This window comes from Corynebacterium sp. ED61, assembly GCF_015233855.1.
Classification (GTDB): domain Bacteria; phylum Actinomycetota; class Actinomycetes; order Mycobacteriales; family Mycobacteriaceae; genus Corynebacterium; species Corynebacterium dentalis.
The window spans coordinates 1-56,784 of record NZ_JADGIT010000010.1; the positions used below are offsets into that span (position 1 = coordinate 1).

Below are 56,784 nucleotides of genomic sequence, written 5' to 3' on the forward strand. Positions count from 1 at the left end.
CAGGTGAGCAGGACTTGCGCGCAGCGGAGCGCACGTACAATTGCCGAAGGCTTCTCGGGTCGAAAAACGAGAACCACACCCCACACAGTGGGGTGTGCATCAGCATCAGCACGCGGCGGAACGCCGCGGGATGATTCCCTCTCGAGCCCGCATTCAGAGCCCGGCCGACAGGTCGGGCTGCGGGCGCACACCACAGCGAGTGCGCAGCACTCACCCTAGATACCGCTCGCGGTATCCCGGTAGCGCGGTACACACCGCGATACCACTTCACCGGCGAGGGATCTCGCCGAACAACTCTCGAGCAGGCTGGTGGGGTTGGGAGCTGCAAGCCCAGTGCTATTCCCAGCACTGGGGCGCCGCAGAACACACACCCCACCAGCCTTCCATCCCCCCCCCGGTTGGTGTGGCTGGCCCCAGGCCAAGCCAGACACACCAACCCACCGCCGAAAAATCGGGACATAGAAGAAGCGGGATCGCGCCTTGCTTGGGCGCAACCCCGCTTGCTTATCTGGAATGTGGTGTTATTTGCGTTGGAGTTTATCAGTGGCTTTGCGAGGAACTTCAGCTCCTGCGAGCTCGTAGATCCGTCGCGGGAGAATGTCGCCGGTTTTCTTGCTGGCTTTGACGATCACGCGGGCGCGGTCTTGGCGCTGCTGCTTAGTGAGTTGGAGGTGCGTCATGATTGTTCTCCTGTTTCATTGTCTCCCTGTTCATTATCTCTCATCTCCTGCTTGTAGAGAAGGTCTTGGACAATTTGAGCTTCTGTTTTGGTTGCTAGGGAACTTTCGGCGAGTACACCGAGATGGAAAAGCGCATCGTCGACATCGTCGTCTAAACGTTCGATAGCCCATGTGTAGCGTTTCCACCATTCTGCGCGACCATCACTGTTTGTTTTCTGGCGAAGGGACATCAGCACTGCAATGAAGCCACCAAGAGTGATGACTATTTGTATCCCTTTAAACCAGTGGTCAATATCTCCCATCGTCATACCCTGTCTAGCGCGCACCGTCTCGTAGTTCTTCAATCGTAAACTCAATGATTGACTGGGTGATGGCCTCATCGAGTCGCAGATCATCCCAGCGTTGGGCACGGATGTCGTAGGCAGCCAAGATGAAGTCTGCTGTGACCTCGGGATCATGGCGCATATCTACGGCTGTGGTGATGTATTGGTTGATACCGATTGTCAGTGCTTCACGGTCGAGCGCGTAGGTGTTTCCCTCTGCGTCCATTGCGATGAGAGATCCGTTGGGGGCTACCGAGAGAACGAACTCGGCAAGTTCGAGGTCTGCTCCGACTTGCCAGATGCTGTGGTAGACCCGCTCTGGAATCTGATCACGGTGAAGTTCATCGAGTTCAATGAGTCCACAAACAATGAACTGGTCGATGACCTCGTTGCTTCCATTGCCCACCTCGTCGGCGTGATCGAGGATGTCGTGTGCTCGCTGGATGAGGCTTCTCTGATCCATGGTGTGGTGTCCTCCTTGGACTTAGTGAATCGGTGACCCGTCTGCCACCCTTGCTCTCCTCCTCGTTATTCGCCCGAGAAGGCACGAAGTGCCGATTAGTGCGCGACGCGCAGTGCAACGTCCTGGAACCGGAGAAAGGAGAACAAGTTTTCCCACGAAATAAGCGCAGGCCGCCAGGCCGGAGCGCGTGGGACAAAGTTTTCGGGATGAATCCGGCTCACCACAGGTGAGCAGGACTTGCGCGCAGCGGAGCGCACGTACAATTGCCGAAGGCTTCTCGGGTCGAAAAACGAGAACCACACCCCACACAGTGGGGTGTGCATCAGCATCAGCACGCGGCGGAACGCCGCGGGATGATTCCTTCTCGAGCCCGCTTCCACAGACCGGCCCCTTGGGGTCGGGCTGCGGGCGCACAACACAGAGAGTGCGAAGCACTCACCCTAGATACCGGGATACCGGTGAGGGATCTCGCCGAACAACTCTCGAGCAGGCTGGTGGGGTTGGGGGCTGCAAGTGCCAGTGCTATTCCAAGCAATGGTGCGCCGCAGAACACACACCCCACCCGCCTTCCGTTCCCCCCGGTTGGTGTGGCTGGCCCCTGGCCAAGCCAGACACACCAACCCGCCGCCGAAAAACAGCAGGCGGGCTTGCGCAGGTTTTAGGCGTTGGCCGTGGCCATCTCTGCATCTTCGAGAGCGTGGGCGATGGTGGTGAAAATCTCGGTGCGAACCATGTCGTAATGGTTGGCGCACTCGCCTTTGTTGGAGAGGAAGGCTAGGAAGTTAAGGATGCTTCCGGTGGTGTCCAGTCCGCCGGTGGTGAGGATGTCTGAGCCGTGTGTGCGTAGGCTGCTGAGGAAGTTTTCCATGACGTAGGCGCATGTGTCGTCGGGATCGACGTCAACGAACCTGCATACGGTGTCCCATAGGTGGCGGGCTTGCTGGTGGGCGTGGTCTACGAGGTTGCGGTAGGACTCGACGGGGGTCATGCCGTGGGCGAGGTTGGCGCGATGGATGTGTCCGAGGAAGTCAGGGGTTTCGGGGTTGGCGTGCAGGGCGTGATCGATAGCGCGGGCGTGGTGGTCGTCAGGCGTGGTGGTGATGTACTTGGTCATGCTGGAGGTGACTGCTGCGGTGATGCGTCCTTCGGAGAAGTCGGCGGTGTGGCGGTAGTTCATTGTGTGAATCCTTTGAGTGAATCGGTGGCTTGTCGGTGCGCGTGATTGGGGAATGCGCGCCCCTCCCCTGCTTGGGCTATCCCTCGTTGAAGAAGTCGCGCAGCATGTTTTCAAACTCCTCACTGTCTGCCGGTGGTGCCCACGGGTCGGACTTTTGGTGTGCCTGGGACTCGGTAGGGTCGATTTGCGTCATGGCCACGGCGTGGCCATGAACAGAACCGGTGATGGGTGCGCCTGCTTCGATCGTGGGAACGCGCAGGTTTGCGATGATTTCCATTCCCATGAGACCGGCGATGAACTCTGCCAGCTCTGCGATGGGTTGCAGCTCGTTGTTGTCAGAGATGGTGACCACTGCGAGCTTCTTGGTCGAGGTGTGGGCAATCTCGTTGAGGATTCCCAGCAGGTTTTCTCCTGCGGTGTTGAGGTTCTCCTCGGCTTGTTCAACCCACGAGAATCCAGCGAGAACTGGAATCTGAATCGCGGAGTCGGTGAGGTCGTTGAGCCCCACTAGCGCGAAGTAGTCCTGTGGGTTTTTCTTCAAAAGCGCAGTAATGCCTGCCACGATCTCCTGCGGAAAAGACTCGTTGTCAAAAACACTCATGGTGTGGTGTCCTCCTTGGACTGATAGTGAATCGGTGACCCGTCTGCCACCTGCCTTACCTCCTCGTTTTTCGCCCGAGAAGGCACGAAGTGCCGATTAGTAAGCGACGCGCAGTGCAAGTCCTGGAACCGGAGAAAGGAGAACAAGTTTTCCCACGAAATAAGCCCCACCACAGGTGGGGCGCGTGGGACAAAGTTTTCGGGATGAATCCGGCTCACCGCAGGTGAGCAGGACTTGCGCGCAGCGGAGCGCACGTACAATTGCCGAAGGCTTCTCGGGTCGAAAAACGAGAAAACGCACCCCCCTTGGGGTGCGCATCAGCATCAGCACGCGGCGGAACGCCGCGGGATGATCCCTCCTCGAGCCCGCTTCCAGAGCCCGGCCGACAGGTCGGGCTGCGGGCGCACACCACAGAGAGTGCGCAGCACTCACGGTAGATACCGCTCGCGGTATCCCGGTAGCGCGGTGAATACCGCGATACCGTTTCACCGGCGAGGGACCTCGCCGAACAACTCTCGAGCAGGCTGGTGGGGTTGGGAGCTGCAAGTGCCAGTGCTATTCCAAGCACTGGTGCGCCGCAGAACACACACCCCACCAGCCTCCCCTTCCCCCGGTTGGTGTGGCTGGCCCCAGGCCAAGCCAGACACACCAACCCGCCGCGGCCGGGGTCTGGCGGACGGAACTATCGCTGACGGATGTGGATAAGAATCTGGTCAAGCGCGCTGCGATCTGTGGGCAGCGCTTCCCGTTCGTCGGCATCGAGATGATAGTGCAGGAGTGCAGTAGGGGTTAGCTTTCCTTCGGCTGCGAGCTGGCTGGCACTGATACCTAGTTCGATGAGTGCGATGTCGCGGGAGTCTTCGGAGCGGTCGAGTGTTTTGAGGAAATCGGCGGTTGTCATGGGCGTGTTGTCATTGCTGATTGCCATGTGTTATTGTGTCCTTAGTGAATCGGTGAGACCCCAAGTGCCCTCGGGCGGTTGGGGTCTTTCCCTTACGGTGGAGCGAGTTATGTTGGTGCGCGTGATTGGGGAATGCGCGCCCCTCCCGAACATCCTTAGCGGCTGAGTGCCTTACGGTTGTTCATGCGCTGTTGACCAAGATCAACGTTGCGACCTGCATTAGAACCGTGGGAAAAGCCTTGGGGGTCTAGGCGGTTATTGCTCTTTCTGCTGTATAGGCGTCCGTGCATGTCTTTCTTCGCCTGACGTGCTGCCTCTGCGTCGCTGAGCAGAACAAGCTCGCCCTTGTCACTATCGGTATCGAATTGGTGGCTCTGTCCGTCTTCGATCTCCACAAGCCGTCGAGCGATCGTCTGCGCGAACCCTGCCATCCATGAGCGGCGTTGGACGACGGTGGATACCCCGATGAAGTCATCCAGGTTGGCGCGCTTTGCTTGGGTGAGCATGTGAGGGTTGAGGTAGCTGAACATCATCATCACGCGCTTGACGTGCTTGCTCCGTCCGAAAATTTCCACCCTGGTGATCTTGTTGGAGTTTCGCGTTGCCCATAGCACCGGCTCGCAATGCAATGCTTTGGCAATGCGCCAAAGCAACCCGCTCTGGCAATCAGTGTAGGCACCGCTGAGGGTGAGCTCTTCATGAATCATTTCGTCGGCCGTGTCTTGAGCCAGGTCGTGTTCGTTGATTCCGTACTTGGCCATCATTTCCAGTGCTCGGCTGCGGAAAGCCTCTGCATCTGGTTGGCCTTCACGGCTGCGCGCCATCTCGAGTAGCGCTTTGATTTTGCGTTCAATGCCCTCTGAATGTGACATGGTGTGGTGTCCTCCTTGGACTGTTAGTGAATCGGTGACCGTCTGCCACCCTTGCTCTCCTCCTCGTTTTTCGCCCGAGAAGGCACGAAGTGCCGATTAGTAAGCGACGCGCAGTGCAAGTCCTGGAACCGGAGAAAGGAGACAAAGTTTTCCCACGAAATAAGCCCCACCACAGGTGGGGCGCGTGGGACAAAGTTTTCGGGATGAATCCGGCTCACCGCAGGTGAGCAGGACTTGCGCGCAGCGGAGCGCACGTACAATTGCCGAAGGCTTCTCGGGTCGAAAAACGAGAAAACGCACCCCCCTTGGGGTGCGCATCAGCATCAGCACGCGGCGGAACGCCGCGGGATGATCCCTCCTCGAGCCCGCTTCCAGAGCCCGGCCGACAGGTCGGGCTGCGGGCGCACACCACAGAGAGTGCGCAGCACTCACCCTAGATACCGCTCGCGGTATCCCGGTAGCGCGGTGAATACCGCGATACCGGTCAGATGCTAGAAGTGCAGGTTGAGGCCGTTGATTTCTCGGATGACCACATGACCGTTGGCATCTTCATACTCACCGTGACGGATTAAAGCAGTTTCAACAGCTGCTTGAGCTACGGCACGTTCGTAGATCTCGTGGGCGTCAAGGTCATCGACGTTGGTAGCTCGCGGGCCGTAGCCCTGGATCTGTGCGGACATATGGATGCGCCACGTGGCGTCTTCTAGTCCGGTATCGAGAATCTGATCAAGTTGTGCAGCAATATCTGTGGTCTTCATTAGTTAGTCCTCGTTTTCGTCTAGCGTGCCCACATTTTGCGAAGCAGCTCTTGTGTCTGCTGGAGTTGAGCAATCTGCTCTTCGGTGAGTTCGACAGCCCCATTAGATTCTTCAGGCTGGAGAGTCAGCGCCTCCCCCTTACTATATGCCCCAAAAAATCGCGGATCGTTCCCACTCAAAGGATGTGCATGTCAATGCAGTTTTTGCCGATGTTTAATCGTCTCCAGTTCGCCCTGATCGATACAGAGACCACAGGTCTGAGTCCAAAGAAGGATCGGATTGTCGAGATCGCGGTCGTCACGCTGGACTCGGGGTTCAGCGAGGTTAACCGATGGCACACACTCGTTAATCCAGGTCGTCCTATCCCCAACTCGTCCATCCACGGCATCTCTGATGCCATGGTGAGCGACGCTCCGACGTTTGCGCAGATCTATGCAGAGCTATTGGCTGAACTTCGCGGCAAGGTTTTGCTGGCTCATAACGCGACGTTTGATGCCGACATGCTCGTGGCCGAATCTGACCGCCTGGACGATGAGGACATCTTCTTCCCTTTCGTGGACTCAATGAGACTTGCACGACAAGTTGTCCCTAAAGGAACGTCATGCAGCCTCGAGTCGCTTGCGCAGCACACAAGGGTGAGAAATCAGGAAGCGCACAGCGCATTAGGCGACGCTCTTACAACGGGAGAGGTGCTCAGGAAGCTGTTCGGGCTGCGTCGATATTCCATCGGGCGCACCGTGATCAAACAAGCGACGCCGTTCAAGGCAAGCGCAGCATTTATAGATGGTCACGGCCTGACTTCGGCATCCATACTGCCCCGAGCGGAATAAATACCGTGCGCGGTAAATGCCGACATACCGAAGTAGTTAAATCGGGACGTACGGTTGTAATGCGGACGGTACCACGGTAAGATCGTAAGAAGGTAAGACGGTATCTACCGAATTGCCGCCGTAGGGAGACGCCAATTCACTGGAGGAAAAGTTATGAAGATCGTGATTGCCAACACGAAGGGGGGGTGCGGCAAAACTGTGTCTGCGATGTTTCTGTCACTGGCCGCAGCCAAGCGGGGTCACTCGGTTGAACTGTGGGATGCAGACAGCCAGGGCTCGGCCACAGAATGGGCTGAGATGGCCGCTGAAGATGGCGAGCCGTTGCCCTTTGACGTTCTTCCTGTCAATGCCATCACGGTAGGTAAAGCCGGGCGCGCAGAGATCACGATCGTGGATACGCCTCCTGGTGATGCGCAGGTAATTCAGAAGGCAATTGATTCTGCTGATCTGGTGATCATCCCCGCGGCTCCATCGTCGCTGGATCTACAGCGAGCATGGCAGACGGTAGCGGCTGCGTCGCACCGACCAGCTGCGGTGCTGATCACGTCAGCCGAGAAGAATACGGTGCTCCTGCGCGACACCTTGGCGGTCTTTGACGACAACGACGACGCCGATCGATTCTCCACTGTCATCACCAAGCAGCAGGAGATCCGAAAGTCTCAGGGTCGTTGCCCTGAGCGTTTGTATGGATACGACGAATTGTTCTCCGAGATCACGGAAAGAATGGAATAAACGATGACTGACTCAAACAAGTCCAAGCTGGGGCCGCGTAAGAGCGCGCCGACAAAGTCTGTTCAGGAAACATTCCGCACCACTGAGACGGCGTCACCAACAACGAAGACGTCCCTGACGCTCAATGCGGATCTATACAAGCAGTTGAAGGTCTATGCAGTGACCAATGATCTGGCTGTAAACAAGCTGGTAGATGAGGCCATTGCTGACTTACTAAAAAAACGGCAGTGACGTCCTTATAACCCGAAAACGGTAAATACGGTCATACCGATCGCTGAGCGTCGATATGTAACAGCCGCCACCTGGCGCTCCGCCTCGGGTAAAGCTCCGAGAATGCCCTAATGCCCCCATTTGGAGGTGATTGTATTTTGCCCCTTCGCGCGCAGATGAGTACCGTTGCCTTTTGTAAGCCCCAGTAGCTACCGGCATCTTTTCGGAGATGTGTCTAGGTCCTCTGGGGCGCTTGCTATTGTGAGGCAATGTTGTTTGATCCTGTGGCGTTCCGCATAGAAGAATTCGTCTCCACCCCACGGCTGACTCGTTACCACGATGACGGCAGAACAGCCGAACAAGCTGTTCGGCTGTATTTTTGGAATCACGAGCTGGCGTCGGCCTTCCTAGGGCCGTTGGCCATCCTTGAAGTGACTCTGCGCAACGCAATGCATGAAGCACTCTCATCTAAGTATGGTTCAGAGTGGATTTTGGACAACGATCTGCTACCTCTACTGGATGATGATCGAGCGAATTTCGACAAGACTATTACCCGCCTTAGGCCCATCCTGAAAATCAAGAATAAAGAACTAACTCCTGACGCTGTTGTTGGTTCATCCAGTCTGGGGGACTGGGTACGTCTTCTAGAAAAAGGTAAGCCACGATCTTCTACCTACAACTATGAAAAAACGCTCTGGGAAGCTGCCCTAATCAACGCATTCTCCAATAACTCAGACGGTTGGGGTAGAGCGCAGATCCATGGCGAGTTTAATCGCATCCGTTCGTTCAGGAATCGGATTGCTCATCATGAACCTATCTTTTATCGAGATTTAACGGGGATGATGGATGACATCATCAATGCCGCGTCACTGATCCATCATGATGCCGGTGAAGTTATCAAGCACGGACATTGCCTTAACACTGCTTTAAATAGTCGTCAGACTGCTCTCGAACAAGGTGAATGCTGTCTATGAGTCATAGGCGTACATAGTGACCTGAAATGGGGCCTGACCCCCGGAAAGTGGACACGTCGGGGGTTATCTATGCTGCTTGGGTCAGTGTAGCTGATGTGAGTGCTTCGAAGTCATCGGGGGCTAGAAGGTTGCACCAGGAGTGTCGTCTGCGCGTGTTGTAGCGCATGCTCATAGGCATCGATGATGGCCGCATCGGTGAGGCGTTGTCCAGCAGCACGGAGCCGGTGTCCGGTCTTTAAAGCATGGCGGAACGCCGTTTCATCACGGGCCGCGCACCCTTGACTAATCCAAAGGACACGGACGCCGTCGATCAGTTCTGGGTCATATTGATCAAGTCCTGCGCCTATTTCGTTTTCAACATCTTCTGCAAGAGCTTTGAAGGCTTGGGCTTCTTCTCGACGAGCCTTCACTGCATTGATGAGTTCACGACCAGAGCTAAATTGCTGACGCATGTTTTTACCGTACTGAGGGTGTCCAGCCATCTCACGCACCTGCCTTAGAAAGTCCTGGAGGCGAATGACGCGATCGTGTTGGTGATACCAGCGATATGCCTCTACTGACTTACCAGTATAAAAAGGACTACGACTAAAACGGTGCGCAAAGTGCGGGTCATGTGCGAGAAGAGCGCCTAACTCCTGGCTCGTAGCTTTTAGCAGCTCCATATTGCTGGAATGCTTATTTTTGCCGGTATACACCGGGTCAATCAGCCAAATAAACTGAGCTTTACCACTTAGCGGATTAATCCCGGCCCATGCTGGCCCAATGCCTCGCTGGACAAGGGCGAAGATAACGCTTTTAACATAAGCATTGAGATGAACTGGATGGCCTCCAGATTCTCCGGGCTGGTCAACATCAATAACCATAACCGCAGAATATTGCTTATTCGTCAGCATGACGTATTCACATCGACCGAGTTTCTCCGAATCAGTGCGATAAAGTCTCGGAACGCTGCGCTTCTTACCGGTTTCTTCATCTACCACGACACGGTAAGCACTTTGAAAGTCACGGCTGATAGAACCGTGTAGCGCATCACGCCCAAGATGCTGGAGAAGTTTTTCCCGGTCAAGCTGACTTGCCGGAGTATCATCTAGACCTGCGCAATCCTGGCGCACTCTAGATGGCGTACCAACACGCGCACCGGTCAAAGTGCCCGGAGAGGAATCATTAGATAGAATCATGCACATGCTTTCCCCCAGCTACTACTGGGTGATAAGCGAAGGTCACTTGGTTGCCGCCGAGTGGCCTTCTTTCGTCTTTAGTATCTCTCAACTGTAAAACACATGACTGTCATTTTGTGCGAGACACACATAAAGATATGTTTTACCTGCAGTAACAGTGTTTGAAATATATTGCAACAAATGCTAAAACCGCAGAGTATCCTGCATAGATACAAGACATCGACTATGGATCATAGGGGTTAGCGGTACTCATGTGTACTGCCGTCCAAATCAAAGGCTTGGTTGTCACCGAGGCAACCAGGACTACTCCAAGCACCACAGCCTCCAGGACTACAGATAACCAAAGAGCCTTTAAAGAGAAACCACATAGATAAACCCCAGTACTTTCTTCCTCACTGCCAATGCTCACTGGAGTGAACAATCCCTTGTGACTTTTGTCGAAGCTCCGCACAATGGTTATAGGTTGCTTCCCCCCGAACGGCCACTATGTATAAGTTCTAGCCCTGCCTCTCGCCCCTCAGGCAGGGCTAGAACTCGTTAATGATTTCTGAGTCAATCGAATACGAACACTTCAGAGTACTAAGAGTGCAACTCCTACGGTAATCATCCGTTCTCGCCACGTAACTACTAGATGAGGGCACCCCTACCGGTAATCACTAATACAGGGTGCCTATCGTGATGATTACTTTGACTGCTGCTCGTCCTTGGCGGCGACAATCATGTGCGCTAGCACCTCCAGGAACTTATTGAGGTTGCCTGGATCTGCCGTGATGGTTTCGAAGACTTCCTGAGACTCCCGGGCCGCCTGCACGAGTGCGCCGAACCCTTTGTTTTTAAAAGCGTCAGTGCCAGCAACCTGTGAGGGGTTATTTTTCCTGACTAATGCCTGCACAGGGGCTGCTAACTGTCTCCGGCGTAACTGAGCACTCCAGCTGGGATTCGTCTGTTCCACTCACCAATCTCGAACGCCTGCGAATCCAGTTGACATGGCCGGCTTCGTACCATGAGCACCAGCGACTGATCGGTGTTTGGTGGTGTCCGGCCCGTACCGGTCGTCACTGCCTTCGCCGACGTGGCAAGGAAGTCCACGGTTCTCATTAGACCGGGACCACTACTCTCCGACGCGCAGCGACACCGTCCAGCGGGTCGCCCCGCAGCATCGTTTCGCCACGAGGCGCATGTCGGACGCTCCAGCCATCGTCTGCAGCACGCGTGCGATGTGGCTCATACGACCACCCCCTTCTTGCGGAATACCTGCCAGGGGTATACTGTTGACTTGTACAGGTACCCGGTAGGGGTACTACAGAGACACAAGGAGGATACATAATGGCTTCGAACAATTACCAGGTGACGGGCATGACCTGCGGGCACTGCGAGATGTCGGTCCGCGAGGAAGTCGGTGAGATCCCCGGCGTCCAGGACATCCAGGTCAGCGCGCAGACCGGCAAGCTTAACGTCACCGCCGAGGGCGAGATTGACGATGCCAAGGTCCTCGCGGCGGTCGAGGAGGCCGGCTACTCGGCGGTGCGTGTCTGATGAAGGCCGGAGGACGGCTTGCGCTCTACGGGGCCGGGCTGGTGGTGGCGTTCGGCGGGGCCTTCGGCCTTGCCGGCGCCGTCATTCCTGACAGCTTCGTAGCAGCATGGGCAGAAGGAAGTGACGTGAACACACACGGTGAAGGACACGGCGGCGCTGCGCAAGAAACTGCGGAGCCCACTCTGAACGGGGTCTCCGCAAGCGCGGACGGCTTCGTACTTTCCCCAGTCCAGGCTCCCACGGCTGCAGGCGAGGATGGAGACCTGAGTTTCCAGATCCTCGACGAGTCCGGCGAAGCGGTGACCGAGTACACTACCGCGCACGAGAAGGACCTGCATCTGATCGCCGTTCGCACCGATGGTACTGGTTTCCAGCACGTGCACCCCGAGCTTGACACGAGCACAGGCACTTGGTCGGTGCCGTGGACCTGGGACGAGGCGGGCACCTACCGCGTGTACGCCGACTTCACACCCGAGGGCGAGGGAGCCGAAGGGATCACCCTGACTCGCGCCGTCGAGGTGGCGGGCGACTTCGCCCCTGTTGAGACCGAGTCACAGACCACCGACGAGGTCGACGGATACACCGTCTCCCTGAATGGCGACCTTACCGCCGGCACCTCAAGCGAGCTCACCATCTCGGTCGAGCGCGACGGTCAGCCGGTGACCACGCTGGAGCCCTACCTGGGCGCGTTTGGCCACCTGGTGGCGCTGCGCGAAGGCGACCTCGCCTACTTGCACGTCCACGCCGAGGGCGACGAGCCCCAGGCCAGGGACACGGCCGGACCCGAGATCGGATTCGCAGCGGAGGCCCCGACCGCCGACCGTTACCTGCTCTACCTGGACTTCCAGGTCGATGGGCAGGTGCACACCGCCGAGTTCGTGATCGACGCCGAGCATGGTGACGGCTCGCAGACAGACGATTCGCATACCGGCGGCCACTGACCCGCAGGGCCTGGCGTCGCACGAGAGATGAAGAGAGAAGGAAGAGGATGAGTACATTAGCGCCCCCCATCGGTGGGCCGGACATCGAGCTGGAGATCGGCGGGATGACCTGCGCCTCCTGTGCGAACCGGATCGAGAAGAAGCTGAACAAGCTCGAGGGCGTCGCGGCCACGGTCAACTACGCCACCGAGAAGGCCAAGGTCACCGTGCCTGCCGGCTACGATCCGGGCCTGCTGGTCGCCGAGGTCGAGAAGACCGGCTACACGGCTGCGCTGCCCAAGCCCAAGGGCACCACGGCGAACACGTCGGAGACCGAGGCCGGGGAGGAGGAAGACACTGAGCTCACCTCGCTGCGCCATCGGCTAGTCGGCGCCATTGTGCTCACGGTTCCCGTGATCGCCATGGCCATGATCCCCGCACTGCAGTTCGTATATTGGCAGTGGGCCTCACTCGCGCTTGCCGCCCCGGTGATCATCTGGGCAGCCTGGCCGTTCCATAAGGCCGCATGGACGAACCTCAAGCACGGTACCGCGACGATGGACACACTCATCTCGATGGGCACCTCGGTCGCACTGCTGTGGTCCGTCTACGCACTATTCTTCGGAACCGCTGGCACACCCGGGATGACGCACCCGTTCGAGTTCACGATCGCTCCCTCGGATGGCGCGGCGAACATCTATCTCGAAGTTGGCGCGGGCGTGACGATGTTCATCCTCGCCGGCCGCTACTTCGAGAAGCGCTCCAAACGCCAGGCCGGGGCCGCGCTGCGCGCCCTCCTGGAGCTCGGCGCGAAGGAAGTCGCCGTGCTCCGCGACGGCGTTGAGGTGAAGATCCCCACCTCTGACCTCCAGGTCGGCGACGAGTTCATCGTTCGTCCGGGTGAGAAGATCGCCACCGACGGCATCGTGGTCTCCGGCTCCTCCGCGGTGGACGCCTCCATGCTCACCGGCGAGTCCGTACCGGTCGAGGTCCGCGAGGGCGACTCGGTCACCGGTGCCACCGTCAACGCGGGCGGCCGCCTTGTCGTGCGGGCGACCCGTGTCGGTTCGGACACGCAGCTTGCGCAGATGGCGAAGCTCGTCGAGGATGCGCAGACTGGCAAGGCCGAGGTGCAGCGTCTGGCTGACACGATCTCCGGCGTGTTCGTGCCGATCGTCATCGTCGTCGCGTTCATCACCCTCGGCGCCTGGCTGGGAGCCGGATTCCCCGTCGCCGCCGCGTTCACCGCAGCGGTCGCCGTGCTCGTTATCGCCTGCCCCTGCGCGCTGGGACTCGCGACTCCGACCGCGCTGCTGGTCGGCACCGGCCGCGGGGCGCAGATGGGCATCCTCATCAAGGGCCCAGAGGTGCTGGAGTCCACCCGCAAGGTCGATACCGTCGTGCTCGACAAGACCGGTACCGTCACCAGCGGCAAGATGACCCTGACAGATGTGATCACCGAATCCGGTGTGGACCGTGCCGAGCTGCTGCGCTTCGCGGGTGCGTTGGAGGACTCCTCGGAGCACCCGATCGCGCAGGCGATCGCCAAGGGCGCCACCCAGGAAGTCGGCCAGTTGCCCACGCCCGAGGACTTCGCCAATGTTGAAGGCAAGGGCGTGCAGGGCATCGTCGAGGGCACCCCGGTCGTCGTCGGACGCGAGTCGCTGCTGGCCGACTGGTCACAGAAGCTCTCTCCGGAGGTCGCACGGGCGAAGGCTCAAGCTGAGGGTGAAGGCAAGACGGTCGTCGCGATCGGCTGGGACGGTGCTGCGCGCGGCATCCTCGTCGTCGCCGACACCGTCAAGCCCACGAGCGCGGAGGCGATCCGCGGGCTCAAGGAGATCGGCCTGACCCCGGTGCTGCTCACCGGTGACAATGAGGCCGTGGCCCGCCAGATCGCCGCCGAGGTCGGCATCGAGGAGGTCATCGCCGAGGTGCTGCCCAAGGACAAGGTCGACGTCGTCACCCGTCTCCAGGGCGAGGGCAAGATCGTCGCGATGGTCGGCGACGGCGTCAACGACGCCCCCGCGCTCGCGCAGGCCGATCTGGGCCTGGCGATGGGCACCGGCACGGACGTCGCGATCGAGGCCTCCGACATCACCCTGGTCCGCGGCGACCTGCGGGCCGCGGTCGACGCGATCCGTCTGTCTCGGAAGACACTTTCGACGATCAAGACCAACCTGTTCTGGGCATTCGCCTATAACACCGCCGCGATCCCAGTCGCAGCGCTGGGCATGCTCAACCCCATGCTCGCAGGCGCGGCGATGGCGTTCTCCAGCGTCTTCGTCGTCGGCAACAGCCTCCGCCTGCGCGGGTTCAAGAGCGTCGCCACGAAGTGACGAACGAGAACCCACCCATCCATACCAATCCGATACAGAACCCACCCATCCATACGAATCCGATACAGAAGGAACACCAGAAAATGAGCAACTGCTGTAGCACGAACGAGACTAACCCCGCCGCCGAGAACGGTGGACGCGAGAACCTGCTCGGCGGGGGCGCCGATGACATGACCACCTGCCCGGTCATGGTCGGCACCCCGGTCAGCAAGAAGACCGCCGAGGCCGCCGGCCTCTACCGCGACTTCAAGGGCGAGCGCTACTACTTCTGCTGCGCCGGCTGCGGCCCCGCATTTGATTCGGACCCCGCCAAATACGCCGCCAACATGGCGTAATCCACCAGCGTGCCGGGGTGCCGCGGCACCGCTGCGGCACCCCGGCACCTGATCGGAGCGAACCGACATGACCACCCCGACCTCAATGACCGAACCTCACATCGACACCTGCCCGGCGGGAGGCGACGGCGATCCGTCCGTCCACGGATACATCAGCGACAAGGCGACGTACCGCAATCGCCTGCGGCGCCTCGAAGGCCAAATCCGCGGCATCGATCGGATGATCGATGAGGACCGCTACTGCATCGACATCTTCACCCAGATCTCCGCAGCCACCAGGGCACTCGAAAACGTCGCCCTCGGACTGCTCGACGATCACCTCAAGCATTGCGTCCTCGACGCCGCCCTCGCCGGTGGACCAGTCAGCGAGCAGAGGCTCGGCGAGGCATCCGAGGCCATCGCCCGTCTCGTTCGCTCCTGACGCCCGCACACCAAATCGATCACGACCTGCAGCCCAGGAGTTTCCCTATGACCACACAACACGTCCTCATCCTCGGTTCAGGAGCAGCCGGAGCCGCAGCCGCCCGCACTCTCGCCACACGTGACGACGTCCGGGTGACGATGGTGACCCGCACCGGGGAGACGCCTTACACGCGAATGCTCATCAAAGGAATCGCGTTCGGCCCGACCCCGCCGGAGATGATCAAGCTCCCGCTACCTCAGATTGAGGTCATCGCCGACACCGTGCTCGATGTCGATACTACGGCGAAGCGGGTCCAACTGACCTCCGGCGCGCAGGTCTCCTACGACGCGCTCATTGTCGCGACAGGGAGCGTGCCCCGCTCTCTGCCCGCGGGTGTACTCGAAGGCGACGACGTCGGACAAGGCCGGGTCACTGCTCTGCACTCCTTGGAAGATGCCATGGGTATCCGCGATCTGCTGACCAGCCTGGCACGGCCGGCGCGAGTGACGATCTATGGCGGCGGAATCATCGCAGCCGAGACCGCTTCGTCGCTGCAAGCCGACGGACACATGGTCATGCTGGTCTCTCGCAGTTCTGTTCCCGGCATCGGAGCGTTTGGGGCGCCGGTGGCTGAGCGCCTCGCCGCTGACCATGCCGCCAAGGTGCAGACTCGATTCGGTCGCACTCTCCAGCATGTCGACGAAACAGAATCCGGTGTTGCCATCACCCTCGACGACGATCAACGCATCGTGGCCGACTTACTCCTCGTTGCGCTCGGCACGACGCCCGCAGCCCCGTCGCCGTGGACGAACGGCATCGACGTCGATGATCGCCTCCGTGCCGCAGCAGACCACGTCTACGCCGCCGGAGGTGTAGCTACGCATCACGACGAAGCACTGGGCGTCTGGCGCATCGACCATTGGGAAGACGCCGCCGCGCAGGGCACGCACGCCGCACAGGCCGCACTGCACGACCTCGACATCAGCGACGATCCGGGCACCTACCTGCCGCGCAGCCCCTACATGGCGCTGGTCTACGGTCAGATGATCTCCGGAGTCGGGTACACCGCTGGTGCAGACGCCCAGGTGGAAGCCGGCGAGGAGTTCATCGTGCGCCACGAGACCGACGGCACCGTCGTCGGCGTCACCGGCATCGACGCGGTCGGCACCGTCTACCAGTGGGGTCAGCAGCTCCACGGCCTGCAGGCATAGACGATGGCGGGCGACTATACGAGGCAGATCCCGCGGCGGGGTTTCGCGCTCGCGATGGCAGCGACCATTCTCATGATGGCGGCTGCCAGCGCGCCGTCGTTGTTCTACCCCCAGATCGCAGAACAGCTCGGACTCGTCCCCGTCGCCACCACACTCGTATTCGCGGTCTACACCTTCACCCTCCTGGCCGCGCTGCTCTACCTCGGACCGCTCTCCGATCACATCGGCCGACGTCCGGTCGTAACCGCCGGTTCCCTGGCGCTGGCACTCAGCCTGGCCATGTTCTGGTTCGCCGACAGCCTCGCGACACTCCTGGTCGCCCGCGCTCTGCAAGGACTCGCAGCGGGTCTGCTCATCCCGGCCCTGTCGGCGATGATGATCGACTTCGAGCCGCCGTCGCATCCGAACATCGCAGCCCTGTGGAACACGATCGGGCCGATGATCGGTCTCGGGACCGGGGCACTCGGTGCTGCGCTGCTCCTCGATCTCACCCCCGAACCGACAACTGCGGTCTTCGGCCCGCTCGTGCTCGCCTTCCTCACCGTGGCAGCGACGGTGTGGAGCACACCGGAACTGGTCCCCAAGACCCGGATACGACGTGGCGACCTCCGCCCGCGGTTTATGGTGCCACTGCACCTGCGCCGCATGTTCACCGCCGGTGTGCCCGCGATTATCGCCGGGTGGGCGACCAACGGACTCTTCCTCGCGCTCGGAGCCGGCCTCGTCGGCAGTGAGCTCGGGGGCTCCACGCACACCCACGCGGGCATCGTCATCTTCGCACTGGCGATCTCCGGAATCACCGCCTCGTCCGTCCTGCAGCGGCGTTCCGCCCGCACCATCAGCCTGTATGCGACCAGCGCCCTGGCATTCGGCACCGCAGCGAGCATCGTCGCCCTCGCACTCGGTTCCTACCCGGCCTACGTCGTGTCGGTCGCGATCGTCGGTTCCGGGTTCGGCACAGCGTTCCTCGGGGTGCTGCGCACACTCATGCCCCACACGGCATCGTCGGAACGCGCCGCCGTGATGGCTGTGATCTACACGGTCGCCTACCTGGCATTCGGCGTGCCCACCATCGTCGCCGGGTTGCTCGTGCCGGTACTCACCCTGTCAGGAACGATGACAGTCCTCGGTGCGATCATCATCGCCCTCAGCCTTGCAGCCACCGTCCTACGCCTGCGCATTCCTTAGCCGGCCGCAGATCCGGCAGAGACTGACGACTTCTCCGAACTCCCCACCGACTCTCGCCGCCGAACCGCACCCGACCAAGAAGAGCAGCCATGACCTATGCGATCGCGCTTCCCTGCGCGGACGTCAAGGACCGCGCCTGCATCGACGAATGTCCTGTCGACTGCATCTACGAGGGCGAACGCTCGCTCTACATCCATCCCGACGAATGCGTTGACTGCGGAGCCTGCGAACCGGTTTGTCCCGTCGAGGCCATCTACTACGAAGACGACCTGCCCGACGAATGGTCTGACTACTACAAGGCCAACGTCGAGTTCTTCGACGAATTTGGTTCTCCCGGTGGAGCCGCGAAGATCGGACCGGCGGGCTTCGACCATCCCCTCATCGCCGCATTGCCCATCCAACATGAGCAGTCCCTCTGAGAAGGACAATTCGATCGATTCACGCCGGTACAACGCGCAATCCTTGACTAGTACCCCTGGGGGGTATAGGGTAGGTGTCATGATGAAAGGAGCTGACATGCAGAGGAGACTGCGAGCAGGGCTGGCAGCAGGAGTGCTCGGAGTGACACTCGTGCTCGCCGGTTGCAGCAGCGGAGCAGACGAAGACCAGCAGACCGACCCTTCGGCTACTGAGGAGCAGGGCCACGGCGGCGACAATGCAGAAAGCGGAGATGAGGAAATGGATCACTCGATGGAGCACCCGATGGACGGCGGACCGGCACCCGAGGGTATCGCCGAAGCCAGTGACCCCACATACCCGGTCGGCACAGAGGTACAGCTCACGGCCGACCACATGGAAGGCATGGACGGTGCGACAGCGACGATCTCCGGCGCATTCGACACGTACACGTACTCCGTGAACTACACTAACGCAGGTGGCGGCGACCCCGTCACGGACCACAAGTGGGTCGTGCAGGAAGAAATCGAGGATGCCGGCGACGAGCGCCTGACCGATGGCACAGCGGTGACGCTGCTCGCCAAGCACATGGAGGGCATGGAGGGCGCGAGGGCCACCATCGCTTCGTCCACCGATGAGACGGTCTACATGGTCGACTACGAGACGGACGGCATGAAGATGACGAACCACAAGTGGGTCGTCGAGAGCGAGATCCAACCAGCGCCCTGAGCCGACGTTCGCTTGCCCGGCGACCGGGTGAGCGGCATGGCTCGATGACGAAGGAGAAGAACGATGACGGACCCGAACTCACACCAGCACCACGGTCACGGAACCGATGCACCCGCTCACGGCGAGCATCACCACGGGTCTGTGTCCGCGCACGCCTCGGCGGAGGCGCACGGCACGCACGAGGGCCAGCACACTGGACACCAGGGCCACGCCATGAACCACGGGCAGCACTCAGACCACACGGGCCTCGATGAGAACGGTGTCCACGGAGATCACAGCGGCCATGGCGGCCACGGAGATCACAGCGGCCATGGCGGCCACGGGGACCACGTTGGCCAGTTCCGCCGGCTGTTTTGGATCAACCTCGTCATCGCCATCCCCGCGGTCACCCTCTCGCCGATGTTCTCCATGCTGCTGGGCTACGAGGTCCCCGGCTGGGCGGGCTGGGTCGCCGCGGTACTGGGCACCGTCATGTACGTCTGGGGCGGCAGGCCCTTCCTCACCGGCGCCGTCAGCGAGTTGAAGTCCCGCAAGCCCGGGATGATGCTGCTCATCGCTCTGGCGATCACGGTGGCCTTCTTCGCCTCCTGGGCCGCGACCCTCGGGCTTGTCCATCACGAGCTGGAGTTCTGGTGGGAGCTGGCGCTGCTGATCGTGATCATGCTGCTGGGCCACTGGATCGAGATGCGCTCCCTGGCCCAGACCACCTCGGCGCTCGACTCGTTGGCTGCACTGCTGCCCGACGAGGCCGAGCGCGTCGAGGGCGAGAACGTCGTTAAGGTGGCCCCAGCCGACCTCGTTGTGGGTGACGTCGTGATCGTGCGCCCCGGCGGCAGCGTTCCGGCCGACGGCACCATCGTCGACGGCCGCGCCGACATGGACGAGTCCATGATCACCGGCGAGTCCCGCCCGGTCTCTCGGGGCGAGGGCGAGACAGCTACCGCCGGCACCGTCGCCACCGACTCCGGCCTGCGGGTGAAAATCACCGCCACCGGCGACGACACCGCCCTGGCCGGGATCAACCGGCTCGTCACCGAGGCCCAGAACTCCTCCTCCCGCGCCCAGCGGATCGCCGACAAGGCCGCGGCCTGGCTGTTCTGGTTCGCTCTCGGCGCGGCGCTGGTCACCGCTGTCGTCTGGACGCTCATCGGCATGCCCGACGAGGCCGTGGTCCGTACCATCACCGTACTCGTCATCGCCTGCCCCCACGCCCTCGGCCTGGCGATCCCGCTCGTGGTCTCCATCGCCACCGAGCGCGCCGCCCGCGGCGGCGTGCTGGTCAAGGACCGCCTCGCCCTGGAGTCGATGCGGCAGGTCGACGCAGTGCTCTTCGACAAGACCGGCACACTGACCAAGGGCGAGCCCACCGTCACCGGCGTCGAACCGACCGGCGACCTCGACGCCGACCAGGTCCTCGCCCTCGCGGCCTCGGCCGAGGCCGACAGCGAGCACCCGCTCGCCAAGGCCATCGTCGCCGCCGCCAAGGACAAGGGCCTCGCCCTTCAGCAGGCCAGCGGCTTCTCATCCTCGCCCGCCGTCGGAGTCACCGCGACTGTCGCCGGCCAGGAGGTCCGCGTCGGCGGCCCCCGGCTGCTTGAGGAGACCGGCCAGCACGAGGTCGGCACAGCCGAGGAATGGCGTTCTGAGGGCGCGATCATCCTGCACGTCCTCCGCGACGGCCAGGTGGTCGGCGGCCTCAAGCTCGCCGACGAGATCCGCCCCGAATCCCGCAACGCCGTCGACGCCCTCCACGCCCTGAGCGTCGAGGTCGTCATGATCACCGGCGACGCCGAGGCCGTGGCGAACGAGGTCGGACGGGAGCTCGGCATCGACCGCGTCTTCGCCGGCGTCCGCCCCGAGGACAAGTCCGCCAAGGTCGCCCAACTGCAGCACGAGGGCAAGAAGGTCGCCATGGTCGGCGACGGCGTCAACGACGCCCCGGCACTGGCCCAGGCCGACGTCGGCATCGCGATCGGCGCCGGCACCGATGTCGCCATCGCCTCGGCCGGGGTGATCCTGGCCAGCTCCGACCCCCGGTCGGTGCTCTCCATCATCCAGCTCTCACGACGCGCATACGGTAAGATGAAGCAGAACCTGTGGTGGGCCGCCGGATACAACCTCATCTCCGTGCCGCTTGCGGCCGGCATCCTGGCACCGGTGGGATTCGTCCTGCCAATGTCGATCGGCGCGATCCTGATGTCGGCCTCCACCGTGGTCGTCGCGCTCAACGCCCAACTCCTGCGGCGCATCGACCTCACACCCGAAGCCAGCACGCGTTCCGTCCTGGAACGCCAGAAGTAAGGACATGCCCATGTCTGTCGACACCGATTCTCATCAGCACGGATACATCAACGACAAGGAGCGCTACCTCGGCCGTATGAAGCGCATTGAGGGTCAAGCCCGAGGGATCGCGAAGATGATCGATGAAGAGAAATACTGCATCGACATCCTCACCCAGGTATCCGCCCTGACCCGCGCCCTCCAGGGGGTCGCGACCGGTCTACTCGACGATCATCTCAAGCACTGTGTGCTCGACGCAGCGAAGCTCAGCGACGAGGCGGCCGTCGAGAAGATACAGGAAGCCACCGACGCCATCAACCGACTCGTCCGCTCCTAATCCCGGACCCCGAGGCCGCGTTCCAGGACACGGCGGGAAGCCCTCACGACGCCCTCCACGCCTGATCCTCACCGACACGCCGTCCGCCCGCGATGCGCCCACTTTCGCTCAACGGGCCAGGCGAGCCGGCGCCCACGGCGTGCGCTTGCAGGCCGCGGCCGGGCTGCTGCGCATGAGTGCGGTGTACCAACGCCCCGTGGTCCGCTCGACCGCACCCCTACGATCCTCGTCCTTCGCACGCTCCATTCCGACCCCGAGCTGCAGTGCGACGTCACCGTCGAAACCCTGACCGCGACCGTCGACCCCCTGTCCCTCGAACTGCCGGAGACCTCGCTGGCACCCGCTTGGACCAGCGTCGAACCCCCACAACACGGGTGGAGATACATTGCGGACGTGTCCAGTCTGACGCTGATGCGTAGCGTCCGTGCCGGCATCGAGGCCGTGGCCCAAGCACTTCCCGACAAACCCGGCGACGATGTCGCCCGCAAGATCCGGGGCATGGTCTGGGGCACCCCGGACACAGCCCTCGCGTCGCTGCCACAAGGCGTCGCGTTCGCCGCCTACGTCTTCGGGTTCCTCAGCTCCGAAGGAGAGGCCGCGATCTCCACCGCCGGCCGCTGGACGCGGTTGACCCTTCCGACTGGACACGTACTCCTGCGCGGACCCGTCGTCTCTGGCCTCACCTCAATCCGCCGCACCCGGCCACGCGTCTCCGAGTCCTTCAAACCAATCGGATAATACTTGATACCCCATAGGGGTAAAGGGTAGGATTGGTGACTATGAGAGAGGCTGAACACGCGCACGCCACGTATGACACACCGCACCTGGATGCGGCCGGGATCGTGAGTCGGCAGCAACGCGAGTCCGGCGACTTCTACCTATTGACCGGTGTACATGCCGGGCATCAGCAGCAGGAACGCATCCCTGCGGGTTCAACCTCGAACTCGCGACCAAACTGACTAAGGAGGCATTATGCCCCGTTTTTCCCGATTGACCCCTGAGACCGCAGTGGGGAGCTCACGAGACTTGCTCGGCGATCTCGTCGAGCGGCACGGCGAGGTCGGAGACATGGTCTCGACGATGGCGCATTCCCCGGCGGTGCTCGGCGGTTATCTCCAGCTGAGCAAAGCCATGCGTCGCGCCAAGCTCGACCGCAAGGTCAGCGAGCTCGTTTCGATCGCCGTGCAGTCGCAGCAAGGATGCGGAATGTGCCTGGCCTCGCACATCAGCGCGGCACGATCACTCGGGGTCAGCGATAACGAGATCGCACTCGCCCAGCAGGGTACGGCGATGACCGGCCCGGTCGCGGCGATGATCGCGCTCGGCCTCCAGGTCTACCGTGAGCCTGCGTCGATCACCGACGAGCAGATCGACGAGCTTCGGGGGTTCGGGTACAGCGACCGTGAGATCTCTGATGTCGTCGGGGTCGTGTCGCTGAACATTCTCACCGGCGCCTTCAACCTGGTTGCCGGCCTCACGCCGGGCGACTGATCTTGCCGGCGACTTGGCGCCTTGGCCGAGAGGATAGGCAGCGGTCTGCAAAACCTTGTACACGGGTTCGAGTCCCGTAGGCACCTCCACTTTCCGCCGAATCCAATAAGGCACGCGTCGCAGGAAGCGGGCAGTCCACCCTCGGGCGCGCCGGAACCTCTGAGCTTCATTTCGCATCGAGCGACAGATCACACTCGACAATATCGTCATAGAGCGATATAATCGCTATATGACTATGAATCAACAAGAGGGGGCAACCCTCGACGAGGTGGCGACAGCAGCGTACGCCCACCTGTTCCAGGCATTTGCAGAACCGACGAGGTTGGCGATCGTGCAGCACCTCGCCTCGGGCGAGCACCGGGTCCGCGATCTGGTCGAGCACATGGGCCTGGCCCAGTCCACGGTAAGCAAACATGTCGGCTTTCTCGTTGAGTGCGGCCTGGCGACGATGCGCCCGGAAGGGCGCTCCACCTGGTACTCGCTGACACAGCCCGAACTCCTGCGTACCCTCGTCGCCGCTGCCGAATGCCTCCTCGATGCCACCGGCACGCAGGCCCTGCTCTGCACGCACCTGCGACTCCCACATACCCACCACGCGACAGATACGGAGAAGAAGTAGACATGGGCGCAGGACACAATCACGGCCCCGCAGCCAGCGAGACCGGGCACCCTGGAGATTTCCGCAAGAAACTCTGGATCGCATTCTCGATCACCGCGACGATCGTCGTCGCCCAGGCCATCGGCTCGGTCATCACCGGCAGCCTCGCACTGCTAACCGACACCGCCCATGCCATCACCGATGCCGTCGGCCTACTGGTCGCACTGATCGCCGGGACGCTGATGCTCAAGCCCGCCAACTCCAAGCGCACCTGGGGGTTCCGACGTATCGAGGTGATCGCAGCCCTCGGACAGTCGGCACTGCTGCTGGTGGTGGGCACGTACGCCGCCATCGAAGGAATCCGGCGACTGTTCGAGCCGCCGGAGGTGCCCGCAAGCGAACTGCTGATCTTCGGCATCATCGGCCTGGTCGCGAACATCATCGCCATCACCATCCTCGCCTCCAGCCGCGGTTCGAACTTCAACATGCGTGCCGCGTTCCTCGAAGTCCTCAACGACGCCCTCGGCTCACTCGGAGTGATCATCGCGGCGATCGTGATCTCCACGACCGGGTTCATGCAGGCCGACGCCATCGCCGGACTGTTCATCGCCACCCTGATCGTGCCTCGCGCGTTCAAGCTGATGCGCGAGACCACCGGCGTCCTCATGGAGTTCACTCCTAAGGGCCTCGACCTCGACAAAGTCCGCTCACACATCCTCGAACTCGACCACGTCCAGGATGTTCATGATCTGCACGCCTCCACTGTGGCGACCGGCCTACCGACCCTGACCGCCCACGTCGTCGTCGACGACGAATGCTTCACCGACGGTCATGCCGCCCAGATGCTCCAAGAGATCAAAGACTGCGTCGCAGGACACTTCGAGGTCTCCGTCCATCACGCAACCTTCCAGATCGAGACCGAGCACATTGCCGAACATGAACCGGAAGTCAGCAAGCACGACTGAACGCAGCGCCCCCTCCCGGGCTCGTACCGGGCGGGGCGCTTCCGCATCACACAGGTAGGCACTACCCCTATGGGGTACTATGGCCAATTGGCACCACGGGCAGGCACGAGAAGGAATCCCATGAAAAACCTCAGGTCATTGCCGAAGTACGGCGGGAAGAAAACCGCTGCAACCACCGTCGTGATCGGCGCTTTCCTGCTCACCGGATGCGCGGCCGCCAACGACTCACCCTCAGCCACCTCGGCCAGCGGAGCCGAGATTCTTGTCGAGAATGGTCTCGAAGGCCTCGACGTGCGGGAGCTGGTCGAAACGCTCGATGCGATCCCGCTGGACGATCGCACGGAGACCTTGACCACGTCGATCACTGCGGAGATGGTCACGCTCACTGATCAGCACGAGCACGCGACAGAGGTGCGGTTGCCCAGTGACGAGATCTACGTATCCGTTGCCCCGTATCGGTCGCAGACCCATGATTGCTACTACCACAGCCCGACCGGATGCCTGGGCGAGCTGCGCAACGCAGACGTGGCCGTAACGGTGACGGATGCGACGACCGGCGAGACGATCGTCGACGAGGAGTTGAGAACCCTCGACAACGGCTTCGTCGGGATCTGGCTGCCCCGAGGCATCGAGACATCGATCTCGATCACCCACGACGGCCAGACCGTCACCTCCGAACTTTCGACCGTCGGCGACGATGCGCAAACCTGCCTGACCACGATGCGACTGGTCTAAAACTAGCACCACGGGAATACCCCCACCGGGTAGGGTGTTGTGATGTGCGCGCGGTCTATCGCACGCGACGTGTAATAGGAAGGAAAGCAGTCCCATGAGCGAAGTCACCACCGTCGACACCCAGGCCTTCGAAGAGGTTGTGCTCCAGAGCGAGGTCCCCGTTCTCGTGGACTTCTGGGCAGCCTGGTGCGGCCCGTGCCGTGCGATCGCGCCGGTCCTGGACCAGATTGCAGCTGAGCAGGATGGAAAGCTCCTCATCGCCAAGCTCAATGTCGACGAGAACCCCGACATCGCCTCACGCTACAACATCAGTTCGATCCCTGTGATGAAGGTCTTCGACAAGGGTGAAATCGTGCGCGAGATCATTGGGGCGATGCCGAAGCCGCAGATCGAGCAACGCCTCGAAGGCATTATCTGAGGCTCGGCCGTCGAACCGTTCCCGAACTCCGCCGACCGTTGCGCGGCAGTTGATGGTCGCCCGACTCAGCGTGATTGCATACGTAATGCAAGACTGCGCAGTGCAACGAGCGCTTGAAGTGGCAGGACCCCGTTACCGAAGGCGGTCTTCTGCTGATTTGCAGTCAGTCCGCCCATCGTGTCGGTAATCCATCTGACTGGCAGATCCATAAGCCATTCCACGAACTCCGGCGACGGGCGTGGCCCTCTGTCCTCGTTCATATACACCAAATACACGGTTTGCAAGAAGTTAAGCAGTGTCACCAGAAAAGGGGTCAGGTCCATGCACCGATTGCGCGAGTAGATACCGGAAGCGGTAAAGCAGTAAATACTGGGATACTAGGAGCGGTAGCGCGGTATTTCTGTCGTTCTTGGTCTATTCCTCGTCGTGGTTGTCTGGGTGCGTGGCGACTACGTAGGAACTGGTGATGAAGTGGAGTGCTACACAGCGTAAATCGTCGTATGACTTCGACGAGAGATCTGACAGCAGCACGATGTTGCCGGATGCTAGAACTATTGGGCTAGGGGCAAGTAAATCTTTGATTCACGCGGCAGCTCAACAGAGCGGAGCGAAGGCGGGATTGTTCTTTGTCGAATGTGGGGTGCCTTGTCGTCGCTAGGTGAAATAGCTCTTCAGTGCGTTTTCAATGATGGTCCCCAACGTTAGATTGTTACTATGTGCGTACTCTTTGGCCTGTGACAAGGTGTCGGGGTCGAGGGTTAGTTCAACAGTGCTGTGATCAGGGTCTGTTGAGGCGCGGGAAGCTAGGACATTCTCAATGGCCTGTGGCGTGGTGCTGGGGGAGAGAGGGTTGAGGTTGAGACACTGGATGAAGATCAAGCTGGTGAGGTGGGTGATCTCATGATCAGCAGTGTCTGCCTTCTGGTGAAGATAGTCGGTGTTGCCTGCCTGGAGCATTTGGAGATTGTTCAACGCAGCATGCATTGCGGTGTCTTTAACGTCGGTGGTGGTTAGCCACTCATCGTATTCATCGTTGTCCTGTTCTTGGGCGTGATAGACGGCTGACTGCATGGCGATAACAATGTCGTGGAGGGACGCAACGTGTGCGGCTTGTTGTACTCGTGCAGTGAGCGCATCGCGCTGTGCAATGGTCAGGCGGACAGTCGATGTGATCAATCCATAGTAATCTTCCACTTCCACAGTTTGCAGAGCCTTGGCGGCCTCGGTCGCCACGATGTGGGGGAGAAGCCAGCGCAGTTCGTTGACTTCTTCGTCTGCCAATAGCCCCTGTGTGAGGTCTGATAAAAGCGTCGTATATACGCGCTCTTTTTCTGTTCCCGATCCCTGGTGCCCCAGGTCAAGAGAGGAGAAGTGTTCGAGCCCTGTGAGGTTTGCTGGGTCGTCTTTGTCCCATGTGAAGTGTGAGGTCTGTGGACGAGAGCTGATAGTGAGCAGCCCTTCTTCCCATGCGCGATTGACCAGCGAAAACTCTAGTCGTGAGGTTTCTATGTTGAGTCCCAAGTGCCGCTGGAGCCAGAGTAAGGTGCCGATTTTCGTGAGAATAGAGGCCTGTTCTAAGGCTTGTTCAAAAGTTCCGTCGCTTAGGCGCTGAGCACGTTGTTTGAGTACCGCTTGGCGTCGTTGTTCGAGTTGCGCGGCGCGAAGGCGTCGTTCTTCTCGCGCTTCGCGCTCTCGTCGTTCTCGATTGATCATGTCGACGCGTTGAGCATGGTAGTCGGGATCAAGAACGTGGTTGACCTGTGTGGTGAAGTGGTTAATGCAGTGACGGCATTTCGTCTCTTTTCCTCTAAGGGTTTCTCCCACCTTGCTTCGCCCGGAAAGTTCCATCGGGCCATTGCACGTCGAACATGAATATCCAGTGAGAGTTGCAGTGACTCCTGCGCCAGCAGCGAATCGAGCATTTGTTGCCCACGAAGAATAGTCGATTTCGTGAGCAGAAGATACCCATTCCAACGCCTTGAGGTCGCCTGTGTACTGCCAGTATTGCAGGCCGATATGTTGGAGTTCTTCTGGTGCGGCAGGGTTGACGGTGATCTGCAATTGGGGTGCTGTGGCGGGGTTTGTCATCGGCTTTTCTCCGTAGGATCTATGCTGCGGTAGTGGCGGGGGCTTGGCCGTTTTTGTTGAGTTGGGCGGATAGTTGGTTGATGACGCCGGGGATGGCGATGCCGAAGATGCCGTGGCCGCTAGTGAGTAGCTCTGCGATGTCGTCTGGTTGTGTACAGAGGTGGACGGTCGTGCCGTCAGAGAGCACGGTGGTTTCGGCGATGTCGTCCAGGTCGTAGGTGTGCAGGTGACTAAGTGTGGTGCGCATTTTTTTAAAGGAGATGCCAGTGGCTAGCAGGTTGACGATGATTTGGACGTTGACGAGGTCGCGGTAGGAGTAGGCGCGGGCGGTGCCTGATCCGGTGCCGGGGTTAATGGATGCGGTAATGATCTCGGTGGTTGTCCAGTAGTCGAGCTGGCGGTAGGTGCAGCCTGTCAGTGTGCAGACGTCGGGGGCGCGGTATCCGGCGTCGTCGGGGCGGGGGAACAGTGTGTCTTGGGTCAGATCCTGTGCCATGGGTATGTCTTTCTGTGGTCTTTAGCCTGGTGGCTGCTGGTTTTAGTGTAAATCAGGAAAGAGGGGTTAGCGGGGAGGATGGTCGGGGTGTGACGTGTGTTTGTGCTGCATGACGGGTTTCCAGTCGTGCCAGGTGCCGCACCAGTGGACGCTGTAGCGCTCGGCGACGGTGTGCCAGGCTGGTGCAGCTTGGAGTGCGGTGTCGCTGAAGTCGCAGCGGCTGAGCACGGTGGTAAACCAGGCATGTGGGCTGGTGGGAACGGTTTTTAGTCCCAGGGCGTAGAGACCATGGTCTGGCTGGTATTGGCTGGCTGCGATGGCGCGCAGCAGTTGAGGGGTGTCGATGTGCTCGGGGACATAAGCGTCGATCAACCGTGCCAGAGCTGTTTGGGACATCCGTCCCTTGTCCTGGCCAAGAAGGTGGCGGTAGGGGCCATTGGCTGACGGGCGGTACGGATCAGTCCGTGTGAGATCGTCGGCAATCATCCTGGCTCGTTGCGAACATTGAATTGGTTTCCGTTGAGCTTCGGTTTTTCCGCGCGCCTGCGCGCTGTGAGTTTCCCTCTGTAAAGAAGAAGAGAAGAGTAAACCGTAACCTACGGTGTAGGGGGTCTGGAGAAAATTTTTGACGCTGGCGATGGCGTGAGAAATCCGGGATCGGATGCCGTTGAAATAGCGTGTGTCGCGGGCTGCCAGGCGCTCGGTGAGTCCGTGTTTCCAGGCGGGGCCGTCCGGGTTGTGGCGGGGGATAGCCCAGTCGGGGATGTTCAGATCGCAAGTGTTGCCGACTCGTTTTTGCCAGGTGCCGTGGTGGACGAACGCGGCGTAGGTTTCGATGGCGCGCAGTTTGCCTCCATCGCGGAGGTGACAGAGGAAGCCTTCTTTGTTGAGGATGCTTCGGATGTGTTGGACGCGCTTAGCGGCGGATTCTTCGCTGGTCAGTGTGCAGCCGTGCTCCGCGACGGCGATACGCCAGATCGTGGCGTTGGAGGCGGTCAGGAAGTGGCCGTTGGGTTGGGCCAGGGAAGCCATCGCGGCGATGAGGGCGCGGATATTGTTCTCTGAGCAGGTCAGCGAGTTCCGGGAGCGTTGATCGAGTACCCAGTGGGTGGCGGCACCGATCCAGTGCTTTTTGCCATAGATCCGGCCCCGTTCGGCGTCGGCCTTGGGCAGTCGGCACCAGCTGCCCTCGCCGGGTTGGCCGTTGTTGAGGGCGTAGACCGTGCCGGAGAGCATGATCTGGGTGGCTTCCATCAGTGTGCAGAAGCGCTCTTCGTTGGCGGCTAGCCAGGTGAGGTTGGTGACGTAGTCGTCGCTCGGCAAGGTGAAGTAGGTGCCCCAGGCGGCGACTTTGCCACGCTTGGTGCGCGCTTTTTGCACCGTGCGGTGGGCGTTGCGCAGCTTGGCCAGTTCCTTGGCGCAGTCGTTGGCATCCCACCAGTCCACGCGGGGCATATCGTCGGCTGACCAGGCATAGTTCTGATCTTTGATGGCCTTGGAGAGTGCCGGGAGCTCCGGGTCGGCGTCGAATACGGATGGTGGGTCGGTGGGTGTGTGTGAAAAAAAATCCAGGTTGTTGTCGCGCCCGCTTGCATCTGCGGCAAGGGTACGGCTAACCTGGGGATCATCAATTGGCATTGATTTCCCTTGGTTGGGGCGACAAATTTTTGTTCGAGAAGAAGTTGGTACCTTCTTCTCACCGACTCTCTTAAATCCTCCTCGTTGGTCGCGGGGGGGATTTTTTCATGTCGTGTGAGCACGTTGTCTTGACGGAGTGCGGGTGAGGCAGGCCTCAAGAGTTCGTGGCGCTGATGATCGCTCAGCGCTGGCGACACGACTCAAAAATCGTCACCGTATGAAATTTGTACTGAGCACCTAACAGGTGAGGTGCGAAAACGTCTTTGTCTCTGCCGGTGAATGCCCTCCAGATAATTACACAAGTGTCATCTACGCATTTTCGCATAGGTTTACCCGGAGTGGGAGAGCGACGCGGGGGAGGGGGTTGCTACATAGCAGGAGTCCTTTCCTGCGAACCGTCCGAAAAGCTACGATGTGTACCGTTCCTGTAGTACACTGGCAACCAACGGCGAAGTTCGCCTTTGCAGACCCTCCGCTAGAGCGCCAACTCTATGATGCGGGGGGTTTTCCCTATGCTCTATAGGGATTGTGCGTGCCCCTGACTCGAACGAGGGGTGTAGTCCATCCACGCGGTGTAGATCTTATTACAACAGGTTCGTTGGGTGTTGTTTATTTGCAACGCGCCCTAATCAAAATCTACCAGAAAATATCATATCTTATGGCATGTATGATCATAACTATACGCTCGTTCTGAAGAGTGGTTGAGATTGTGAGACGTTATGAAGATGACTGATGGACGAACTGCAACAATAGTTGACACCGATGGGGGAGTGGATGACGTGCTTGCGATCCGCGTTGCCGAATCTTTGGCTCAAGTCCCTTTGACGGTAACAACGGTGGGAGGCAATGTCAGTGCCGATCAGGCCGCTCAGACGGTCAGTTTCATGACGGGGCTACCAGTGCACACTGGGCTGAATCCACATGGCTGGCAGCCAGAGCGGCGTCATGGAATCGACGGGGTACACGGTGCTTGGGACGGGGTTCATCGCCCTGTAGAGGCCGTAGGTGCAATTGATCTAATTGCTCAGGCCTTAACATCTTCCTCGTCCACGATCATGTGCCTCGGCCCGTTAACTAACTTGGCTGCTGCACTGAGCCGTGTGGGTGGTGCGCGTTATGTTCAATCCCCGCGGGTATTTGCCTTAGGAGGAGTTGAGGGTGCACCTGCTGGATTAAGAGACACTAATCGAAATGCAGATCCTGCTGCGAGTTTGGCGTGTGCAAACATTGTGTCGTGGGTGTCAATGCGTCATGCCGCAGAGCTCTCCGCCGTCAAGATGGCTGAGATCAGAGATAGCCCTGACTATGCCTGGATTGAACCTTTTGCTGAACGCACTTCCCAGTCTTGGGGATGGGCAGACCGTTTCCCCGTCTACGACGTGGCTGTGGTGACAGAAGCGTTGAACCCAGCATCCGCTATTGATGAGCTGATTTATCGTGCAGTGGCATAGAAAGCTCTATCTCGTACGCCTCGCCAGAATCGTTTCGCCGCAGCGGCGTGAGGAATGGAGCATCGATGCGCTTGTTCGCAATGTGCAACGTGTAGTCAAAGAGGATATTGATGTGGTCTTTGTCGAAGCGTCTGCGGTCTCGGGAGTATGTGGCTCGCGTGTTCGCATCGGGAACTACAACCGCTTGTGCGTCCCTGCGGTGCATCAGGCCGCGTCGTATGGCCTGTCTCAGGAGCTTGTACTTGTCCACGAGTTGGCTCATGTCTTGTGTCGCCATCGGGCATTGAGCTCTCGTAATGCCCGCGATCTTTCATCTCAGGTCGAGACGCTTTGGCCGGGACTTGATACCTCTTTCGTGCAGAAGTTTGTGGATGACAAGCAGGCGTTGAGTGACGAAGAAGAAGCTGAGTTCTTGTCTGCGATGATCCTTCGTACTGCGCGTCAGCACAGCGCAGTGGGGGCGCTACTCATCGAGCGAAGGTCACATCGTGGTCGCCGCCTTTCAGGACTATTTGGAGGAACCGGTTATGCCGACAAGCATCGCTGAGCCGTTGCACTTGAGTGTTTTGGTGGTGTGCGGCTTGATCGCTGCGGGAATTTGGTCGCGTGCTCATGTCCGCTATCAACAGTTTCTGACGCTGTCGCTGGTCTCAATCTTGATTGCCGAGACAATGAAAAGTACGGCGGTGACTGATTGGATGGCCTCGATGCAGATGCACCTGGTGTGGCGTGGTGTAACGCAGACGGTGTGTCTTTTAGGTCTGGCGTTTTTGACCGAAGCGATCCGTGCGAGCGTGTGGGGCGCACTATGGCAGTCGCGCAGGCTGTATCTCAGAGTGACGTTGGTCTGCTGCGTTGGAGTCCTGCTGGTGCTGATTTCTGCGTCAGTAGATCCTTCTGTTTCGAGGATCGAAAACGCGGGCGGAATCTTACCCGCTCTGTTTTTGCTTCTCTTTAGCAGTGCCACGGTTGTGCTGTGCGCTCAGGGATTGCTTCATATCTTGATTAACCGCCGAGAGTCGTCGTTCGGACTGTGGCTGAGCCAGGCGATTATTATGCTCTTTTCGTTGGACTCACTGTCTCTTGTCGTGGCGTTTTGGCTGCACGGGGGAGCTGATGGACGTGATGATGGTGGCGTGTTGTGGTTCTCATGTATTGCTGCGACTGGCACTGTGGCCCTGGCTGCTCTTGGATGGAAGGACGGTTCCCCGGAGCGCGATAGTGAGCATAAGGTGTTGCAGCTGTGGCGAATGCTTTATGAACGCCGTGGCCAGGGCGACCCTGTAGACGTGCTCGAGCAGCGAAAATGGGGAGGGGTTGACTTCACATGGATTGTGGTCGTGCGAGAGACTGCGGACTTCCTTGCATCGGAGTCAAGGAAGGTAAGTCACACAGAGCAGGATTCATCTTCGCTGGCGCGGGCGATCTATGACTTGGATGCGGGTGCGCAGCCTGTGAGTGAACCGCGGATCATCGACGGGTGGGATGAACTTGTGATGATCGCTAATGGTCTCGTGGATGAGAATTAGCAATGGTTTGTTGCATGATCTGCTCTGATCCTTCCCCTCGGAAGGTAAAGACTGCTGAACCGTCTTTCATCTGCTGACACATAAGGATGACCTGCCACATCCGAGAATCTGGCTTGACTAGTTCGTTCGGATCAATGTTCATCTGACCACAAGCGCGATTGCAATCCTCAAGTGTGCAGATGTCGGGCAGGGTGCCTGTAGGAAAATAGACGCTTGCCGCAGTACGGGTACGTTCGATCAGAAGGGCATTAGCATTCATCAGAACCTCCGAGTTGGTTGAAGATTTCTTTGCCGGTAACGCGCGATAGTGTCATCGCCGAGCTGATCATCAGGGATGAGCCCAAGTCTCCACCTGCGGTAGAGCTGGCCGTCGTAATCGGGGGATTCAGGGGCAACCAGCGGTTGATTCGAGACGATATTCGTCAAAAGCCTCAGTGCAACAGGGTCATTGGATTCGATTGTGGTGTCTATCCAACGACCCAACAAAGTGTTGGTAATCGCGGTGATCTTGTCTGTGAAGGTGGAGGCGGTGAAGTCTCCTGTGTGTTGATGGTGCTGAGCAAGCAGGGAGTTCCAGGTCATCAGTTCGGCGATTTCATCCTCGTGGATAAGTAACGCAGGCCTAGATGAGCTGGAGTGTTCGTCTCGCGCTTGAGAATCGCGGAAAAGTCTCTGTGTTGTTCCTTCATCCCACTGGAGGATTCTGTCAAGAGCCTGCATCGTCTTGCGGTGCGGGTTGATCACTTTGTCGTTCTCAAGGCGATTAAGAGAAGACGGGCTCGGGCCGTCAAGTTCGGCGACGTCTTCTATAGACAGTCCAAGTTCGTGTCGTCGGTCGCGGAGGGCACGACCGAACGAGGGGCGAGAAGACTGAGGAGACATGACTACCAGCCTAGACAACCGTGCAAATAAACCGCGAATGGCCCACCAGTTCAAAATGAAGTGGGGAATAACGACACTTGATGCCGTAAAAAACCATACATAAGCTAACTAAAATGATATTTAAATGATATGTGCACAGTAGACAAGAGGGATACGATGGGCATATAATGACATCGTTGTTAGTTCACTACGACCTAAGAAGGTTTGAAGATGACCCGTAAAAAGACCCCCTTGCTGATTGCTGCCTCAGTGGCCAGCCTGTTGTCGAGCGCGATTGCTTTCGCTGCGCCTGCAATGGCCGATGAAGAAGTTGTGGTGCAGCCGGGCACCGAAACTCCAGCCCCAGAGACTCCCTCGACTGACACGGGAGCTGCGCAGCCGGGAACCGAAACCCCGTCCGAGCCTGTCGAGGGCACCCAGCCAGGTACTGAAACTCCAGTCGAGGAAGCACCTGCACCTATCGAGGAGACCCCTCAGCCGGGCACCGAAACCCCGGTTGAGGAAGCACCCGCTCCTGTTGAAGAGACCACGCCGCCAGTGATCGAAGCGCCGGTCGAAGAGATTCCAGAGCCAGTGGATACAACTGCACCGGTCGAAGAAGTCCCTGTGGTCGAGCAGCCAGCGGTTGACGCAGCTCCAGCACCTGTAGCTTCCGATCCGGTCGCTGAATCCCCAGCAGTTCCTGCGGCTGAGGAACCAGTTGCTGAAACGACTCCAGCTCCTGTGGCTGAGGAACCAGTTGCTGAAACCACTCCAACCCCAGTTGCCCCAGCACCTGTTGTGCCAGCCAAGCCAGTGGTTCTCTCCGAGGGTGCCGCAGAGCTCACCGGCCCAGGCGTTGAGGCCACCGCCGGATATGTCACCGTGCCGTTTAAGACAACGGTCAATGCCGACGTCAACACCCAGTTCGGTGAGTTCTCCGCACCCGAGATCACTGTCGGTACCTACGACCTGGAGACCGGCACCGCCGATTTCTCTGTTGCGGGCAACGAAGAGACACTGGCTCTGGCCAAGCCAGTTGCAGACGGCGTGCGCGCTGCATCCGAGGCTGTACCAGCAGAGGTCACCGAGAACGCTCGCCAGACCACGGCATCCGGTGACTACCACGGCACCGTCGGCCCATGGGACGGCTCGGCCGTCTGGGGTTCCGAGTCACTACAGAAGTAGAGATCACGACGCGGTAAGGGGAAGAAACAATGGCAGATCCTAAAGAGGATGACATCCCAGAGTTGATCTCATGGGTCAACGGCTTTGGCGATGAACCTTCATCACCGAAGCCCAGTGACAAGCCTGTCGAAAAGCAGGTCGCGCCAGAGCAACCTGCTCCGCAGCGGCTGAGCATCGTCGAAGATCCTGAACCAGGGCCCGTAGAGGATTCCGCGGACGACCCTCGTGAAGACAACGATGACACCGATGAGGTGGATGCCCCTGAGATCAATAGCTGGGATGATCTCTTTGCCGCACCTGCTCCTGCCGCTCGGAACCAACAAGAGACTCCGGCCCCACCCCGGCGCAGGAAGAGCTCGGCACGCAAAGCTGAGGCCGGTACACCGCCGCCGAAGCGAGAGCGGCCAGCAAAAACTCGCCGCGAGGCATCCACGTGGGTAAAGCCCGCGGTCATCACTACTGGTGTGCTGACCACCGTTGGTCTGCTGGTCGGGGCGATTGTTGTCGGTCAGTCTTTCGGCACAGACTATTCCGCTGATCACACTGCGCCTGCGCAACCGTCTCTGGACAGCAGTGCGGGCCAGGCAGCGGCCACCACCACGCGTGACCGGTTGGCCACGGATATGCCCAAGGATTCCGTCACGGTCGTCAGCGATGGCTGTGACGTGGAACCAGGTCAAGAACGGATGCCGCCATCTCAGCGGAATCTGCGCAGTGCCTACATCACTTTTCAAAAAGAGTATGAGGCGCGCAATGCAGAAGGAATCACGGCATTGATCCTGCCGTCCAACAAAGAGTGGCGCGGACAGGACTGGGAGAAAATCTTGAACTCGGTGCCTGAAGATTACTCGTACTGCATGACCATGCCCCCAGCCGTAGGCACGACTGCTACGGCCACGATCCGTATGCACATGAATGGGAAAGACGTGATCTCTAACCAGAAAATCACCGGCCGAGCCGACAAGGACGGCCGCTGGGTCATTGAAAAAATCGAAGCGAAGAAGGATTAATCATGACGGCACGAACAGCGGTCACAGGGGTTGTTGCAACCATCGCGGCTTTTTTCCTGATTGTGGCAGGCGTGGCTCCGGCCGCCAGTGCCCAGTCAGAAGAATCCACGACAAGTAGCACCACTAGCGCCACCGCAGAAAGTCAGACGGAGCCTTCCTCGCTGGAGGAGACCACTGAATCAGCAGAGACGAGCTCGTCGGTTGCCGGTGATCCGGTTTCTCCTAAGACTGACTCCGGCAGTTGCGTCGATGTGTTCGCCCTGGGTGTGCAGGGAACCGGGCAAAGTAGTTTGACCACCCCGCGTGACATGGACGGGGGCTTCCTCGGAGAGATCCTGGGCCGGATGTTCACGTTCAAAGACGGTGACGACGCCCAGGCTGTGAAAGGCCAGTTCGCGCGGGAATATATTCCGTATGACGCGGGCTGGGGTGGATTCGCCAACGTGGGCACGATGACCTATCGCGACTCTGTTGCCGGTGGCATCAAGGCGCTCGAGACTCGAGCAACGGAAATTCTGGATGAATGCCCCAGCACCTACATCGTGCCGATTGGCTATTCGCAGGGCGCAGATGTCACAGATCATTTTCTGGAAAACGTCGGTAACGGATCATCCTCGGTGCCTGCTGAGTCAATCTTGGCGGGATTCAACATGGGTGCTCCCGCACGGCGGGAGGCTCAGCCCATTGCTGAAGGTGGTCGCGTCAGCGTCGACATCGGAGCTGACACTCCAGCGATCGACGCGTTGGAGGAGATCACGGCTCCTGTCCCTGACGGGGCCGGCTTGACCGCCACCGGCGATCATGTCCAGTCCTACGGTGCACTCGATGGCCGAGTGGTGAGCTTTTGCGAACATGGCGATCTGGTGTGTGACATGCCAGCGGATGCTCCCGCTGCGCGAGCGCTGGCGAAGCTGGCGACCTCGGTGACGATAAAGGGTGATCCTTTCCGGGCAATGGATCAGCTCAGCGACGCGCTGATCATGTCTCCACTGGAGGCGGCCAGCTCGGCAGTCAACGAAGATGTCCAGGGAGAAACGCTGGACTCGGTGAGCTTTACTCCATCGAAGACGATCTCGGAGCGTCTCGAGGATGCCGCCGCCCGTGATCCAGAAGAACTTGCAGGAAACGGTACGGAGTCCGCGACCGCCTCCGAGTCTGCAACACCAGAGGCAACCGAAACGGCTGTGCAGCCTGGTCTAGACATTGAAGACACCTCCAGTGCCACGGCGACGACATCTGCCTTGGGAAACTCTGCACTGTCTGTGGCTGGAACGGGTAGTGCATCTGACTCTCAAACGTTGTCCAGTGCCGGTCAGGCTCTTGGCAAGCTCGGTTTGCTGGGCGTGAATGCGTTGATTGCTGTGGCGCGTGAGACGTTTACACCAGACACGATCGCCCAGGTGGCAGGCGTTGGCTTGGTCAATCCCGCAGCTGCGCTGCCGGTGTTGGGTGCCAAGGTCGCTGCATCGGCCACAAAGGTGATGGCCCCGGTGGGCGTGCGTGGCGCGTCTGCTGCATTCGAGGTCGCTCAGGCTGAGGTGGATTCCAACGAGGGTCTGCTGCGCCTGGCCACCGATGTGAATTACTGGGCGCACTGGAAGAAGCACTCCAGCTACAACCACGTGCCCGTGGATGCCTCTGGCGATTCTGCGATGGAATACATCCGCAAGTTCTTGATGGCGGCGACTCAAGATACCGCACAGAAACCAGACGACTCTGAATCCGCGTCCGCATCTGAGACGTCCGAGAGTGAGACCACTGAATCCGCCACGGAGACCTCCACTGAGCAGGACACCCCGCGCGCATCGCAGACCGTGACCGCTGGTTAAACCGCTGACCGTTTTCCGACCTCGAAGGACAATCATGACCGCAGTACCGCAGTTGAGCAGCCGACAGGCACGAAGCAATGATTCCGTGCGCTGGGTGGGGCCTGCTGGTGGGTATCCGCCACCGCCAGAGCACCGCCGTTTCCCTGTGGCTTCCGAAGCACTGGAAACCTCGGGCACAAAACCACGTGTGTGGGCTGTGTCTGCTCACGGTGGGGCCGGGGCAACTGCTTTGGTGAGCCAGGTGCCATTTCTTGGCGATGCTGGTCAGATTTTCCCCTCCGGGGAGGTCGACGGTGAGTCTGACCTGATCATCATCTGTGCCGCAGAAACCGTCACTGGCCTCTCCGCTGCCCATGACTTGGTGCTGCAACATCGCAACGAGCTTGCAGGAAACACCGAGCTGCTGGCCGTGGTCACCCGCCCCGCCCAGCCGGGGTGGACAGGCAAGCGCACACCCAAGGTGATCGCGGAGCGGCTAGCAGTCCTGGGCGATGAAAATTTGCCGGGCGAGGTCATCCGCGTGGAGTGGAATGAGCAGTTGGCCCTGACCACTCCCGAACGTCGAGAGACAGTTCAGCCCCAAGACATTGCCGAGTGGCTGGCCATGGACGACAAAAGCCAGGCCAGAGCTCGCCGTGTGAAAAATTCCCCCGCTGCGCTGGGCATTCTGCCCGCCGCAGCCGACATTCTTGACTTGGCGCGGGAAGCCTCTCGTGCCTCTCACTCCGGCGCGTAAACCCGCGCCACCAGTATTTGAAAAGGAAGTAAGAATAATGTTCTACACGCTCTCTGCCCACGCGATGGTGCTCGCACAAGAAATCGACGTGAATCCGACACCTCCTCCTGGAGGAGATCGCATCCTGGAATTGGTCAACATCCTTGGATGGATCGCCATGGTGGCCGGTGTTGCTGCCTTGCTTTGGGGTGGTGCAATGTTCGGCTGGGAAAAGTGGTCGAGCCACGGTGAAGCCCAAGCACCACGAAGGGTAATTGCGGCCATCGTTGGTGGCGTGATCGGCTCTGTAGCAGGCCCACTGATGGCCTTTGCGGTGGGTAACTAAGTCCAATGACCAACGTCCTGATGAACATGGCTGCCGACTATAAGACTCCGCCTGCTGAGGTCACCGGCAATGTCTCGACATACCTGGGCTGGTTTCTGTGGCTGCTGATGGTCTTGGCCGTTGGACGTTTGATCTGGATCGGCGCCCTCTTCGGCTGGCATCGATGGCAAGGAAACCCCGACGAGAATGCACCCGTGGTGCAGATCATCGGGCTGATCATCGGCGGAATCATCGCCGGAACCGCCGGTACTTGGGCCGTATTCATGGTCGGCCGGTAGACGCAAGCAATTCGTAAAGGAGAACACACGTGGGTAGTCGAACATCTCACCGCCGCGTCACAGCAGGTGCAGTCCTGATGGCTAGTGCGCTGCTGATGACGTCGTGTGGTAGCGACGAGGAGGCCACTGGGTCTCAAGGTCCTGATCTGTCGGCTCCGCCGCAGAAACTGTCCTGGAGCAAGGTCAAGGGTGTGAGCTTGCCCGTCTCGTCGGTGCATGGCCCACGTGATGTTGGTACCTACAGTGACGCCTCTGGATGGGAACATTCCCCGCAGGGCGCGGCATTAGCGGCAGTCAACGGGTCGATCCGACCGATCCTGGCTGATGACAAGCACTGGGAGGAAGCGGCCGCAGCGGCATTTGCTCCCACGGAGGGTCGTGACCTGTTCACGCAGGCCCGTGTGTCGATTATCGGCCAGGGCATGGATAAGTCCCTGCTGCCGACGGCGTTCAACGGGTACAAGTTCAGCGACTACTCCGATGGGCACGCTGAGGTGACGGTTTTCACCTCGTACACCGATGGATCAAAAGCATCGAACGAATACGTAATGGACTTCACAGGTGGGGATTGGAAGATCCATTTGCCTGATGATGGCAATGCCGGTGGATCTGTGAGGGCTGTTGACAATTTTCCTGACGACATGGTGCCTCTGGAGGCTAAGTGATGAATAAGACAATGCGTCGTGTCGGTGGTGTTGTGCTGTCCGCGGTGTTTGCGGGCAGTGTGCTCACCGCGTGCGGTAACGATGAGGAAGAAAACGCGGCCTCGGATCAGGTGGTGTCCTCGGAGGATGACCGCCCGGTGGAGGAGCGGTTCGAGTGGCAGGCGCGGGCGGCTGACCCGAACGGCATCCTGATTTTCCAGCCGAAAGGTAGTGAGTCGAAGGGGCAGATCCTATCGACGGAAACCCGCTCGTATGAACCCGGCTCGGAGGAAGCAAAGACCTCTGAGCCGGAAGGCGTGGTATTCCAACTCGTTGATTTTTCGCCGGTTGAGCCTGTTCCGTTCTCTGAATCTGACGGGCCAACGGGATTCGACGGCATGGTGCCTACTGGATACACGCAGTCAGCCGCTGGTGCGGCTTTGGCTGCTGCTGCTTACGCGGCTGCTGCATTTTCACCCAATTATCCTGAATTTATTGAGAAGGCAAGTGTGGGGGCGACAGAGGAGACCCGTAAGCGAGTTGAATCTGTGGCGGCTCAGATTGCGCAGGATAAAGAGACGCTGCGCTCAGTGCACACGGTAGGCCGTGCTCCGGCGTCCGAGGGTGTGAGAGTCGAACTGATTCGTCCTGATTATGCGCGGGTCACAATCTATAGCCGTGGAGAGAAAGAAAACGGAATGCAGGGTCTGATCGCACTGACTCGTGACCTTGAATGGGTTGACGGTCAGTGGAAAATGAACATTTCGTCTAATCCGTCCGTCTCTGAGTCTGATCAGTTACCAGAGGAGGCGTGGACATGGAATCAAAGTTAATACGGCTTTTGCAGCGTCTCGTCTGGATGATCTTTGCTGGACTGTTGGTTGTGGGCTTAGCTGCACCTGTTCAGGCGCAAGATGAAACGTCAGCACCTGCATCCGAAACAGCTGCGGCGGACTCGCAGCCAGCCGATGAGAAGGAAGATCCAAATATCTTGGATCGACTGAAAGATAATGCTGGTGCTCTAGGTGGGGCTAGCTTAGATTGTTTAAAAAATCTCGATGTGACGTCAGATAAGTGTCGTGGTGTTGGCGCGATGACAGCAAACCCAGGTACTGCTGCTGGCTTGGTGGCGGGTAAGTCGACCGTGGAGGAAGCCAAGCAAGAAACGTCGGACTTGGTTGAAGGCCAGTTCGGCAAGATTGTGGCGGCGATCGGTGAATCTGCCCTGAAGATGACGCAGTGGATGCTGGGCCTGTTCATCACCACCCCAAGTTCGATCGTACTGAGCCTGGGAGATGGTAACGCAGGAGACCAGGATCAAGGCCTGATCGGTGAGCTTAACGGCTACCTCGGTTATATACAGCTCGTGGTAGCAGTGATGTCGATCCTTGCGATTGCTGCTCGTTTTATGCTGTCCAAGGGAAAAGAGCTTGGCGACATTACTGAAGATGCAGGCATGACACTGGGGCGCAGCTTGTTTGCTGTCACGGTCTGGGCCGCGTTGATTATTGGCGTCACTCGCGTGATCGACGGCCTGTCGTTGTGGATCTTTGATGAAACCTCAAAGCAGGCATCCGATTCGGTGAGAGGACTGTTGGAACAGTCGAGTCCCGATGACTGGACGATGAAAGAAGCGTTCGCGTCCCCGGCGGTTCTGAGCAGTGGTGGAACGCTGGGCATTGTCCTTATCTTCGGCATCATCGTGATCATCACCTCGGCAATCCAAATGCTGTTGCTGTTTGTGCGCCAAGGATTGCTGATCTTCATGACTCTCTTCGCGCCGATGGTGGCCGCCGGTGGCGGGCTGCCCATGGGCAAAGAGATGTGGGAAAAGCTCAAGAGCATGACCATCGCCCTGCTGCTCTACAAACTGGCGGCCGCGATCTTGTACGCGATCCCGTTCCTGGCGATTAAAGAAATTAAGAAGGACGACACTCTCTCGGTGATCGTTGCCTTGCTGCTGTTCATGTTGCCGATCCTGGTGCTGCCGATGCTGATTAATCTGCTGAGCCCGCCAGGAACTGGTTCCTTGTCAGGCCCGTCAGGCATGAAGGTGGCCGGTGGTGCCATCGGTCTGGCGGCCGGTGGTGCCATGATGGCCGCCACGGGTGGAACCTCCCGCGCGTTGGCTGGCTCACAGCCAACAGGCATGGCTGGGATGTCTACCGGTAAGAGCTCGCCTGCCGTGGGTGGTTTCGGCGGCTCCGGCGGTGGTGGCGGCGGCTTCGGCGGAGGTGGTGGATTTGGCGGTGGTGGCGAGTCTGGCCCTAGTCCGCGGCCTACCGGCGGAGGCGGAGGCGCTGGTGTACCTGAGTCGTCTCCAAGCGCTGCCGTGGCTGGTGGATCTCCTGCGGCGCGTTCGGCTGAAGCTGATTCCTCGCCTGCCGTTGCAGGTATGGGTGTTCCGGGAGGAGACAGCGGAGGAGATCCTGCTGGAGCCACGCCAGTAGCCCCTGGTGGTGGTGAAGTAGCCGGTGCTGGAGCTGCGGGTGCTGCCGCAGGAGCCGCGTCTGGAGGAGCTAAGGGGGCAGAGTCCGGCAGGCCAGTATCTACTGCTGGCGCGTCCCCTCGGGCGGCAGGGCAGCGTTCCCCAGGTGTTGCAGCTGGTGGCGCGCATCGTCGTCGGACTCCTGCCTCGGCTGTCATCGGTGGAGGAAAAGCGCCGATCACTCAGTTGAAGGCAACGGCCTCGAAGCCTCCCTCAGGCGTTTTGCGCTAAGCGCACGCACTGTCGATCAGGTTGTAAGTGAACACTCACGCCGCCAGTTGACGCTGGCGGCTTCTTTATACACAATGTACGCCCCCTGACATGTAAGGTAGTAGACATGTAAGTCAGGGTTACATTAGCGGAGAGAAGTATGGCAGAGAAAAAGCAGTTGAGGATGTACGGCGGATGGACGATGCCGCGCTCGGAGGGCCTTTTTGGTCTGACCGCACCGGTGACGGTTGCGTTCTTCGTGTGGGTGATCCTGGTCGTGATCTTGGGCGGCGTAGTCAGTTGGTTTGTCGCTGGCCCTGTCGCTATTGCAGGAATTATCGGTGGCGTGCTGTTGGTGCTCAAGCCCCAGGGCCGCCCAGTAAGTGAATGGATTGGACTGAGAATGGAATTTAACCGAGCAAAGAAAAAGGGTTTGGCGAAGTATCTGTCTGGCCCGTTTTCACGAGTACCGGGAGGGCGCTACGCTCTTCCGGGCGTGCTGGGGCGATTGGAAGTATCAGAGCATTACACCGGTGGTAATCAGCCGTTTGCGATGCTGCATGATCCACAACGCAGCGAGTACACGGTCGTGTTTGGCATCTGGCCGCAGGGTGATCAGTTGGTCGACTCTGACGTGATGGATTCCTGGGTGGATCAGTGGGGTGCCTTCCTGGCCAATTTGGGAGCAGAGGGCGATGTTGTCGCCGCAACCGCAGTGGTGGAGACGTTCCCGTCGACGGGCATGAAGGTTCGTCAGGAGGTTCGTTCGATTACGAAACTGGATGCCCCGGTATTTGCGCAGCAGGTGATGGTGGAAGCAGCTGAGATGCACTCGTCTCAGCGCATTGAGCTGGAAGCTCGGCTGTCGATCACATTTAAGGCCACAACGTCAGAAAAGCGGCGTGACGTTTCTGCGCAGGCTAAGGATTTGGCGGTGCGCCTGCCGTTGTTGCAATCGCAGATTGAGTACGCGGGGCAGAACACCCGTCCTTTGGCCATTGATGATCTTGTGACCGTGGCCAAGCGGGCATACAGCTCATCGCTGCATCCTGAGATTGAGGCATTGTCGGCCACGAGCCGTGGCCATGAGATTGAGTGGGCAGATGCTGGGCCATCGCAGGCTGAGCAGACCCCGAGCTACTACGTCCACGATGGCTCAGTGTCCTCAACCTGGGAGATGGTCATCCCACCTCGTGGCTATGTGCCCCACCGCGTGCTACGCGGATTGTTGATGAAGGACATTGACTTATCGACCAAGAGAGTGGCGGTGTGCTACCGACCTCACACGGCAGCAGAAGCCGCCAAGCTCGTGGACTCGGATGCAATCAACAAGCGTGAGCGCACCAAGCAAGAGCGCGGGCGTCGCGGGTCGGCCAGTGCTCGCGCCGAACTGGATGAGGCATCAGCTGAGCAGGCACGTCAGGCAGAAGCGTTGGGTCATGGACTGACTCGATTTGGCTTGCTCGTGACGGTCACTGAACCTGCACAGGATCTGGATGAGTCAGGTCATATGACGGTGGACAAGATGCCGAATGCGGAAGCCATCTTGAAGAGCTTGTCGCAGCGTTCCCGTATTCAATTGCGGCGCCGATACTGCTCGCAGCAGTTGAGCTTTGCTGCCGCGTTGGGCCTGGGCATCAACATCCCAGAGCACCTGTCGGCCGCGGCACTGGTGCAGGGCTAAAGGAGGGCAGACAGATGATGGCAAAAAAGCAGAAGATTGCGAAGCCGAAGACCCCCAAGAAAGGCTATACAGCCGATGGTGTCTACACCGAGTGGCGTCTCGAGGAGCTCAATCGCAAGGCCCAAGGTTCGGGCCCGTCAGCGGTGTGGGCCCGGCAGCTGCTGACTCGTGATGCGAATTATCGACGCCTGAAGTTCGGAGATCACGCCAAGGTGGCCGGGGATGTCTGGCGCAAACCTCTCACCATGACGCCACGTGGCATGGTCGGAGAGTTTGGCGGCCCGGATTTCTCAGTCGGAGCGATGCCCGAAGCCCGCGGCACGACCGATGTCGTTGCCGGTTTTTACCCCTGGTCGGTGGGTGCTGGTTCGCCACCTATTGGCCCGCCCATTGGCTACAACTTGATGACGGGTGAGCCGGTGCAGTTTGATGCCACCGGCTACAAACTCCGTGGTGGCGGAATCACTGCCCCCATCGTGATGATCATCGCGCTCAACGGCTTCGGCAAATCAACACTGGGTCGCCGCATACAAAGCGGTGCCGTGGCACAAGGCCGTACCTCGCTGGTGCTCGGCGATTGTAAACCCGACTTCCGTGATCAGGTCGAAGCAATGACCGATGCCCAGGGTAATCCGATGGGCCAGATCATCGAGCTGGGCCATGGCCTGGGCAGCCTCAATCCACTGGATGTCGGTCTGCTGGGTGTCGCTGGTGACCGCATTGCGGCTCTGGCAAGGACACTGGAAGACGCTGAACAACGCCGTGACGAGATCTCCCAGCGGGAGATCGACGAGCTGGTCATGCCGAGCTTTGCCCAGCGGTGGCGGCAGATGGGCGCGGACGCGCGCTCGGACTGGATTCGGGAAGTTAACACGCGCGCCCGCAAGGTCAAAGAAGAGCTGCGTTCCCGTCAAACAATGATGGTCGCCTCGTTGGTGCAGCTGGTGCGCCGCTCGGCCATTAATGAGTTTGAGGAGACGATGATCGCCTCAGCAATCAGTCGGCTGTATGAGGGTGGCAAGTTTACCCATGATCGGCCACCTCTGCTGGAGGATCTGTATGAGCTGATCCGCGTGCCCAGCTCGGAGATGATGCTGGATGCAGGCATTGATCCTCGCGACGGTAAAGACGCTTCCGAGCAGGATCGCCTGCGTGCTGAGGAGGAGTACCGCCAGGACATTAAGCCGCTAGTGCGCTCCTTGCGCGCACTGATCCGCGGCGAGTTCGGGGAGATTTTTAATGGTCACACGACCACTCGCCTTCAGTTGGATGCGGCGGCCATCGATGTGGATGTGTCCAACATTCCGCACTCGGATGCCTCGCCACTGCGTGGCGCTGTGTTGCTGGCTTGCTGGGGTGAAGGCTTTGGCGCGGTGGAAGCTGCACACCACCTTGCGGATGTCGGTTTGGAGCGTAAGCGTACGTTCCAGATCATCATGGATGAGCTATGGCAGGTGTTGCAGTCGCACTCGTCGATGATCTCCAAAGTCAATCAGCTCTCCCGGTTGAATCGTCAGACGGCCACCGAGCTGGTGATGATCACGCACTCTATTGCCGACCTGGCAGCCTTTGACTCCAAGCAATCGCAGAATGAGGCTGACGGTCTCATCGAGCGTTCCCGTGTGAAGTTTTTCGGCCCGTTGCCGAAAAAGGAGATCAATCGCCTCCGTGATGTGGTGGAACTGTCCGAGGCCGCGCAGAACATGCTGGTGACGTGGTCAGCCCCTCCGGCCGTGGCTGGTGAAGCAGTGCGTCCTGGCGAGAAGCCACCACCACCTCCGGGAACCGGAAAGTTCGTGATGAAGGTCAATGAGCGCGGCGCAGATATTGCCTTCCAGCTGGTGCGCACTCCGGTGGAAATCTCCAGTGGCGTGCACAATACCGATAAGCGCTACGACGACGCGGCAGTGCTGAACGCACTCGATGACGAGTCGGATAGCTTCCCCGAGTTCGAGACCGTCTCGGTCACGGTGGATTAGGCGATGAAGAAAACATCCAGCATGGGGATGATCCTGGTCGTGATCATCGCGGTGATCATCTTGCTGATCACGATTCTGGTGACTGTCTTTGCCGGTGTGGAAGAGCCACAGACCTGCGAGGGCCCAGGATCAGCATCAGTCGGTAGCGGTAGTCCCGTGGTCAACGGTGATTTCGCGGAACCGATTGCTGACTCCAAGAGCAAAGAAACCTCTGGGTATCGATCTGCCGATCGTCCCGACCATGAGGGAATCGACTTTGCAGGTCCGGTGGGAGATAAGCTCTACGCCTTCGCTGACGGTGTGGTCGAGCAGGCAGGCCCTGCAAGCGGCTTCGGCAACTGGATTGTCATTGGCCACGAAATCGACGGTAAGCACTACAGCACCGTGTACGGCCACATCTTTGATGAAGGCCTGAAGGTCAAGACTGGCGACAAAATCACAAAGGGCCAGTACATCGCCGATGAGGGCTACAACGGTGAAGTTGTTCCACCAGGCGTGGCGGGCGCGCACTTGCACTTTGAGATCTGGGATGGTGGCCGGTTCGGCGGCTCCAGCATCGACCCTGAACCGTGGGTCGAGAAGGCCCGCTCTGGTGGAGGGCGTGCCTCCACCAAGCCGTCCGACGACGCGGCGGCAAAGCCCTCCGATAAGTCGTCAGAATCTGCCTCGGCAGGAGCCAAGAAGCCAGAGGAAAAGCCCACCTCAGGTGGTGAGTTGCCCGACTCCGACAAGATTCAGTCGAAGGAGAACCTTCAGGTCGACACGATTCGCGTCGCGCGAGCGGTCGCGCAGAAGTTCCCCCAGGTTGAGACGATCGGTGGCTGGCGCGAGTTCGACACCTATCCTGATCACCCGTCCGGGCGCGCGGCCGACATCATGATCCCCAACTATGAATCGGACGAGGGCCGAAAATTGGGCGACGCGATCAAGGAGTATCTGTTTGCCAATAAGGATGCTTTCCACATCCAGTACATGATCTGGCGACAGACGTATATCCCGAGCCAGGGCACACCAAATCTCATGGAGGATCGCGGGTCGCTGACACAGAACCACTTCGATCACGTTCACGTGACCACCGAGGGCCACGGTATGCCCAAGCCAGGTCAGAAATACGGGCCTGCACCTGAGGGAGGCAACGCCACCGTCGGTGCGGTCTCTGGCGATCCCGATTGCGCCGCGGGCAGTGCTGACGGAGTCGATGTGGCCTTGGAGGACGGCCAGATCCCGCCAGAGTTCGTCAAGTGGCTGCGGATCGCAGGCCGCGAGTGCAAGGGATACCCCGCACCAGTGGCCGCAGCTCAGATGAAGCAAGAGTCTGGATTCCAGAAGAACATCGGCTCGCCCGCGGGCGCGCAAGGCCCTGGCCAGTTCATGCCAGGAACGTGGGCAACCTGGGGATACAAAGTCGATGACCAAGGACGAAAAGTGGGTGCGGCTGGTGAAGGAAACATCAACTCGGAGGCTGACGCCACCATGGCCATGGCCCGACTGATGTGTAACAACATCGCCACCGCCGAACGCAAAAAAGCCTCAGGTGCCTGGAAGGGCGATACGCTCCAGCTCGCGCTGGCTGCTTACAACGCCGGTGAAGGCAACGTCGACAACGCCGGTGGTGTGCCGCCCTTTGCAGAAACTCAGCACTACGTCGAAGTCATCCCGGCCTCGGCAAAGAATTTTGAAGCAAAAGTCTAGAAGAAAGAGATACCCCTGATGAAACGTTCAACACTCTTTACCCTGCTGGTGATCACGCTGGTTGTCCTGCTCGGTGGCCTGGCATGGGCCGCGACCTCATTGCAGAGCGAGCCGGAGCAACCCGCGATGGAAGCCACCGATGCACATGAGCACATTGATCCGGCCGCCGATGATGTGCTGGTGGCCGCGGAGGGCATCATGTCTGCCCTGTTGTCGATGCGCCCCGCTGAGCAGGCCAGCCCCTATGACCAGTACGCGACCGTGGAAAACCGCCTGAGCGGCCAGTTGCTCCGCGTGGCTCAAAATCCTCCCACTGACGAGATGAGCAAAAAGACCTGGCCCGAGCAGTGGCAGTCCTGGGCTCGGTCAGGCGACCGCGTGCAGGGATTCGTGACTCGGGCTCCCGGCACCGAGCCGGTTGCTGAGGATGCCACCACAGCAGAGGTCACGGTCGATATGGAGCAAAAGGTCATCCACCCTGACGGGGAGATGACACCGTACCGCTCCAGCGTGGCCACCGTCTCCATGGTCAAAGAGGAGGGGATGTGGAAGGCAGCAAACTATGAGATCACTCACGTCAACTACTAACTCCACCATCACACAACGAGCTTCACTCCAGGAAAGAGGACACATCATGGCATTGAGCAAGGCAGACAAGCAGCGCTGGGACGAGATCGACGAGCTGATCTTCGGCGCGAAAGACGAACTGAAAGCAGCACCCGACCACACCACGCTGCGCCAGTGGGCAGAAGACAACGGCATGGACAACGGGCCAGACTTCGGAAAATTCAAGTCATCTCTGCGCAAAATCGGCGTGGACTACAACAGCCTCAGAGAAGAAACGATCAAGGAACGTGACGCCGCGCTTCTCGAGCAAGCCCAAGAAATGGAAATGAACGCCGAAGGCCTGCCGTTCATTCAGCTGGAATGCGCCGCAGTAGAACAGAACGATGAGGCCAGCTTCGCCATCACCGATGCCGAAGGCACTGCCCTGTGGTTCGGACGATTCAGTTCCAAGTTTGAACGCATCCGCAAGGAAGGCGACCTGGTCTCTGCCGAGCAATCCGCGGCCGATAAGGCGGTGTATGCCGCCGCGACAGCGCGCAAGGCCTTGGGCATCGACAATATTGCGCTGTGGCTGACCACCTCCTGTCCTGACCTGGACGAAGACAGCCTGCGCGTGGCAGGAGCTCGCCAGGGTGTGGCACTGAGTATCACCGTTGACCAGGACGCGGATAAGGCACTGTTTATGGCGCAGATGGGCGGCTTCCGCAACCTGCGCGATGTGCCTGAGACTGAACTGGCGGCCTTGGTCGAGACCGAATCGGACGAGGAAGCCTAGGCCCATGTCAACGAGTGTGAGAAATCGCAGTGACCATTCAGGGATGCCGTACTGGGCAGGCCCTTATCTCCTCGGCGGCGTACTCGTAGGTTTGTGGCTGATCTTTTGGGCAGGTCAAGCGCTCAGCGGGCCGGGCGTATCCGTAAACCCATTGCTGCATCTGATCGGATTGCTCAAACCAGCCCATGCACAGCACTACAGCATCCTCGGATTCATCCTCAGCGCTGTGATCCTCGCCGTGCTCGGCGGCCTGGTGCTCTGGCTGGTTCGCAGTTCTCGTGCCCGCACCTCGCGTGGCGGGTCGGTGCGCCACGCGACAAAGTCGCTGGCCAGCCGGGCTCAGATTGAGCAGATGGGTCGCAAAGCTGTGACGAAGTCCCAGCAACACCTGAACATGGATCTTCCTGAGTGGGCGAGCCCCGGCCAACTGGTCGGCCGCGAGCTGGGCACCGGCAAAGAGATCTACCTGGACTACGAAACGCTGATGCTGGACACCTGGCCAGCGCGCTACGGTAAAACCACCGGGCGTGTGTTTCCGATGATGCTCGATGCCCCAGGCGCAGTCGTGGCGACCTCCAACAAGCCGGACTTGATTGGCGACACCATCGCTTTGCGTGAAGCTGTCGGCACGTGCTGGGTGGGAGATCCACAAAGAATCTACACCGGCGGCGATGCCCGGCCTGCCTTCTGGGTTGATCCCCTGGACTACATCCGACGTCGCCCTGCCGATGAGTGGGACTCCGCAGCGGGCGATCTCGCGCGATTGTTCGCCGACGATGCGGGCGTGTCCGTGGGATCTGGTGGTGATGACGCCATGTGGCGCAATAGCGGTGCTGAACTGCTGGCGTGCATGTTGCTGGCCGCGGCGGTGGAATACCGTCCCATTACCGACGTGCTCGACTGGGCTAACGATGAATCCGACCGATCCATCGTAGATATTCTCAAGCGCCACGACTGGCCGAGCATGGCCATGCTGGCCAACGGCAGCTACAACCTGGTCGATCGCACTCGCTCGGGAGTGTTTTTCTCCATGAAGTCGATGGTCACCCCGCTGGCCACGAAGGTGTTCCAAAACTGGGTGACCGATCCACAATCCGACGATGTCCCAAAGTTCAGCCCCGACGAGTTCATCGCAGCCCACGATCGGGGAGAATGCCCCACGCTGTACCTGCTCTCGGACAAGCGCCGCGCAGGCTCAGCCTCACTGCTGGTGATCCTGCTGACGGTCTGGGTCACTGAGGCTGCGGAATACTCTGCATTCCGCCAGGGTGGACGTCTGAAGACGCCGCTGATGATGCCGCTGGACGAGATCGCCAACACCGTGACGTGGCAAGGAATGCCGGATGCCTACTCACACTTTGGCTCCAAGGGAATCATCATTGCCTCGATCCTTCAGTCCTATGGCCAGGCCAAGGAAATCTGGGGAGAGAATAAGGCAGGTGTGCTCCGCGACAATGCTGCATTGATGATTGGCGGCGGTATCAAGGACTCCGCGTATCTCAAGGAAATCGAAACGCTCATCGGCGAGTACGAATCCCGCAAGGTCAGCCGCAGCTCAGACAGCGATTCATATAAGACCTCCGCGTCGGTCTCCCTCGACGATAAGTCCATCCTGACCGCCGCAGAGCTACGCGATATGGACCCGCACATGATGCTGGTCATCGCACCGAAGCGACGGCCGGTGTTGGTGGAAACGATTCCGTTTTGGGAACGTACCTTCCGCCCAGAAATCGAGGCGCAGCGCAAGCTGATTGAACAAGCCAAGCAGGATGCGGCCGCTCTTGCGGCAGCGGAGCAGTAGAGGGAGGAAACAATGACAACACTGATCCACAAAGCCATTGAAAAGACTCTCGGAAATCTTCTGAAGCAGAAGATTGAAGCGGTGGTGCTGGAGCCTTCAAAAAGAGCGTTTGCCAACCTCAATGGCACAGGCGATGAGGTTGCAGGCCGCCTCGAGCAACTGGCAGACAAGCACGCACGAGCGCAACTGGCACGAGAGCTGGAACTGCCAGCGCGGACACGCTTTAGTGACGTCTTTGAGTTCGTTGACCGGGTCGTCGTGGATCTCTACGGCACCCAAATGACTCAGGAACTGCGGTGGTGTGAGCAGTTCTACCTGCACAAGGCAGCGATGCGACGTCTGACCCTGATGTGGGTCACCTGGGAGAACATGCGCGCCGATATGCCCGCCACCGGCGAAGAAGTCTGGATGCGCACCATTGGTGACTATCACATGAACTTCCTGATGAGCGGCCGTGGGCCATTCACCCGCTGCACCACCAGTCATAAACCAGACACCCCACTGACTGTCGTACCACTGAACCAGAAGCTGGCCGAACCAGACGAAAACAAGGAGTAAACAATGGATCCGCTACAACAACTTGATCAAGAACTAGAGCAAGCCTTCGTCTCGGTGCACCGTTCAGGGGCACAGACAATGCGAGACCTGCGCACCCGCACGGCCATGAGCCGGACGAGCCGCCCGAATCCGCGACAAGCGGCAGCCCGGCGAACAAAAGCTCCTGGCCGCCGCCAGTTGCGACGCATGACCCCAGGACAACTCTCGGGATACATGGTCGCAGTGAATACTCGAGCCCTAGCAGGGGAGACGGTCGGTACAGAAGCTCGCCGAATCTCCGCCGAGTTGGGACGTCGAGAGATGAGCAAAACCCAAGGCCAGTGGAACACCATGGGACGCACATGGCCACAAGAAGCAGGATTCCGCCCGCCCCTCGCCGCACCTGAAAGTACGGCGGCGGCACCTGCCCAGACCACCGACGCCTCAACAGCAGCAACAACCCAGGCTGCGGCCGCGCGCGAAGAAGCTATCGCCGCACAAGACGCCGCGCTGGATGCCCAAGCAGAGGCCCGCGAAGCCCGCCAGGACGCGGAATCAGCGAACGCTCGAGCAAACCAGTCCACCCACGCTGATACGTCCCCCATGGACGCCGCATTTACAGCGGTTTCGGTAGCAGGAGGTGTCGCCGCCGTTGATGAGGTGGTGGAAGCTGTCGACATCAGGGCAAGCGAGCTGGGAGTATCCCCCATTGCAGACCCAGAGATGGACGCTAGCGCCGATCTTGTCAGCGACCTGGTAGAAGATGGCGCTGACCAGGAGTTGATCGATGCGGCGGATTTTGGACAGAGTGCAGTGGCGGGTGGTGATGTCGCGGAAGCACTAGGCACAGAGTCCTCAGGCCAGGACAAGGCACTGGAGCTGGGAACCGACACTGGCAACGACATTCCCAGCGTGACTCAATCACCAGGTCAAGGAGCTGAGATTTAGTCGGTCATCTTCGACAGTGGAAAAGGTTGGTGATGGGGTTTGAGATCCCGATGACCAACCAAGAAAAAAGGAACCGGCCCTAAGGTGTTTAGCCTTAGCGCCGGTGTCCTGTTAGTGCGGGTATTGTCCCGCTTTATGCTTGAAATCCTAACCAACTTCCGAAGATAAGGACAATGCTAGGAGCCCAAGTAGGGCGAATTGGTCGGAAGACTATAGATCGAATCCGCGATCGTGGCCACGATCGATGTCGGTATCCTGCGCCGAGGATTGGTCAAACAGATCCATAAAGGACGCCTCGGTAGAATCTTCCTCCTCATCGAGCTGTTCCCGGCGCAGCTCCAGCTCGGCGCGAAGCTCCATGTCCTGGCCGTCCTCCGACGGTGGCAAACAGATCGGCTCGGCATCGTCATCAAGATCACTAGCGTTGGCGTCAAGCCAGTTCACCACTCGTTCCACAGGAGTCTTTCCCACACCAAACTCGGTGCTGGTGGCCATCTCCACGGCGATCAGAGAAGTACCGTCCAAATCCAAACCACGGGCGACATAGCCAGCCGCGTGAGCAATGATCTGCTGCTGGTCCGCAGGGGTCAACTCTGCACCACGATCGACGACCTGATCCATCCACGCGGTGGTGTACTGCGTGGCCAACTCGGCTGCGATCTCCTCGGTGGACTGCGCGGCAGGTGTCTCGGATGGCGGGTCGATGAGTCCCGCATCGACGCCACGGCCTGCCACCCATTCATGTAGCTGGTCATCCTGACCAGCCCAGCGTGGAGGCAGCTGCGGCACAGCCGCATGGTCGACAACGAGCGCATCGATCCGGCGAGCCAGCGCGGATGGCACATTGGAGACGGTCTCAATATCGCCGGTAAGCTCCAGCCAGTGCTCACGGAAATCCACCCCAGATAGTGCCGCCAGCGTGGCGGAGGTGGATACTCGGCCCATTCCAGCATCATCAATGTGGGAGGCCACCGGCAGAGCCTCCAGGCGTGTGGACAGCTCATGGGTGGCAAACTGACCAGCCAGATGCAGGACACCCTCGCGGTAGTCCTCCTCGGCGATGGCGCGCAATTCGTCCACGTCCGGGGTGGGGGAGTAGTCCACCAGATCAGCCAGATCGGAACCATCCAGGTCAACATCGACCAGGGACAGGTTGCCGTCCACGGTCACATCCTGTGCCGTGATGCCGTCGATACCCGTTGCCTGCATAGTGGTGTGGACAATCGTGGCACCATCAAAGGTGGCCTGCCCAAGGTCACCCCGGGTGAATCGCACGCGCTGCATCTGAGCAGTACTGAAGTCAGATCCCGTGAGATCACAGTTGCGGAAGACCGTCTCAGTCGAGTGCGCCTGGGTGCCCAATTGTGCGCCGGTGGCAGAGATGCCACCGTGGCAGTCGATGAACCGCACACCGGAAAGCGTGGCTCCATCCAGAGCCATCCCGTCGATCTGGCAATTAATGAGCGTGACACCTGTCAGCGTCCGTCTTCGGAGGTCAACGCCACGTAGATCAGCGTCTACGAGCGTATAACCGTCACCAACACCCGTGGAGTGCTCACTCAAGCGCTCTAACGCGCTGTCAGCGAATATGCGCAGGTCAGAGTCCTGCCCATTCCAGTGTGGAGCCAGCAAAGAACGGCGTGGGTGTGCAGGATTGTCCCGATCCGGGATTGCTGCCTTCAGGCGGTAGGCAATCAGCCCCGCGGCGTCCTTCTCGGTACCGTCAGCCGCGGCCACGGCATCAGCAATCACTGCCTCATGGTCTGTGCGTGTGGTGACCAGATCTCCGGCGATAGCTGCCAGCCGCTCGCGTGCATCATCATCGATCGATGCAGTGACGATGCCAGGGAGGTAGGACAGGTGGTGATCAATACGGTGGCCACCGTACTCACGGGCAAGGATCGTGGCCGCGTGGCCATAGAGCTGGTCGGTGCGTTCCAGGGAGAACTCGTCGGCTGCCGCGCGATCGCGGATCGTGTGTGCCGCCACAGGGGAATCATCGCGGGCCAGGATCGACTCGAGCACTACCCGGCCTTCATCGGCCGGGGTGTCACCGGCCATATGCTGATGCTGATCTTCGGCATCCACGGCAGTTTCCACGCGGCCATCGGTGACGGGGTAGAAGTGATTCTCTTCCTTGCCACGGGTCACGGCCACATAAGCCAGCTGACGAGAAACCGACTTGTCGACAATGCCGCGGGTGATCTCCACGGTGGCACCCTGAGAGCGGTGCACGGTGCAACCGTAACCCAGCTGCATGTGTGACTGGAGGTACCACTGAGGAATGTGCACGGATTCGCCGAGCTTGCCCTTGGCGTCCATTCGCCGGGTCAGTGCGGAGCCGTCAGGCAGCACGAGATCCAGGCGCAGCAGCTCGGAGTTGTCGATCTCGACACGTCGCCCATCAGTGGTGGGCAGCTTGGCGTTCCGCCGAGCAAGCAGAGTGTCGCCCACACCAGCGTTAGCCTCCCTCAGAGCGATCGTTGGGCCGTCAAGATCTACGTCGCCTGCGGCCACCCGAGCCTTTTGGATCAAGGAGTTAATCGTTCCGACGTCACGATTCGTCGGGGCGATAATCAGAGAGTGCTTGCCTTGGGCACGGTCGCCCAAGTGATCACGTACTGCCTGGTTGATGACATTGGCACGCCCACCGGAATGCACCCAGCCACGCTCGTAGAACAGATCCAGCGCTTCGGTCTTGCCTTGGCGCAACGCCAAGGTGTTCTCAGCCTGCTCGGTGTCGGCACCCATACGCACAACGGTGTCGAGTTCGACCGCGTTGGTCGTTTCACACAGCCGGGAGAAGATGCCGCCACGTCCCACGGGGCCGAGCTGTTGAGGGTCACCGACCATGCGAATAACAGCACCCGTTGCGTTAGCGATATCGGTCAATGCCGCCAAGTCTGCGGTCGTGGCCATGCCTGCCTCATCGACAAGCAGCATGTCGCCAGGGCTCAAGGAGACCGGCAGGTTCGACACATCGCCAGGCTCTACTCCGTCGTACTTTCCCTGCCACGGGTAGACCAGGCTGGCCAGCGTCATGCCGGGAGCATCGATCTCAGAGCCCAGCGTGCGTGCGGCCGACTTCTGGGCCGACAAGGCCACAACCTTATGGCCTTGCTGACGCCACACATCAGCAAGGATGGCCATAGATGTGGTTTTACCGGAGCCTGCTGGGCCGACAGCCACCGCTGTTTGCGTGCCCGTTGCCGCAAGGTGGCGAACCATCGCAGCCTGACCCGCGTTCAACGCAAAGTCGTTGGTAGCGTCGTAGCGGGCAATGGCCTGGGCGATCGCCGACTCAGGAACGGTGAAGCCCACTGGAGTGCGTGCCGATTGATCGACAACCGCTTCTTCCCGCATGACCTCGGGGGAGGTGTAGCGCTGGAAGTCCGTCGTGCGGTCGATGGGAAGGTTACTGGCCTGCAACAGCTTGTCGGGCAACTGCTGGGTGACCTCAGGGGTCAGGCTGATCGCGTGATCCTTGGCTTGTTTGAGCACCTGCGCGTGCAGATCCATCAGCTTCTCGCCAGCAGCAGGACGGTAGCCGCGTAAGGTCTGGCTCACCGCTGTGTCCAGGTGCCTGTCAGTGAAGTTGGTTCGACGCGAGCCAGCAAGCTCCACGGCTTCGGCTGCGATGGTCGCCAGGATAATCCCGCGCTCTTGTGTGCCGTATCCAGGCACTTGCAGACGGGTATCTGAGACCTGGTCGGACTTCCACAATGTGGAGTCTGAATCACGGTTGGTCACGCCACTCATCAAGGTATCCAGTGCGTGCTGGCCACCCGCCATCTCAGCGAACTCGGAGCGCCAGCGGCCGCGAAGATCGGCCAATGATGAGGCCTCTCCCTTACCCTCGCGGGTCGATAGCGTGGCCTGCTGAGAGAGCTTGTACATCAGCGCGCTCGATGGGCTCCGCCCATGGCGTGTGACGTAGTCATCCACCAACGCTTGAGTTGCCTCGGTAATGGATTGACGTCGCTTTGATCCAGCCAGGGAGAGGCTGTCGGGTACACCGTCGATCTCGTAGACCGGGATCTTTCCCTCGCCCATGCCGCGGGGAGCGAACTGCACGCCCAGAGACGCAGTGAGTTTGTCCATCAGGGTGAGGTTGTAGCGGCTTGAGGCTGTCGCAACGTGACGGAGAAGCGAGCGCCCTTCGATGGACTTCCACTTGTTCGCACTCGGATCAAAGACCTTGTTCGATACTGCCACGTGGGTGTGCAGATCAGGATCTCCGGCTCGGGTTTCAAAGTGATCAAACTGTGCGGCAATCATGCCGGATGTCTTAGTCAGCTTTCCCACACCGGAGGAGCTATCACGTGTGTAAAGTGCTGTGTCTTCTACCCAGTGAAGGGTCTCATTCACAGCGTCATGGTGTGCCTTTTCAATGGCTTCACGCACCTCGTTGCTGCCCAATGCCCACAGCATCGAGACACTCTTCACAGGG

General features: G+C 59.7%; 58 protein-coding genes, 1 tRNA gene and 1 pseudogene (1 of these 60 only partly in view). 43 read left to right on the top strand and 17 right to left on the bottom strand.

The features are described from left to right. Positions 1-521: 521 nt before the first annotated feature. The 8 genes from IM764_RS09505 to IM764_RS09540 form a co-directional block, all read right to left on the bottom strand. A complete protein-coding gene (locus IM764_RS09505) occupies positions 522-680 on the bottom strand; it encodes a hypothetical protein (protein ID WP_194187667.1) in 159 nt (52 codons plus the stop codon). Next, positions 677-982: a hypothetical protein gene (locus IM764_RS09510; RefSeq protein ID WP_194187668.1), complete on the bottom strand. Its 306-nt coding sequence runs from the start codon at positions 980-982 to the stop codon at positions 677-679. Before IM764_RS09510 ends, IM764_RS09505 begins: the two co-directional genes overlap by 4 nt. Positions 983-995: 13 nt before the next feature. Continuing rightward, entirely contained in the window at positions 996-1,466 is a 471-nt protein-coding gene (locus tag IM764_RS09515) for a hypothetical protein (protein WP_194187669.1), read from the bottom strand. 658 nt (positions 1,467-2,124) lie between these two features. Continuing rightward, positions 2,125-2,643, bottom strand: coding sequence for a hypothetical protein (locus IM764_RS09520; protein WP_194187670.1), 519 nt, complete (start codon positions 2,641-2,643; stop codon positions 2,125-2,127). Between the two features lie 76 nt (positions 2,644-2,719). Further along, complete coding sequence (locus IM764_RS09525; RefSeq protein WP_194187671.1) at positions 2,720-3,244, bottom strand: hypothetical protein; 525 nt, start codon at positions 3,242-3,244, stop codon at positions 2,720-2,722. Positions 3,245-3,926: 682 nt separating this feature from the next. After that, positions 3,927-4,172 carry a hypothetical protein gene (locus IM764_RS09530; protein WP_194187672.1) on the bottom strand — a complete coding sequence of 82 codons (246 nt, stop codon included), beginning with the start codon at positions 4,170-4,172 and terminating at the stop codon, positions 3,927-3,929. Between the two features lie 128 nt (positions 4,173-4,300). Next, positions 4,301-5,017, bottom strand: a complete 717-nt coding sequence (locus IM764_RS09535; protein WP_194187673.1) for a DUF2786 domain-containing protein — start codon at positions 5,015-5,017, stop codon at positions 4,301-4,303. 491 nt (positions 5,018-5,508) lie between these two features. Further along, positions 5,509-5,775 (bottom strand): hypothetical protein, encoded by a 267-nt coding sequence (locus tag IM764_RS09540; protein WP_099299349.1) that lies wholly within the window; start codon positions 5,773-5,775, stop codon positions 5,509-5,511. 188 nt (positions 5,776-5,963) lie between these two features. Between IM764_RS09540 and IM764_RS09545 the strand changes: the two genes are divergently transcribed. The 4 genes from IM764_RS09545 (at position 5,964) to IM764_RS09560 (ending at position 8,521) form a co-directional block, all read left to right on the top strand. Then, complete coding sequence (locus IM764_RS09545) at positions 5,964-6,605, top strand: 3'-5' exonuclease (protein WP_194187674.1); 642 nt, start codon at positions 5,964-5,966, stop codon at positions 6,603-6,605. Positions 6,606-6,758: 153 nt separating this feature from the next. Next, complete coding sequence (locus IM764_RS09550; RefSeq protein WP_099299347.1) at positions 6,759-7,337, top strand: ParA family protein; 579 nt, start codon at positions 6,759-6,761, stop codon at positions 7,335-7,337. Between the two features lie 3 nt (positions 7,338-7,340). Next, positions 7,341-7,568 (top strand): hypothetical protein, encoded by a 228-nt coding sequence (locus IM764_RS09555; RefSeq protein WP_194187675.1) that lies wholly within the window; start codon positions 7,341-7,343, stop codon positions 7,566-7,568. A 248-nt stretch (positions 7,569-7,816) separates the two neighbouring features. Then, entirely contained in the window at positions 7,817-8,521 is a 705-nt protein-coding gene (locus tag IM764_RS09560) for an Abi family protein (RefSeq protein WP_194187676.1), read from the top strand. Positions 8,522-9,030: 509 nt separating this feature from the next. Here the strand turns inward: IM764_RS09560 and IM764_RS10400 are convergent. Beyond that, positions 9,031-9,705, bottom strand: a pseudogene (locus tag IM764_RS10400) (replication initiation protein); the annotation flags it as partial. Positions 9,706-10,381: 676 nt separating this feature from the next. Beyond that, entirely contained in the window at positions 10,382-10,510 is a 129-nt protein-coding gene (locus IM764_RS10495; protein WP_255510501.1) for a hypothetical protein, read from the bottom strand. A 515-nt stretch (positions 10,511-11,025) separates the two neighbouring features. Here IM764_RS10495 and IM764_RS09570 point away from each other — a divergent pair. The 9 genes from IM764_RS09570 (at position 11,026) to IM764_RS09610 (ending at position 18,756) form a co-directional block, all read left to right on the top strand. Next, entirely contained in the window at positions 11,026-11,235 is a 210-nt protein-coding gene (locus tag IM764_RS09570; RefSeq protein ID WP_070478508.1) for a heavy-metal-associated domain-containing protein, read from the top strand. Further along, positions 11,235-12,176, top strand: coding sequence for a hypothetical protein (locus IM764_RS09575; RefSeq protein ID WP_070478510.1), 942 nt, complete (start codon positions 11,235-11,237; stop codon positions 12,174-12,176). Before IM764_RS09570 ends, IM764_RS09575 begins: the two co-directional genes overlap by 1 nt. Positions 12,177-12,223: 47 nt before the next feature. Next, positions 12,224-14,494, top strand: a complete 2,271-nt coding sequence (locus IM764_RS09580; RefSeq protein ID WP_070478511.1) for a cation-translocating P-type ATPase — start codon at positions 12,224-12,226, stop codon at positions 14,492-14,494. After that, positions 14,491-14,829: a YHS domain-containing protein gene (locus IM764_RS09585; protein ID WP_306345856.1), complete on the top strand. Its 339-nt coding sequence runs from the start codon at positions 14,491-14,493 to the stop codon at positions 14,827-14,829. The genes IM764_RS09580 and IM764_RS09585 overlap by 4 nt, the downstream gene beginning before the upstream one ends. A 67-nt stretch (positions 14,830-14,896) precedes the next feature. Further along, positions 14,897-15,250 (top strand): metal-sensitive transcriptional regulator, encoded by a 354-nt coding sequence (locus IM764_RS09590; RefSeq protein WP_083290896.1) that lies wholly within the window; start codon positions 14,897-14,899, stop codon positions 15,248-15,250. Beyond that, positions 15,157-16,443 (top strand): FAD-dependent oxidoreductase, encoded by a 1,287-nt coding sequence (locus tag IM764_RS09595; protein WP_228073731.1) that lies wholly within the window; start codon positions 15,157-15,159, stop codon positions 16,441-16,443. The genes IM764_RS09590 and IM764_RS09595 overlap by 94 nt, the downstream gene beginning before the upstream one ends. Positions 16,444-16,497: 54 nt before the next feature. Beyond that, positions 16,498-17,631: an MFS transporter gene (locus tag IM764_RS09600; RefSeq protein WP_206395221.1), complete on the top strand. Its 1,134-nt coding sequence runs from the start codon at positions 16,498-16,500 to the stop codon at positions 17,629-17,631. Positions 17,632-17,720: 89 nt separating this feature from the next. Further along, the gene (fdxA, locus tag IM764_RS09605) at positions 17,721-18,050 is read left to right on the top strand and encodes a ferredoxin (RefSeq protein ID WP_070478519.1); all 330 of its coding nucleotides are present in this window, start codon (positions 17,721-17,723) and stop codon (positions 18,048-18,050) included. A 79-nt stretch (positions 18,051-18,129) separates the two neighbouring features. Next, positions 18,130-18,756 (top strand): YdhK family protein, encoded by a 627-nt coding sequence (locus tag IM764_RS09610; RefSeq protein ID WP_370551584.1) that lies wholly within the window; start codon positions 18,130-18,132, stop codon positions 18,754-18,756. A 78-nt stretch (positions 18,757-18,834) separates the two neighbouring features. Here IM764_RS09610 and IM764_RS10405 read toward each other — a convergent pair whose 3' ends face one another. After that, positions 18,835-18,978, bottom strand: coding sequence for a hypothetical protein (locus IM764_RS10405; protein ID WP_228073739.1), 144 nt, complete (start codon positions 18,976-18,978; stop codon positions 18,835-18,837). Between IM764_RS10405 and IM764_RS09615 the strand changes: the two genes are divergently transcribed. The 10 genes from IM764_RS09615 to trxA all read left to right on the top strand — a co-directional run bounded on the left by IM764_RS09615 (position 18,970) and on the right by trxA (position 25,580). Beyond that, the gene (locus IM764_RS09615) at positions 18,970-21,057 is read left to right on the top strand and encodes a heavy metal translocating P-type ATPase (protein ID WP_202032245.1); all 2,088 of its coding nucleotides are present in this window, start codon (positions 18,970-18,972) and stop codon (positions 21,055-21,057) included. The genes IM764_RS10405 and IM764_RS09615 overlap by 9 nt on opposite strands. A gap of 10 nt (positions 21,058-21,067) precedes the next feature. Continuing rightward, a complete protein-coding gene (locus IM764_RS09620; protein WP_070478524.1) occupies positions 21,068-21,373 on the top strand; it encodes a metal-sensitive transcriptional regulator in 306 nt (101 codons plus the stop codon). A gap of 411 nt (positions 21,374-21,784) precedes the next feature. Then, entirely contained in the window at positions 21,785-22,111 is a 327-nt protein-coding gene (locus tag IM764_RS09625) for a hypothetical protein (RefSeq protein WP_083290898.1), read from the top strand. Positions 22,112-22,152: 41 nt separating this feature from the next. Continuing rightward, complete coding sequence (locus tag IM764_RS09630) at positions 22,153-22,332, top strand: hypothetical protein (RefSeq protein ID WP_099299416.1); 180 nt, start codon at positions 22,153-22,155, stop codon at positions 22,330-22,332. Between the two features lie 67 nt (positions 22,333-22,399). Beyond that, positions 22,400-22,864, top strand: coding sequence for a carboxymuconolactone decarboxylase family protein (locus tag IM764_RS09635; RefSeq protein ID WP_228073733.1), 465 nt, complete (start codon positions 22,400-22,402; stop codon positions 22,862-22,864). Between the two features lie 15 nt (positions 22,865-22,879). After that, positions 22,880-22,953: transfer RNA gene (locus IM764_RS09640), tRNA-Cys, on the top strand. A 146-nt stretch (positions 22,954-23,099) separates the two neighbouring features. Beyond that, complete coding sequence (locus IM764_RS09645; RefSeq protein ID WP_228008270.1) at positions 23,100-23,483, top strand: helix-turn-helix transcriptional regulator; 384 nt, start codon at positions 23,100-23,102, stop codon at positions 23,481-23,483. 2 nt (positions 23,484-23,485) lie between these two features. After that, positions 23,486-24,427 (top strand): cation diffusion facilitator family transporter, encoded by a 942-nt coding sequence (locus tag IM764_RS09650; protein WP_070478530.1) that lies wholly within the window; start codon positions 23,486-23,488, stop codon positions 24,425-24,427. Between the two features lie 120 nt (positions 24,428-24,547). Beyond that, positions 24,548-25,162: a CueP family metal-binding protein gene (locus tag IM764_RS09655; RefSeq protein WP_180965366.1), complete on the top strand. Its 615-nt coding sequence runs from the start codon at positions 24,548-24,550 to the stop codon at positions 25,160-25,162. Positions 25,163-25,256: 94 nt separating this feature from the next. After that, the gene (trxA, locus tag IM764_RS09660) at positions 25,257-25,580 is read left to right on the top strand and encodes a thioredoxin (RefSeq protein ID WP_099299417.1); all 324 of its coding nucleotides are present in this window, start codon (positions 25,257-25,259) and stop codon (positions 25,578-25,580) included. Positions 25,581-26,234: 654 nt separating this feature from the next. Here the strand turns inward: trxA and IM764_RS09665 are convergent. The 3 genes from IM764_RS09665 to IM764_RS09675 all read right to left on the bottom strand — a co-directional run bounded on the left by IM764_RS09665 (position 26,235) and on the right by IM764_RS09675 (position 29,802). After that, a complete protein-coding gene (locus tag IM764_RS09665) occupies positions 26,235-27,668 on the bottom strand; it encodes a hypothetical protein (RefSeq protein WP_194187677.1) in 1,434 nt (477 codons plus the stop codon). Positions 27,669-27,687: 19 nt separating this feature from the next. Next, positions 27,688-28,164 (bottom strand): MerR family transcriptional regulator, encoded by a 477-nt coding sequence (locus IM764_RS09670; RefSeq protein ID WP_194187678.1) that lies wholly within the window; start codon positions 28,162-28,164, stop codon positions 27,688-27,690. Between the two features lie 66 nt (positions 28,165-28,230). Beyond that, complete coding sequence (locus IM764_RS09675; RefSeq protein ID WP_194187679.1) at positions 28,231-29,802, bottom strand: hypothetical protein; 1,572 nt, start codon at positions 29,800-29,802, stop codon at positions 28,231-28,233. 725 nt (positions 29,803-30,527) lie between these two features. Here IM764_RS09675 and IM764_RS09680 point away from each other — a divergent pair. From IM764_RS09680 to IM764_RS09690, 3 genes are read left to right on the top strand one after another with little or no spacing between them, the layout of a single operon-like run. Next, positions 30,528-31,253: a nucleoside hydrolase gene (locus IM764_RS09680; protein WP_228073735.1), complete on the top strand. Its 726-nt coding sequence runs from the start codon at positions 30,528-30,530 to the stop codon at positions 31,251-31,253. Continuing rightward, positions 31,240-31,800 (top strand): hypothetical protein, encoded by a 561-nt coding sequence (locus tag IM764_RS09685; RefSeq protein ID WP_194187681.1) that lies wholly within the window; start codon positions 31,240-31,242, stop codon positions 31,798-31,800. Before IM764_RS09680 ends, IM764_RS09685 begins: the two co-directional genes overlap by 14 nt. Continuing rightward, positions 31,781-32,782: a hypothetical protein gene (locus tag IM764_RS09690; RefSeq protein ID WP_194187682.1), complete on the top strand. Its 1,002-nt coding sequence runs from the start codon at positions 31,781-31,783 to the stop codon at positions 32,780-32,782. Before IM764_RS09685 ends, IM764_RS09690 begins: the two co-directional genes overlap by 20 nt. Here the strand turns inward: IM764_RS09690 and IM764_RS09695 are convergent. Both IM764_RS09695 and IM764_RS09700 read right to left on the bottom strand, forming a co-directional pair. Further along, positions 32,757-33,041, bottom strand: a complete 285-nt coding sequence (locus IM764_RS09695) for a hypothetical protein (protein ID WP_194187683.1) — start codon at positions 33,039-33,041, stop codon at positions 32,757-32,759. The genes IM764_RS09690 and IM764_RS09695 overlap by 26 nt on opposite strands. Beyond that, a complete protein-coding gene (locus IM764_RS09700) occupies positions 33,041-33,664 on the bottom strand; it encodes a helix-turn-helix transcriptional regulator (protein WP_194187684.1) in 624 nt (207 codons plus the stop codon). The genes IM764_RS09695 and IM764_RS09700 overlap by 1 nt, the downstream gene beginning before the upstream one ends. 210 nt (positions 33,665-33,874) lie before the next feature. On the opposite strand from IM764_RS09700, the gene IM764_RS09705 reads away from it, so the two are divergent. From IM764_RS09705 to IM764_RS09785, 17 genes are all read left to right on the top strand, one after another. Continuing rightward, complete coding sequence (locus tag IM764_RS09705) at positions 33,875-34,831, top strand: hypothetical protein (protein ID WP_194187685.1); 957 nt, start codon at positions 33,875-33,877, stop codon at positions 34,829-34,831. A 29-nt stretch (positions 34,832-34,860) separates the two neighbouring features. Continuing rightward, positions 34,861-35,841 (top strand): hypothetical protein, encoded by a 981-nt coding sequence (locus tag IM764_RS09710; protein WP_194187686.1) that lies wholly within the window; start codon positions 34,861-34,863, stop codon positions 35,839-35,841. Between the two features lie 2 nt (positions 35,842-35,843). Further along, the gene (locus tag IM764_RS09715; RefSeq protein WP_194187687.1) at positions 35,844-37,670 is read left to right on the top strand and encodes a cutinase family protein; all 1,827 of its coding nucleotides are present in this window, start codon (positions 35,844-35,846) and stop codon (positions 37,668-37,670) included. 34 nt (positions 37,671-37,704) lie between these two features. After that, positions 37,705-38,406 (top strand): hypothetical protein, encoded by a 702-nt coding sequence (locus IM764_RS09720; protein ID WP_194187688.1) that lies wholly within the window; start codon positions 37,705-37,707, stop codon positions 38,404-38,406. A 37-nt stretch (positions 38,407-38,443) separates the two neighbouring features. After that, positions 38,444-38,731, top strand: coding sequence for a hypothetical protein (locus IM764_RS09725; protein ID WP_194187689.1), 288 nt, complete (start codon positions 38,444-38,446; stop codon positions 38,729-38,731). Between the two features lie 5 nt (positions 38,732-38,736). After that, positions 38,737-39,009, top strand: a complete 273-nt coding sequence (locus IM764_RS09730; protein WP_099299389.1) for a hypothetical protein — start codon at positions 38,737-38,739, stop codon at positions 39,007-39,009. Positions 39,010-39,038: 29 nt separating this feature from the next. Continuing rightward, positions 39,039-39,674: a hypothetical protein gene (locus tag IM764_RS09735; RefSeq protein WP_194187690.1), complete on the top strand. Its 636-nt coding sequence runs from the start codon at positions 39,039-39,041 to the stop codon at positions 39,672-39,674. Further along, complete coding sequence (locus IM764_RS09740; protein WP_194187691.1) at positions 39,671-40,486, top strand: hypothetical protein; 816 nt, start codon at positions 39,671-39,673, stop codon at positions 40,484-40,486. Before IM764_RS09735 ends, IM764_RS09740 begins: the two co-directional genes overlap by 4 nt. Beyond that, positions 40,471-42,372: a hypothetical protein gene (locus IM764_RS09745; RefSeq protein WP_194187692.1), complete on the top strand. Its 1,902-nt coding sequence runs from the start codon at positions 40,471-40,473 to the stop codon at positions 42,370-42,372. Before IM764_RS09740 ends, IM764_RS09745 begins: the two co-directional genes overlap by 16 nt. A 139-nt stretch (positions 42,373-42,511) precedes the next feature. Beyond that, positions 42,512-44,035 (top strand): SCO6880 family protein, encoded by a 1,524-nt coding sequence (locus IM764_RS09750; RefSeq protein ID WP_194187693.1) that lies wholly within the window; start codon positions 42,512-42,514, stop codon positions 44,033-44,035. A 14-nt stretch (positions 44,036-44,049) separates the two neighbouring features. Continuing rightward, the gene (locus IM764_RS09755; protein ID WP_194187694.1) at positions 44,050-46,014 is read left to right on the top strand and encodes a hypothetical protein; all 1,965 of its coding nucleotides are present in this window, start codon (positions 44,050-44,052) and stop codon (positions 46,012-46,014) included. Between the two features lie 3 nt (positions 46,015-46,017). Further along, positions 46,018-47,706 carry a peptidoglycan DD-metalloendopeptidase family protein gene (locus IM764_RS09760; RefSeq protein ID WP_194187695.1) on the top strand — a complete coding sequence of 563 codons (1,689 nt, stop codon included), beginning with the start codon at positions 46,018-46,020 and terminating at the stop codon, positions 47,704-47,706. Positions 47,707-47,724: 18 nt separating this feature from the next. Beyond that, positions 47,725-48,294: a hypothetical protein gene (locus IM764_RS09765; protein ID WP_194187696.1), complete on the top strand. Its 570-nt coding sequence runs from the start codon at positions 47,725-47,727 to the stop codon at positions 48,292-48,294. A 46-nt stretch (positions 48,295-48,340) separates the two neighbouring features. Beyond that, complete coding sequence (locus tag IM764_RS09770) at positions 48,341-49,048, top strand: hypothetical protein (protein ID WP_194187697.1); 708 nt, start codon at positions 48,341-48,343, stop codon at positions 49,046-49,048. Positions 49,049-49,091: 43 nt separating this feature from the next. After that, on the top strand, positions 49,092-50,849 hold the full coding sequence (locus IM764_RS09775; RefSeq protein ID WP_194187698.1) for a type IV secretory system conjugative DNA transfer family protein: 1,758 nt from the start codon (positions 49,092-49,094) through the stop codon (positions 50,847-50,849). Between the two features lie 12 nt (positions 50,850-50,861). After that, positions 50,862-51,407: a DUF4913 domain-containing protein gene (locus IM764_RS09780; protein ID WP_194187699.1), complete on the top strand. Its 546-nt coding sequence runs from the start codon at positions 50,862-50,864 to the stop codon at positions 51,405-51,407. A 3-nt stretch (positions 51,408-51,410) separates the two neighbouring features. Next, positions 51,411-52,334, top strand: coding sequence for a hypothetical protein (locus IM764_RS09785; protein WP_194187700.1), 924 nt, complete (start codon positions 51,411-51,413; stop codon positions 52,332-52,334). A 210-nt stretch (positions 52,335-52,544) separates the two neighbouring features. On the opposite strand, the gene mobF is transcribed toward IM764_RS09785, so the two are convergent. Then, a protein-coding gene (mobF, locus tag IM764_RS09790; protein ID WP_194187701.1) for a MobF family relaxase crosses the window boundary here: on the bottom strand, positions 52,545-56,784 show its 3' portion. Its footprint extends 551 nt past the window's final position; only the last 4,240 of its 4,791 coding nucleotides appear in the window; its start codon lies off the right edge, out of view — the gene reads right to left on this strand; its stop codon occupies positions 52,545-52,547.

What these genes read in the sequence shown, in the direction of transcription:
- IM764_RS09725 (WP_194187689.1), top strand. Translation starts at nt 38,444, where the DNA reads ATGTTCTACACGCTCTCTGCCCACGCGATGGTGCTCGCACAAGAAATC.
- IM764_RS09720 (WP_194187688.1), top strand. Translation starts at nt 37,705, where the DNA reads ATGACCGCAGTACCGCAGTTGAGCAGCCGACAGGCACGAAGCAATGAT.
- IM764_RS09610 (WP_370551584.1), top strand. Translation starts at nt 18,130, where the DNA reads ATGATGAAAGGAGCTGACATGCAGAGGAGACTGCGAGCAGGGCTGGCA.
- IM764_RS09515 (WP_194187669.1), bottom strand. Translation starts at nt 1,466, where the DNA reads ATGGATCAGAGAAGCCTCATCCAGCGAGCACACGACATCCTCGATCAC.
- fdxA (WP_070478519.1), top strand. Translation starts at nt 17,721, where the DNA reads ATGACCTATGCGATCGCGCTTCCCTGCGCGGACGTCAAGGACCGCGCC.
- IM764_RS09555 (WP_194187675.1), top strand. Translation starts at nt 7,341, where the DNA reads ATGACTGACTCAAACAAGTCCAAGCTGGGGCCGCGTAAGAGCGCGCCG.
- IM764_RS09670 (WP_194187678.1), bottom strand. Translation starts at nt 28,164, where the DNA reads ATGGCACAGGATCTGACCCAAGACACACTGTTCCCCCGCCCCGACGAC.
- IM764_RS09645 (WP_228008270.1), top strand. Translation starts at nt 23,100, where the DNA reads ATGAATCAACAAGAGGGGGCAACCCTCGACGAGGTGGCGACAGCAGCG.
- IM764_RS09690 (WP_194187682.1), top strand. Translation starts at nt 31,781, where the DNA reads ATGCCGACAAGCATCGCTGAGCCGTTGCACTTGAGTGTTTTGGTGGTG.
- IM764_RS09545 (WP_194187674.1), top strand. Translation starts at nt 5,964, where the DNA reads ATGTCAATGCAGTTTTTGCCGATGTTTAATCGTCTCCAGTTCGCCCTG.
- IM764_RS09525 (WP_194187671.1), bottom strand. Translation starts at nt 3,244, where the DNA reads ATGAGTGTTTTTGACAACGAGTCTTTTCCGCAGGAGATCGTGGCAGGC.
- IM764_RS09530 (WP_194187672.1), bottom strand. Translation starts at nt 4,172, where the DNA reads ATGGCAATCAGCAATGACAACACGCCCATGACAACCGCCGATTTCCTC.
- IM764_RS09710 (WP_194187686.1), top strand. Translation starts at nt 34,861, where the DNA reads ATGGCAGATCCTAAAGAGGATGACATCCCAGAGTTGATCTCATGGGTC.
- IM764_RS09600 (WP_206395221.1), top strand. Translation starts at nt 16,498, where the DNA reads ATGGCAGCGACCATTCTCATGATGGCGGCTGCCAGCGCGCCGTCGTTG.
- IM764_RS09560 (WP_194187676.1), top strand. Translation starts at nt 7,817, where the DNA reads ATGTTGTTTGATCCTGTGGCGTTCCGCATAGAAGAATTCGTCTCCACC.
- IM764_RS09650 (WP_070478530.1), top strand. Translation starts at nt 23,486, where the DNA reads ATGGGCGCAGGACACAATCACGGCCCCGCAGCCAGCGAGACCGGGCAC.
- IM764_RS09535 (WP_194187673.1), bottom strand. Translation starts at nt 5,017, where the DNA reads ATGTCACATTCAGAGGGCATTGAACGCAAAATCAAAGCGCTACTCGAG.
- IM764_RS09505 (WP_194187667.1), bottom strand. Translation starts at nt 680, where the DNA reads ATGACGCACCTCCAACTCACTAAGCAGCAGCGCCAAGACCGCGCCCGC.
- IM764_RS09575 (WP_070478510.1), top strand. Translation starts at nt 11,235, where the DNA reads ATGAAGGCCGGAGGACGGCTTGCGCTCTACGGGGCCGGGCTGGTGGTG.
- IM764_RS09760 (WP_194187695.1), top strand. Translation starts at nt 46,018, where the DNA reads ATGAAGAAAACATCCAGCATGGGGATGATCCTGGTCGTGATCATCGCG.
- IM764_RS09510 (WP_194187668.1), bottom strand. Translation starts at nt 982, where the DNA reads ATGGGAGATATTGACCACTGGTTTAAAGGGATACAAATAGTCATCACT.
- IM764_RS09785 (WP_194187700.1), top strand. Translation starts at nt 51,411, where the DNA reads ATGGATCCGCTACAACAACTTGATCAAGAACTAGAGCAAGCCTTCGTC.
- IM764_RS09550 (WP_099299347.1), top strand. Translation starts at nt 6,759, where the DNA reads ATGAAGATCGTGATTGCCAACACGAAGGGGGGGTGCGGCAAAACTGTG.
- IM764_RS09770 (WP_194187697.1), top strand. Translation starts at nt 48,341, where the DNA reads ATGGCATTGAGCAAGGCAGACAAGCAGCGCTGGGACGAGATCGACGAG.
- IM764_RS09730 (WP_099299389.1), top strand. Translation starts at nt 38,737, where the DNA reads ATGACCAACGTCCTGATGAACATGGCTGCCGACTATAAGACTCCGCCT.
- IM764_RS09655 (WP_180965366.1), top strand. Translation starts at nt 24,548, where the DNA reads ATGAAAAACCTCAGGTCATTGCCGAAGTACGGCGGGAAGAAAACCGCT.
- IM764_RS09745 (WP_194187692.1), top strand. Translation starts at nt 40,471, where the DNA reads ATGGAATCAAAGTTAATACGGCTTTTGCAGCGTCTCGTCTGGATGATC.
- IM764_RS09750 (WP_194187693.1), top strand. Translation starts at nt 42,512, where the DNA reads ATGGCAGAGAAAAAGCAGTTGAGGATGTACGGCGGATGGACGATGCCG.
- IM764_RS09755 (WP_194187694.1), top strand. Translation starts at nt 44,050, where the DNA reads ATGATGGCAAAAAAGCAGAAGATTGCGAAGCCGAAGACCCCCAAGAAA.
- IM764_RS09705 (WP_194187685.1), top strand. Translation starts at nt 33,875, where the DNA reads ATGACCCGTAAAAAGACCCCCTTGCTGATTGCTGCCTCAGTGGCCAGC.
- IM764_RS09580 (WP_070478511.1), top strand. Translation starts at nt 12,224, where the DNA reads ATGAGTACATTAGCGCCCCCCATCGGTGGGCCGGACATCGAGCTGGAG.
- IM764_RS09625 (WP_083290898.1), top strand. Translation starts at nt 21,785, where the DNA reads ATGCGTAGCGTCCGTGCCGGCATCGAGGCCGTGGCCCAAGCACTTCCC.
- IM764_RS09765 (WP_194187696.1), top strand. Translation starts at nt 47,725, where the DNA reads ATGAAACGTTCAACACTCTTTACCCTGCTGGTGATCACGCTGGTTGTC.
- IM764_RS09775 (WP_194187698.1), top strand. Translation starts at nt 49,092, where the DNA reads ATGCCGTACTGGGCAGGCCCTTATCTCCTCGGCGGCGTACTCGTAGGT.
- IM764_RS09680 (WP_228073735.1), top strand. Translation starts at nt 30,528, where the DNA reads ATGACTGATGGACGAACTGCAACAATAGTTGACACCGATGGGGGAGTG.
- IM764_RS09695 (WP_194187683.1), bottom strand. Translation starts at nt 33,041, where the DNA reads ATGAATGCTAATGCCCTTCTGATCGAACGTACCCGTACTGCGGCAAGC.
- IM764_RS09520 (WP_194187670.1), bottom strand. Translation starts at nt 2,643, where the DNA reads ATGAACTACCGCCACACCGCCGACTTCTCCGAAGGACGCATCACCGCA.
- IM764_RS09665 (WP_194187677.1), bottom strand. Translation starts at nt 27,668, where the DNA reads ATGACAAACCCCGCCACAGCACCCCAATTGCAGATCACCGTCAACCCT.
- trxA (WP_099299417.1), top strand. Translation starts at nt 25,257, where the DNA reads ATGAGCGAAGTCACCACCGTCGACACCCAGGCCTTCGAAGAGGTTGTG.
- IM764_RS09615 (WP_202032245.1), top strand. Translation starts at nt 18,970, where the DNA reads ATGAACCACGGGCAGCACTCAGACCACACGGGCCTCGATGAGAACGGT.
- IM764_RS09780 (WP_194187699.1), top strand. Translation starts at nt 50,862, where the DNA reads ATGACAACACTGATCCACAAAGCCATTGAAAAGACTCTCGGAAATCTT.
- IM764_RS09715 (WP_194187687.1), top strand. Translation starts at nt 35,844, where the DNA reads ATGACGGCACGAACAGCGGTCACAGGGGTTGTTGCAACCATCGCGGCT.
- IM764_RS09630 (WP_099299416.1), top strand. Translation starts at nt 22,153, where the DNA reads ATGAGAGAGGCTGAACACGCGCACGCCACGTATGACACACCGCACCTG.
- IM764_RS09675 (WP_194187679.1), bottom strand. Translation starts at nt 29,802, where the DNA reads ATGCCAATTGATGATCCCCAGGTTAGCCGTACCCTTGCCGCAGATGCA.
- IM764_RS09700 (WP_194187684.1), bottom strand. Translation starts at nt 33,664, where the DNA reads ATGTCTCCTCAGTCTTCTCGCCCCTCGTTCGGTCGTGCCCTCCGCGAC.
- IM764_RS09540 (WP_099299349.1), bottom strand. Translation starts at nt 5,775, where the DNA reads ATGAAGACCACAGATATTGCTGCACAACTTGATCAGATTCTCGATACC.
- IM764_RS09590 (WP_083290896.1), top strand. Translation starts at nt 14,897, where the DNA reads ATGACCACCCCGACCTCAATGACCGAACCTCACATCGACACCTGCCCG.
- IM764_RS09620 (WP_070478524.1), top strand. Translation starts at nt 21,068, where the DNA reads ATGTCTGTCGACACCGATTCTCATCAGCACGGATACATCAACGACAAG.
- IM764_RS09570 (WP_070478508.1), top strand. Translation starts at nt 11,026, where the DNA reads ATGGCTTCGAACAATTACCAGGTGACGGGCATGACCTGCGGGCACTGC.